The 57,671-nt window shown below is 44.3% G+C and carries 57 protein-coding genes and 1 pseudogene (3 of these 58 running past the window's edge); 12 read left to right on the top strand and 46 right to left on the bottom strand.

The annotated features are described in order from the left end of the window. On the bottom strand, positions 1-2 hold a 2-nt sliver of the coding sequence (locus B9N86_RS20190; protein ID WP_208914922.1) for a phage terminase large subunit family protein. It extends 1,858 nt beyond the left edge of the window; only 2 of the gene's 1,860 nt are visible here; only part of the start codon is in view: it crosses the left edge, with 2 bases visible at positions 1-2; its stop codon lies off the left edge, out of view. Beyond that, positions 1-508, bottom strand: the 5' portion of a protein-coding gene (locus tag B9N86_RS20195; RefSeq protein ID WP_208914923.1) for a hypothetical protein. Its footprint begins 2 nt before the window's first position; only the first 508 of its 510 coding nucleotides appear in the window; it begins with the start codon at positions 506-508; its stop codon straddles the left edge of the window (only 1 of its three bases is visible, at position 1). The genes B9N86_RS20190 and B9N86_RS20195 overlap by 4 nt, the downstream gene beginning before the upstream one ends. Positions 509-812: 304 nt before the next feature. After that, positions 813-977 carry a hypothetical protein gene (locus B9N86_RS20200; protein ID WP_208914924.1) on the bottom strand — a complete coding sequence of 55 codons (165 nt, stop codon included), beginning with the start codon at positions 975-977 and terminating at the stop codon, positions 813-815. An 11-nt stretch (positions 978-988) separates the two neighbouring features. Continuing rightward, positions 989-1,237, bottom strand: coding sequence for a hypothetical protein (locus B9N86_RS20205; protein WP_208914925.1), 249 nt, complete (start codon positions 1,235-1,237; stop codon positions 989-991). A gap of 801 nt (positions 1,238-2,038) precedes the next feature. Further along, complete coding sequence (locus B9N86_RS20210) at positions 2,039-3,931, bottom strand: glycosyl hydrolase family 28-related protein (RefSeq protein ID WP_208914926.1); 1,893 nt, start codon at positions 3,929-3,931, stop codon at positions 2,039-2,041. 228 nt (positions 3,932-4,159) lie between these two features. Further along, the gene (locus tag B9N86_RS20215) at positions 4,160-4,447 is read right to left on the bottom strand and encodes a YjcQ family protein (RefSeq protein ID WP_208914927.1); all 288 of its coding nucleotides are present in this window, start codon (positions 4,445-4,447) and stop codon (positions 4,160-4,162) included. 61 nt (positions 4,448-4,508) lie between these two features. Further along, positions 4,509-5,369 (bottom strand): ATP-dependent DNA ligase, encoded by an 861-nt coding sequence (locus tag B9N86_RS20220; RefSeq protein WP_208914928.1) that lies wholly within the window; start codon positions 5,367-5,369, stop codon positions 4,509-4,511. Between the two features lie 363 nt (positions 5,370-5,732). Then, on the bottom strand, positions 5,733-5,981 hold the full coding sequence (locus tag B9N86_RS20225; RefSeq protein ID WP_208914929.1) for a hypothetical protein: 249 nt from the start codon (positions 5,979-5,981) through the stop codon (positions 5,733-5,735). 150 nt (positions 5,982-6,131) lie between these two features. After that, positions 6,132-6,332: a hypothetical protein gene (locus tag B9N86_RS20230; protein ID WP_208914930.1), complete on the bottom strand. Its 201-nt coding sequence runs from the start codon at positions 6,330-6,332 to the stop codon at positions 6,132-6,134. Positions 6,333-6,434: 102 nt separating this feature from the next. Beyond that, the gene (locus B9N86_RS30690) at positions 6,435-6,560 is read right to left on the bottom strand and encodes a hypothetical protein (RefSeq protein WP_280174946.1); all 126 of its coding nucleotides are present in this window, start codon (positions 6,558-6,560) and stop codon (positions 6,435-6,437) included. A gap of 141 nt (positions 6,561-6,701) precedes the next feature. Here B9N86_RS30690 and B9N86_RS20235 point away from each other — a divergent pair, with 141 nt between their 5' ends. Next, on the top strand, positions 6,702-6,911 hold the full coding sequence (locus B9N86_RS20235; RefSeq protein ID WP_208914931.1) for a helix-turn-helix domain-containing protein: 210 nt from the start codon (positions 6,702-6,704) through the stop codon (positions 6,909-6,911). Next, positions 6,911-8,101, top strand: a complete 1,191-nt coding sequence (locus B9N86_RS20240) for a site-specific integrase (protein ID WP_208914932.1) — start codon at positions 6,911-6,913, stop codon at positions 8,099-8,101. The genes B9N86_RS20235 and B9N86_RS20240 overlap by 1 nt, the downstream gene beginning before the upstream one ends. A gap of 390 nt (positions 8,102-8,491) precedes the next feature. Here the strand turns inward: B9N86_RS20240 and B9N86_RS20245 are convergent, their stop codons facing one another. After that, entirely contained in the window at positions 8,492-8,767 is a 276-nt protein-coding gene (locus B9N86_RS20245) for a hypothetical protein (protein WP_208914933.1), read from the bottom strand. A 119-nt stretch (positions 8,768-8,886) separates the two neighbouring features. Here B9N86_RS20245 and B9N86_RS30040 point away from each other — a divergent pair, with 119 nt between their 5' ends. After that, complete coding sequence (locus B9N86_RS30040) at positions 8,887-9,009, top strand: YjcZ family sporulation protein (RefSeq protein ID WP_210190599.1); 123 nt, start codon at positions 8,887-8,889, stop codon at positions 9,007-9,009. 64 nt (positions 9,010-9,073) lie between these two features. On the opposite strand, the gene B9N86_RS20250 is transcribed toward B9N86_RS30040, so the two are convergent. Together B9N86_RS20250 and B9N86_RS31100 are read right to left on the bottom strand one after the other, a co-directional pair. Continuing rightward, entirely contained in the window at positions 9,074-9,805 is a 732-nt protein-coding gene (locus tag B9N86_RS20250) for an N-acetylmuramoyl-L-alanine amidase (RefSeq protein WP_208914934.1), read from the bottom strand. A 51-nt stretch (positions 9,806-9,856) separates the two neighbouring features. Continuing rightward, positions 9,857-10,024: a phage holin family protein gene (locus B9N86_RS31100; protein WP_342192983.1), complete on the bottom strand. Its 168-nt coding sequence runs from the start codon at positions 10,022-10,024 to the stop codon at positions 9,857-9,859. A gap of 137 nt (positions 10,025-10,161) precedes the next feature. On the opposite strand from B9N86_RS31100, the gene B9N86_RS20255 reads away from it, so the two are divergent. Together B9N86_RS20255 and B9N86_RS20260 are read left to right on the top strand one after the other, a co-directional pair. Next, entirely contained in the window at positions 10,162-10,887 is a 726-nt protein-coding gene (locus B9N86_RS20255) for a stalk domain-containing protein (RefSeq protein WP_208914935.1), read from the top strand. A 283-nt stretch (positions 10,888-11,170) separates the two neighbouring features. Next, complete coding sequence (locus tag B9N86_RS20260) at positions 11,171-11,470, top strand: hypothetical protein (RefSeq protein ID WP_208914936.1); 300 nt, start codon at positions 11,171-11,173, stop codon at positions 11,468-11,470. Between the two features lie 837 nt (positions 11,471-12,307). On the opposite strand, the gene B9N86_RS20265 is transcribed toward B9N86_RS20260, so the two are convergent. The 4 genes from B9N86_RS20265 to B9N86_RS30695 form a co-directional block, all read right to left on the bottom strand. Beyond that, on the bottom strand, positions 12,308-13,045 hold the full coding sequence (locus tag B9N86_RS20265; RefSeq protein ID WP_208914937.1) for a hypothetical protein: 738 nt from the start codon (positions 13,043-13,045) through the stop codon (positions 12,308-12,310). Between the two features lie 109 nt (positions 13,046-13,154). Further along, positions 13,155-14,459 carry an ATP-binding protein gene (locus B9N86_RS20270; protein WP_208914938.1) on the bottom strand — a complete coding sequence of 435 codons (1,305 nt, stop codon included), beginning with the start codon at positions 14,457-14,459 and terminating at the stop codon, positions 13,155-13,157. Further along, positions 14,456-15,172 carry a LytR/AlgR family response regulator transcription factor gene (locus tag B9N86_RS20275; protein WP_208914939.1) on the bottom strand — a complete coding sequence of 239 codons (717 nt, stop codon included), beginning with the start codon at positions 15,170-15,172 and terminating at the stop codon, positions 14,456-14,458. The genes B9N86_RS20270 and B9N86_RS20275 overlap by 4 nt, the downstream gene beginning before the upstream one ends. Positions 15,173-15,334: 162 nt before the next feature. After that, positions 15,335-15,466, bottom strand: a complete 132-nt coding sequence (locus B9N86_RS30695; protein WP_280174947.1) for a hypothetical protein — start codon at positions 15,464-15,466, stop codon at positions 15,335-15,337. A 131-nt stretch (positions 15,467-15,597) separates the two neighbouring features. Here B9N86_RS30695 and B9N86_RS20280 point away from each other — a divergent pair. Next, positions 15,598-16,127, top strand: a pseudogene (locus tag B9N86_RS20280) (transposase); the annotation flags it as partial. Positions 16,128-16,458: 331 nt separating this feature from the next. Here the strand turns inward: B9N86_RS20280 and B9N86_RS20285 are convergent. The 3 genes from B9N86_RS20285 to B9N86_RS20295 are packed head-to-tail and all read right to left on the bottom strand — an operon-like array spanning position 16,459 to position 17,744. Then, positions 16,459-16,599 (bottom strand): cyclic lactone autoinducer peptide, encoded by a 141-nt coding sequence (locus B9N86_RS20285; protein ID WP_208914940.1) that lies wholly within the window; start codon positions 16,597-16,599, stop codon positions 16,459-16,461. Continuing rightward, positions 16,583-17,125, bottom strand: coding sequence for an accessory gene regulator ArgB-like protein (locus tag B9N86_RS20290; protein WP_244562774.1), 543 nt, complete (start codon positions 17,123-17,125; stop codon positions 16,583-16,585). Before B9N86_RS20290 ends, B9N86_RS20285 begins: the two co-directional genes overlap by 17 nt. Continuing rightward, positions 17,115-17,744, bottom strand: a complete 630-nt coding sequence (locus B9N86_RS20295; protein WP_208914941.1) for a hypothetical protein — start codon at positions 17,742-17,744, stop codon at positions 17,115-17,117. The genes B9N86_RS20290 and B9N86_RS20295 overlap by 11 nt, the downstream gene beginning before the upstream one ends. A gap of 402 nt (positions 17,745-18,146) precedes the next feature. On the opposite strand from B9N86_RS20295, the gene B9N86_RS20300 reads away from it, so the two are divergent. The 4 genes from B9N86_RS20300 to B9N86_RS20315 all read left to right on the top strand — a co-directional run bounded on the left by B9N86_RS20300 (position 18,147) and on the right by B9N86_RS20315 (position 20,857). Beyond that, positions 18,147-18,836 carry a TetR/AcrR family transcriptional regulator gene (locus B9N86_RS20300; protein WP_208914942.1) on the top strand — a complete coding sequence of 230 codons (690 nt, stop codon included), beginning with the start codon at positions 18,147-18,149 and terminating at the stop codon, positions 18,834-18,836. A gap of 13 nt (positions 18,837-18,849) precedes the next feature. After that, positions 18,850-19,734: an alpha/beta fold hydrolase gene (locus B9N86_RS20305; protein WP_208914943.1), complete on the top strand. Its 885-nt coding sequence runs from the start codon at positions 18,850-18,852 to the stop codon at positions 19,732-19,734. A 140-nt stretch (positions 19,735-19,874) separates the two neighbouring features. Then, positions 19,875-20,030 (top strand): hypothetical protein, encoded by a 156-nt coding sequence (locus B9N86_RS20310; RefSeq protein ID WP_208914944.1) that lies wholly within the window; start codon positions 19,875-19,877, stop codon positions 20,028-20,030. Positions 20,031-20,359: 329 nt separating this feature from the next. Next, positions 20,360-20,857, top strand: a complete 498-nt coding sequence (locus B9N86_RS20315; RefSeq protein ID WP_208914945.1) for a L,D-transpeptidase — start codon at positions 20,360-20,362, stop codon at positions 20,855-20,857. A gap of 257 nt (positions 20,858-21,114) precedes the next feature. Here the strand turns inward: B9N86_RS20315 and B9N86_RS20320 are convergent, their stop codons facing one another. From B9N86_RS20320 to B9N86_RS20405, 18 genes are all read right to left on the bottom strand, one after another. Beyond that, positions 21,115-22,101 carry a 1-phosphofructokinase family hexose kinase gene (locus B9N86_RS20320; protein WP_208914946.1) on the bottom strand — a complete coding sequence of 329 codons (987 nt, stop codon included), beginning with the start codon at positions 22,099-22,101 and terminating at the stop codon, positions 21,115-21,117. Next, positions 22,098-22,967, bottom strand: a complete 870-nt coding sequence (gene fba / locus B9N86_RS20325) for a class II fructose-1,6-bisphosphate aldolase (RefSeq protein WP_208914947.1) — start codon at positions 22,965-22,967, stop codon at positions 22,098-22,100. The genes B9N86_RS20320 and fba overlap by 4 nt, the downstream gene beginning before the upstream one ends. A 26-nt stretch (positions 22,968-22,993) precedes the next feature. Next, positions 22,994-23,965: an ROK family protein gene (locus tag B9N86_RS20330; RefSeq protein ID WP_208914948.1), complete on the bottom strand. Its 972-nt coding sequence runs from the start codon at positions 23,963-23,965 to the stop codon at positions 22,994-22,996. 18 nt (positions 23,966-23,983) lie between these two features. Next, positions 23,984-24,769, bottom strand: a complete 786-nt coding sequence (locus B9N86_RS20335) for a DeoR/GlpR family DNA-binding transcription regulator (protein ID WP_208914949.1) — start codon at positions 24,767-24,769, stop codon at positions 23,984-23,986. 75 nt (positions 24,770-24,844) lie between these two features. Next, positions 24,845-25,894 carry an SIS domain-containing protein gene (locus B9N86_RS20340; RefSeq protein ID WP_342192987.1) on the bottom strand — a complete coding sequence of 350 codons (1,050 nt, stop codon included), beginning with the start codon at positions 25,892-25,894 and terminating at the stop codon, positions 24,845-24,847. 224 nt (positions 25,895-26,118) lie between these two features. Then, complete coding sequence (locus tag B9N86_RS20345) at positions 26,119-27,294, bottom strand: Gfo/Idh/MocA family protein (RefSeq protein WP_208914950.1); 1,176 nt, start codon at positions 27,292-27,294, stop codon at positions 26,119-26,121. Between the two features lie 200 nt (positions 27,295-27,494). Next, positions 27,495-27,656 (bottom strand): type II toxin-antitoxin system antitoxin, encoded by a 162-nt coding sequence (locus B9N86_RS20350; RefSeq protein WP_208914951.1) that lies wholly within the window; start codon positions 27,654-27,656, stop codon positions 27,495-27,497. 11 nt (positions 27,657-27,667) lie between these two features. Beyond that, complete coding sequence (locus B9N86_RS20355) at positions 27,668-28,528, bottom strand: SPFH domain-containing protein (RefSeq protein ID WP_208914952.1); 861 nt, start codon at positions 28,526-28,528, stop codon at positions 27,668-27,670. Between the two features lie 222 nt (positions 28,529-28,750). Then, positions 28,751-31,477, bottom strand: a complete 2,727-nt coding sequence (locus B9N86_RS20360; RefSeq protein ID WP_208914953.1) for an alpha-mannosidase — start codon at positions 31,475-31,477, stop codon at positions 28,751-28,753. A 120-nt stretch (positions 31,478-31,597) separates the two neighbouring features. Then, positions 31,598-32,596: a glycoside hydrolase family 130 protein gene (locus B9N86_RS20365; protein ID WP_208914954.1), complete on the bottom strand. Its 999-nt coding sequence runs from the start codon at positions 32,594-32,596 to the stop codon at positions 31,598-31,600. A gap of 58 nt (positions 32,597-32,654) precedes the next feature. Continuing rightward, positions 32,655-33,974 carry a glycoside hydrolase family 125 protein gene (locus B9N86_RS20370; protein ID WP_208914960.1) on the bottom strand — a complete coding sequence of 440 codons (1,320 nt, stop codon included), beginning with the start codon at positions 33,972-33,974 and terminating at the stop codon, positions 32,655-32,657. Positions 33,975-34,003: 29 nt separating this feature from the next. Then, positions 34,004-37,114: an alpha-mannosidase gene (locus tag B9N86_RS20375; RefSeq protein WP_208914961.1), complete on the bottom strand. Its 3,111-nt coding sequence runs from the start codon at positions 37,112-37,114 to the stop codon at positions 34,004-34,006. A gap of 4 nt (positions 37,115-37,118) precedes the next feature. After that, the gene (locus B9N86_RS20380) at positions 37,119-39,416 is read right to left on the bottom strand and encodes a glycoside hydrolase family 3 N-terminal domain-containing protein (RefSeq protein WP_208914963.1); all 2,298 of its coding nucleotides are present in this window, start codon (positions 39,414-39,416) and stop codon (positions 37,119-37,121) included. Between the two features lie 27 nt (positions 39,417-39,443). Further along, a complete protein-coding gene (locus tag B9N86_RS20385) occupies positions 39,444-40,367 on the bottom strand; it encodes a carbohydrate ABC transporter permease (protein WP_208914965.1) in 924 nt (307 codons plus the stop codon). A 32-nt stretch (positions 40,368-40,399) separates the two neighbouring features. Beyond that, positions 40,400-41,329, bottom strand: a complete 930-nt coding sequence (locus B9N86_RS20390) for an ABC transporter permease (protein WP_208920567.1) — start codon at positions 41,327-41,329, stop codon at positions 40,400-40,402. Between the two features lie 87 nt (positions 41,330-41,416). Next, complete coding sequence (locus tag B9N86_RS20395) at positions 41,417-42,907, bottom strand: ABC transporter substrate-binding protein (protein ID WP_208914967.1); 1,491 nt, start codon at positions 42,905-42,907, stop codon at positions 41,417-41,419. Positions 42,908-43,040: 133 nt separating this feature from the next. Further along, positions 43,041-44,552, bottom strand: a complete 1,512-nt coding sequence (locus B9N86_RS20400; protein WP_208914969.1) for a response regulator transcription factor — start codon at positions 44,550-44,552, stop codon at positions 43,041-43,043. Continuing rightward, the gene (locus B9N86_RS20405; RefSeq protein ID WP_244562775.1) at positions 44,545-46,371 is read right to left on the bottom strand and encodes a sensor histidine kinase; all 1,827 of its coding nucleotides are present in this window, start codon (positions 46,369-46,371) and stop codon (positions 44,545-44,547) included. The genes B9N86_RS20400 and B9N86_RS20405 overlap by 8 nt, the downstream gene beginning before the upstream one ends. 236 nt (positions 46,372-46,607) lie before the next feature. On the opposite strand from B9N86_RS20405, the gene B9N86_RS20410 reads away from it, so the two are divergent. Both B9N86_RS20410 and B9N86_RS20415 read left to right on the top strand, forming a co-directional pair. Next, on the top strand, positions 46,608-46,946 hold the full coding sequence (locus B9N86_RS20410; RefSeq protein ID WP_208914971.1) for a L,D-transpeptidase: 339 nt from the start codon (positions 46,608-46,610) through the stop codon (positions 46,944-46,946). Between the two features lie 118 nt (positions 46,947-47,064). Continuing rightward, entirely contained in the window at positions 47,065-48,141 is a 1,077-nt protein-coding gene (locus B9N86_RS20415; protein ID WP_208914973.1) for an AI-2E family transporter, read from the top strand. Positions 48,142-48,219: 78 nt separating this feature from the next. Here the strand turns inward: B9N86_RS20415 and B9N86_RS20420 are convergent, their stop codons facing one another. The 8 genes from B9N86_RS20420 to B9N86_RS20455 all read right to left on the bottom strand — a co-directional run. Continuing rightward, positions 48,220-48,615 (bottom strand): hypothetical protein, encoded by a 396-nt coding sequence (locus B9N86_RS20420; RefSeq protein WP_208914975.1) that lies wholly within the window; start codon positions 48,613-48,615, stop codon positions 48,220-48,222. Between the two features lie 17 nt (positions 48,616-48,632). Beyond that, positions 48,633-49,319 (bottom strand): uracil-DNA glycosylase, encoded by a 687-nt coding sequence (ung, locus tag B9N86_RS20425; RefSeq protein ID WP_208914976.1) that lies wholly within the window; start codon positions 49,317-49,319, stop codon positions 48,633-48,635. A gap of 768 nt (positions 49,320-50,087) precedes the next feature. After that, complete coding sequence (locus B9N86_RS20430; protein ID WP_208914985.1) at positions 50,088-51,272, bottom strand: M48 family metalloprotease; 1,185 nt, start codon at positions 51,270-51,272, stop codon at positions 50,088-50,090. A 274-nt stretch (positions 51,273-51,546) separates the two neighbouring features. Then, positions 51,547-51,810: an S-layer homology domain-containing protein gene (locus tag B9N86_RS20435; protein WP_208914987.1), complete on the bottom strand. Its 264-nt coding sequence runs from the start codon at positions 51,808-51,810 to the stop codon at positions 51,547-51,549. A gap of 329 nt (positions 51,811-52,139) precedes the next feature. Then, positions 52,140-52,973 (bottom strand): carbohydrate ABC transporter permease, encoded by an 834-nt coding sequence (locus B9N86_RS20440; RefSeq protein WP_208914989.1) that lies wholly within the window; start codon positions 52,971-52,973, stop codon positions 52,140-52,142. Further along, entirely contained in the window at positions 52,963-53,871 is a 909-nt protein-coding gene (locus B9N86_RS20445) for a carbohydrate ABC transporter permease (protein ID WP_210190600.1), read from the bottom strand. The genes B9N86_RS20440 and B9N86_RS20445 overlap by 11 nt, the downstream gene beginning before the upstream one ends. Before the next feature lie 105 nt (positions 53,872-53,976). Then, positions 53,977-55,311, bottom strand: coding sequence for an ABC transporter substrate-binding protein (locus B9N86_RS20450; protein ID WP_208914991.1), 1,335 nt, complete (start codon positions 55,309-55,311; stop codon positions 53,977-53,979). A 180-nt stretch (positions 55,312-55,491) separates the two neighbouring features. Next, positions 55,492-57,671, bottom strand: the 3' portion of a protein-coding gene (locus B9N86_RS20455) for a galactose-binding domain-containing protein (RefSeq protein WP_208914993.1). Its footprint extends 2,134 nt past the window's final position; only the last 2,180 of its 4,314 coding nucleotides appear in the window; its start codon lies beyond the right edge, outside the window — the gene reads right to left on this strand; it ends in the stop codon at positions 55,492-55,494.

Raw genomic sequence — 57,671 nt, forward strand, 5'->3', positions numbered from 1 at the left:
ACAGCCCATCACCACCGGGACTTCCATCATCCTGTTTAAGGGGGTCATATTTCGATAGTCCAATCAATGCATCCGTGAACCTATCTTCCAATAGCAACCGAATTTCTTTCGCATCTGTCATATATGCCAGATCCGTGGACAGGTTTGGAGCCAAGACCATGATTGCACCCCGGAAGTTCACAACCAACTCACCCCATGCTTCCAAGACATCTTCGGTCGTGTGCAGATTCTTCCGTTTCTCCTCCAACTCAAGCAAAGCAATTTCTTTTTTTATCTGCTCGTGCTGAGCTTTCTCATCGTTGTAACTGACCTTCCCCTCCTCAGCAACACCCGTAATATGCTTGATGTAAGCCTGTACTGATTCAGCGAGGTTGTACTTTCCACGCGATACCTGAGTGAGTACTCCATCGCGCGTCAATTGACTAATCCATTGCTTGGTTTTGCCCACAATTGCGGCTAATTCACTTGTTCCAACGATGCCTTCCGGCTTCTTTTCTCCTTTCCTCAATTTCGTTCCCCCACTTTCCTTTTTGTATCTATATTTTGATGGTGTTCTCAGACCGATTTTAAGGCGGTTTTTAACGGTGTATTATTAGAAGCGATATTTCTACTATTGAAGCATAAAGAGCCCTCGGCGGGGCTCTCATTAGGCGAAAAGTACATATAAAGGGAAAGTGATTTTAAAAATTAAAATCTAGCGATATTTCGGGGTCGTCCGCACCCGCACTCATTCTGAACCCCCAGAGGGACCCGTGACCAAAAATTCGGCCCATTTCAGCCCGATTTTATATGTCTACATTTATTCATCTCTATCACACAGCGCCTGTATGACCTCTTCTAATCGATCTGATGACGTGTATTGGATTAAGGGTGCTGAGTAAGGTTGGATCCTCTGTACGTCCCACCGCACTACTCTTCTGTATAACCACCTCTTCGTTATGTTCCGGCTCACGAAGTACATTTCTATAGCTGTTCATGTTATTCACCCTCATCCGTTGCATTTACATCTTCTCTTCTCAGCATTCGTTGTCCCTCGGCTAGTAGGCTTGTAATCAGCTGGTACTCCATAACGGTGTGATTGAGCTTCCTTGTAGATCTCTGGCATTGCAGCAGTTAATAGACTCTTTGCCGTATCCTCATCAAATTCCTCAATGAGATTCATATAGATACACTTTGCCCTATAAGCTACAGCCTGGTCTGAATACAGCATCTTGTGACTGGCTATATCCTTATCCATTACATTCACCCTTTCTTTACCCCAAATGATTCAAGGGTCTCTAACCAACATCCACATTGACAGCCGAAGGTGTGCGCCTCAGATTCATATCGAGCAGGCGGTTGTACTATTACCGGCTTACTGTATGGCCTATTTGCATATTGGCGTCTGCCTTCCTGGTACTCAATCTCATTCAACAGGATTTTCAGTTTCCGTTTCAATCGTATACGTTGGATAAATCCTTTCCGCTGAGTCTGAATTTCATGGTGGATATTGAGTGCCTCTATTTTAAGATCACGGATTCTCGTCACAAACCTCATCCTTTCCCCAATAAAAAAACACCCCATATTTTGAGGTGTTCTGTTGAGGTGAAACATTGTTCATCGCTATTCTATTTAGAGCACTAAAGTTACATAGCGCGTGTTTAAGATCAAGAGCTGGGTCATTGAAGAACATGACCCAATGAAAGAAAAAAGGGGCTCATAGCCGCCCCTCTGCCTAGCGGCATTCACCCGTCCTAGTACCGAAACTGAAAAGACGTTTCGGCACGCGCCGTTTTTAATGATCTCTTTTAAATATCGTTGAAGACGAATTGCAAACGTACCGCTACGCTCCGTCCTTAAAAGCATTGTACTTAGTTACTAGAGAGATAAGAAGGACAAGACCATTATACTGATGTTCTTAATTGGTCGTCAAAGGTGGTATGGGGTCAAATTCGCCCGTTTTCCACATGTTACCTCGTAAAAAGTTACACAATTCATTGTTATTCGCCCTTTTTCTTTAAAGTTAAGCATGTATCCTGCAGCAGCAATGCATCTTCTTCTACGTAAAAACCTTGCCAAAAGTGAATGGAATAACAACCAAATCTCTATTAGAACCATATAAGTTCTTGAAGTTTATAGTCCCATTGGCACCGCACCATATGTTCAGCTTTCCGGTTACGTTTGGTTCGACGTTGCCACCGTTTTCTACGTTGCTACCTAATATCATAGTGACAAGATTGGATCCAGTACTAACAACTATGCCCCACTCTAATCCAGTGTTAGTATCAAGGGCAAACATGTATATCCCCCTCTTGTTGGCATTTATTTCTCCTGGGAGAGCGTAAGAATAGGTAGACCCATTAGCCACGTTTGTAGTCAATCCGGAGTATCCAAACTTAGAGAAAAATTGCCCGGCGCTAGAAAAGCCAAAAGGCGCGTCCGCAAAAGGTATTAGGTCTACTGCTGAGTTGCTTGTGTACCCCACCATCAAGTTTCTGTTCGCTCTGGATGTATCATCAAACAGCTGCCAATCCCTGTTATTGGACCCTGCTGATAAGTACAATCTTTCATCGTTGGACGACTTGTTGCCGAACGTAGTTAACATACAATTATCAAGCCGAATTCCTCTCTTTGTTGTACACTGAGAGTCATCTATGAAATTCTTCCTACCTCCAGTTTTATCTCCACATGTCGCAGAAATCACGTTCCTGAACGTGACAGCATTACATACACCAGAAGCTTTTACTAGAAGAGGTGCTGTACTAACGTCATTTTGTCTACTTATACCGCAGGTATCAAAAGATATTCCCGCAACATTATTCAACTTTATCAAGGATACAGCACTACTTACGGTATCTGAGCCATCTGATCTACCGTTTTGCGTCATTTGGCATCGGTAGAATGCAAACGAATTAACCGTATCCAGATCAAGTATAGTGGTGGTGTATGATCTTGTCTCAAAATGACAGCCGTCAAAGTTAAAACCGTGATGATACCCATCTGTTCTTACACTATCCCCTCTAGCCTTAATCCAAGTGCAGTTGTTTGCACTTACTTCAAAATGACATCTTCTAAGATTGACATTATTGTGATTGTCGATGGTTGGTTTAGTCAGGTTTATGGCGACACCACTATCCCCCGATATGGCAAAGAAACAGTCATAGAATGAAGAATCAAATATGCGCTCGACCTCTAGGTTAACGTTTCCTCTGAAGAACACATTTACAAACCTAGACTGTCTCAATTCGTACAGATTTACCGGATCATTCTTGCCTAGCTTCATGACTGTCGCCCCACCTTTAACAGCCCATAAACCTACATCTTTAAAACATACAGATGTGTTCCACATATCCAAAAGCGTACCGTTCTGCTTGTCTAGTTCTATAGACGAACTTATCCCTGAACCCTTTATGAGTAGCTGGGTCGCTCGCCCTGTCATGCTAGTTATTGCATTAGCAGACTTGGTGATATAGATCGTATCTGTTACTCTGTACCGTTTTGGCTGGAGTATGACCGGAATAGTAAGTGCATAGCCGCCATCCAGAGTAATTTTTTTTGAGTTTACAGCTAAGTTAATAGCCGTTTTAATGGGAATTAGATCGTCTGCAACTCCATCACCCTTAGCACCGAACCATTCAGGATATATTTCATCTATCTTACAATTTCCAGTGATGGAGCCCCCAATCGATAGATCAAAAATGTGATCGTCAGGATTAGCATCCCATGTACCGTTAATTTCCATTCCTATTCCTGCTGCGGGCTTTAGTCTTGCATTTCTATCAAATATAAGCTTTTTATTCGATAGAATTGTAATATTTTGACCGATGAGATATACACCCTTTGGGATATATATTGTATCTGAAGAATTGTCTGATATTGCAGCATTCAATGCTGAACGACTATCAGTAACCCCATTGGGATCAGCTCCATAATCTAATATATTATTTGTCATTTATCACACATCCTTTTCTTATAAAGTCTATTTGTCATCTTCCCAGAAATGCATCTTTTTTTGATTCCCCCAACCCATTTCGTATAATGACCCCCACTAAAATCAACTCAAGATAGCAGTAAGTCGGACCGATGTAAATAGATTGGTTTCTTATCACTCGAATCACCTCCCCCTCAGAATTTTATGTAAAAGAAAAAGCCGCTCATTTGAGCGACTGTGTTTAATCAATTATAGTTTGATCCATTCTCTTACTTCTTTTAGCCCTCTATAGGTTTTAGACAGTATACTATTTTCGTTTAGGTACTTCTCACCTCGTTCGGTAAGTACAGGTCCTATTTTATGGAGATGAGGTCTGTCACCTGCCCATAACAATCCCGTCAGGTATTTTTCCCTTGAAAGAAAATTCACTGCGTCATCAAACTCATTTTCACTCACATCGAAGTCTTCTTCTGTAAGAGGAGTGTTCCCTTCATTAACTTCTTTCAGAATAGCATAGCGTAATCTTTCCTTATTCAAGTAAGCCACCTCCCTCGACATCAAATTTCGACATCAGAGGATGGATTCCTTCATTTCCAAATCACAAAACAAACTCAACGAACGCTGGCGACCGCAGCATGCCTGACTTATACCAGTTCCGCGTCTTAACCTTCACCCGGATCCGCGGCTCAAGGTGGACGAAATTCTTATCCTCACCTGATACAAGTTGCTGGCTCACTCCATAAAAAGCTTTCTTGGCTTTTGGCGGCACTCCCAACTCAATAACACCAGCTGGGCGTAATCGGCCTGAGTCTGTTGGAACTGCAGCAAGCCAACCAAACTCCTCTTTGCGATAACCGGTAATAAAGACATCAGCATAAGTCCAATTGATCACCTTCTGCCATGCTGGTGATCGGCGGCTTTCGTAAGTACTGTTCTGTAACTTACCGACCATACCCTCAAGCTTCTGGGCTACCATTTGCTCAAACAATGCCTCTCCAGCTGCCTCCACAAACGGGATAACGCCAAAATGTTGGTTCGGCATCTCAATATTGCTCAGAATCTCCTTGCGCTGCATCAGAGGCAGCTTTCGAAGGTCTTGACCTTTGTATCGAAGGATATCGAACACAACATAGGTAACAGGCGATATGCCCATTAGCTGCTGTATACGTGGCTCCTTTTTGGCTTGAAAACGGCTCATGACAGTTTCGAAGTCTACACGGCCAGTCGAAGCATCGGTGCAGGCAACTTCTCCATCCAAGAGAATGTCATTATCAAACGGTGTCAGCAGTTCCGGGTACTGATTGGTGCACTCTGTCTCGTGCCTGGTGTAAAGTCGGACTCGTCCGTTCTGCTGAGAAAACAAAAGGCGGTGTCCGTCGATCTTTGGTTCAAATATATAATCCTGATGGCTAAAAGGACCATCAGCTGCTGTTTCTAATAACATAGGATTAATGAACATAAAAACACCTCTCTTTGATTATACCGTTTGGTAAGTTCATTGAGAGGCGGTAAGTGTTGTAAATAATAAGAGCAGGCATCCAGGACACCGAGACCGTGCCGTATAGTTATCTCGGCATCCCTTTGCCTTATCACTCGCCGCATAGCGTTCGACAAGCGTTCAGATTTCGAGAAGGAAGCTTTACACCACTCCCAATAAAAAAGGCCGGCAGCTGCCAGCCCGATCAACAGGGCATTCATGCCCCTGTGGTGTCCTCTTCTCGATTTCCTATGTTATAACTATAACCTATAAAAAACCTAATCGTTTATAGTTTTTTCGAATAATTTTAATAATATTTTCGAATTATTTTAGTACGCCCCATAATTAAGTCAGTCTACTTTTAAATACTGACAGAGCTGCCTCATTGGAGTACCCGGCTAGACTAGTACAATAGATCCGCGGACCGTCGTCTAACCATTCCTCCGAAATCCCCGCCTCATACTTCTCGTAGTCGGTCCATATCTCATGGTGCCATGTGTTGTATGTCTCGCCACCGAGCTCAACCTGACCTTCGACGCAAACGAGTAGAAGATTGCCTTCTTTACAAATAATCGTTTTCGTTTCCGAACACAAGATAATCACCTCTCGAGATTTTATTTTTTCAAAGATTTCGTGGCTACAAACAACGCCATTATACTGATCACCAGAGCTGCAAGCCCAATCACTAAAGTCACTGTTTCCACGTTCATTCCTCCTTAGAGGGGCCGAAGCCCCTGCGTTAATTTAGTCTGTGCACAATTTCAGACTCTCTTCGCTTACTGGGTACCAAGGGGTGTCCGATGGCTCAATGTAGTATCTGTGATCCGAATAATGCTCTCCAGACCATAATTCATACCCTATTATCTTCTTCACACCTATATAGACACCGTTTGGGTTGGTGTATTTAACATGATCCCCTAATTCAAACTGTTTTTCTTTTTGCATTTTTTATCCTCCCCGCGTAAGGCCGCCGCCATATTGTATAGGTAAAACCATTTATGATAAGATTGGGAGGAGGGAGCCACTAACTCCCTCCGGTGGAACCTACTAACGTCTGCGCCGCACGCGTCGTTTTTTGGTTCCTTTTTTGTTGCCCTTTGCCGCCATCTGGTACAGCATCACAGCCGTTACCAGTTGGATTATAGCGGTCAGGATCCCAACCCAATCTTTCATTTCCTCACCCTTTCCAGAAGCTCATGTTTCACTTCCTGTATATAATATATCATTTAATATACATTATGTCAAACGTAATATTTGACTTCCTGTATTATTTTTATTATATTTTATATATAATTTATCGAAAGGGGTATTTATATGCCGTTCAATTACAAGCCGCTTTTTAAATTACTAATTGATAATGATATGAAGAAAACAGACTTGCGTGAGGCGATTGGCATCGGACCGTCTACCCTTGCGAAATTTGAAAAAGGGGATAACGTGTCTCTCGATGTAATTGATAAGCTCTGCACTTATTTTAAGGTCCAACCAAATGATATCTTGGAACATAAGGCTGGTGATGAATAATGCCTTGGTATGAGGATGAAAAGACAAAGACGTATTACTTTAAGGTAAATTACAAAGAAGGTGGGAAGTATAAGCAGATCCTACGGAGGGGCTTTAGGACAAAGAAAGAAGTAAAGGCAGCTATGGCCGAAGTTGAGGACCAGGTTAACAAGGGCACCTTTATAAACCCTTCTAAAACACCGTACAAAGTTTTTATAGAAGATTGGCTTGATGATAAAAATTCCAGCGTGAAGCCACAAACATTGGTGAATTACGAAAAACTATTCCAGAACCACATCCTGCCTATGAGGGAAAATTCAAGGGGAAAAACGGTTGGTCTAGGAGATATCGAAGTTGGTTGGATCACCATGAGAGATATTCAAGACCTCTACAATCACCTCTTTGAAAGCAAGTCTTTGTCTGATGAGAATATTCAAAAGTGTCATACCCTCATTAAAGCATCATTAAAACAAGCTAAGAAGGAAAAGATGATAGCCGATAACCCTGCTGAAGACGTTGATCGTCCTACAGCTCGAAAAAAAGAAATGCAGGTATGGACCATTGAAGAAGCACATCAATTCCTCAAGGTCGCAGCAGCAGATCCGCTCTATATTGTGTTCTTACTCGCATTGACCACAGGTATGCGCCAAGGAGAAATACTCGGGCTGCGTTGGAAAGACTTTGACAAGAATACCCGAATAATTAGCATTACTCAGATTTTAGACCATAAAGGTAAGAACTTTGAGGTAGGTGCTAAAACTATATCAGGTGTTAGGCCGATCAGGTTAGACAAAGACACTGCGGATACTCTCATCCGACACCGTACAAAATCAAGAGAAAAACAAATGGAATTTGCAGATGTATTCGAGGACCGTGATCTTGTTGTCTGCACACGTACTGGGGGTCCAGTATCTCCGCGTAACGTGAACCGTTCCTTTGATCGAATTGTCGCAAAGATAAATCGGGAATTACAAGATAAGCGTGATAAGGGTATTCAAGTTGGCCGTGATCTGAAAAAGATTCGATTCCATGACTTAAGACATACCCATGTAACATTCCTCATTAAAAATAGAGAAACTCCTCAAGCAATTGCGGAGCGACTTGGCTGGTCTGATACTCGAATGATCGATAATTACGCTCACATAAGACCCGACATTCAAGAAGACGTTGCAGAAGCCTTCGGACAAGCGTTCTACAGCAACGGAAGCTAATTCATCACCGTTGCAATTGATACGAATTTTGATACGAAAACACCTATTAAAGGGTACGAAAGCCTACTGAACGGAATATCGTATATCTCCCTCAAACCCTTGATATGACTGTATTTTACTGATTGTTACTGAACGTTTATCTATCTTGACAGGGTAGGGGTCAGTGGTTCGAGCCCACTACAGATCATAGCCAAAAACCCTTACGCCGTAAGGGTTTTTCTTTTTTTTAAGTTAAGATTTCTCTCCTCATAAAAGGAATTGTCGACAAAATGGGGACAAAGCTCAGCTGGACAACTCTTTTAGAGCTATTTCATGGACTCATTTCTATAGAAGCGATTTGTTAACAAAAAAAATAAAAATGACCGCTCAGCATTTGATCGGTCATTGCCTTTAATTATACAGTGTTGCCATTCTTTGATCAAGCAATGTGATTGTATCTGCATACCCGTTATCATCAAAAGTAACGGATACAATCGCGGAATCCATATCTAAATAGATGCCAGCTACCTTGTCATCACGATACATATTTTTCACACCTGATGCATATTCAAATCTATTATCATAATCCGTTTTTTCTCCTGGTCCTAACACCTTTTCTGCATCAGAACAAGTCATCCCATACTTAACTCTTGCTTTATCATCTCCTACTTTTACGATCGTACCCAATAATCTATGCCACTGCCTTTATCGTTTATAAGCAAATTAGGCTCACTTATTACCTAAAAGCCCTTACCACCTAATTTAATCAACATAAGATAAGGTGTAGTTAAAAGGAGGTATCATTCATGAGTGGAGTAGTAGGTGGATACGGCGGAGGATGCGGTGGTGGATTCGGCAGCACAGTAGGAATAGTCCTGGTATTGTTCATCTTGCTGGTTATCATCTTAAGTGCTTGTGCTTTCATTTAATAAGATCAAATATCCACAAAGCTGAAGAGAGACCCTGTAGGCATGTGCCTTCAGGGTCTTTGGTTTATTTCTGGAGTTCATTTTTACGAAATCTATTCAGCACAATAGCAACCTCTTCCCGAGTCATGAGTGCTCCCGGTCGTTTGCCGTCAAAGTATCCATTCTCGGTCATTTCCTTCCATGCTGTAGATGCCCAAGGACTTACCACATTGATATCTCTTTCCTTCGTCACTGGTTTTGCCTCCTTTTTCTGAAGCCCCAGGTATTTTGCGACCCCGGTTACATGACCCTCAATTAAGGCATCAATTATTTCCTTACGCTTAAGTTTGGCAGCATCCGAAGCCACATCTATAAATAGATTTTCGGTCAATACGGCTGGCATTTTGCTCTCGCGAACCATGTGCAGGTTCTTTGCTTTCTGCCCCCGATCGATCACGCCAAATGGTTTTAATGCGACCATGATCTCCTTGTGAAGAACATTCTGTAAAGCTACAGATGCCGGCTGTGGATTGATATATCTAAAAGTCTCAAAACCACCGGCTCCACCCCCAGCGTTACAATGGACAGAAACAAGAATATCAGCTTCAGCTTTATCTGCCGCTTTGGTTCGTTCAGATAGCTCCAGGAAAACATCTGTGGATCTGGTTAGCAGCACCTGCACACCGTCATAATTATCTTCCAGGCGTTTCTTTACACCCAAGGATACATCCAGAGCAATATCCTTTTCTTTCAACCCATTTCCGACCGCGCCGGAATCCTTACCGCCATGACCTGCATCAATCCATACCTTTTTCACGAATCACTCACCGCCTTTACAGGTTGCTTTACAGGTTGCTTTACAGCTTGTTTACCAAATACAGCAAAGGGCTCCAGCAAGGATGCCTTGTAGAATTGCCTCTACGGTCCAACCTAGCAAACCAGTTGTTAGTCCTACCGCAAGGACAAGGATATTATATAAGATACTCCAGTCTGGTATTTTCGGTGTTCGCTTAAGCCCAAACCCATTACCCAACATGCAACAACAACGATAAACAATCTTGGATCAGTAAGTTCAATAATCATGATAAAAGCAGCTACTCCCAAAATATAAAACTCCATCCAAAATCTTCCGTAATAAGTGTTATACTTGATTAAAAAAGGAGATGTATCATTTTGAACAAAAAAATCATTAAAACCGTCGCCACTTTAGCGCTCGGTATGATGATCGGATCCGCAACAATTGCAGCAGCTGCCCCAGGAACTATCCAAGCCGTCCTATCCAAATTCACGTTTGTGGTGGATGGTCAAAAACAAACCCTCAAATCAGACCCGATTGTATATAAAGGCACCACCTACCTTCCGGTTCGTGAAGTAGCTGAGATGTTAAATGCTGAAGTGTCTTCATTCGATAACAAGGCTAAGAAAATAGAATTGAAGACAAAAGGATCACAAACAACATCAAATCCCCAATTAAGTTCAAATCAATCAAGTGCACCACAAACACCATTGAAACTCAAGCTCAATGAAACTGCTACGAAAGGTGATATGACAATAAAAGTGAATAGTGTAAGTTACACAGATTTCATCCCTTCAAAGCCTGGAGAAACGTCCGGTACGCTTGCAGAATCAGGACACAAGTTCGCCATAATCCAATTTGAAGCAACACTTAACGCAGAGCCTACGGACAGATTCGCATGGGGTGCATTAGATTTTTTGGATCATGCTGTTATCGGTGGTAAGAAAATAAGTTCAGCCACTTCCTACAACCATAACAATTTGTTCGCCGGTGAGACAAAGATTATTCAAGTTTCGCTTTCTCTGCCAGAAAACTTGGATATTACCTCTGTCACGTTTAGAAACCCTAGTAATAAATCGATCTTTGGAACCATAGATCTTTAATAATCTCCTCTACCTCTCGATTGTGCGAACAACTGAGAGATTACGTTGGCAATTATACGCCCAAGTCCATTGGGCGTTATTTTAATTTCATGCCATCTTCGTTGGAGCCCTGTCTCTCTTTATATATAAGAACCCACCGAGGACATAAAAAAAGTACGCCTTGCGGCGCTGCTGAAAACTAGTATTTTTATCCAAATATTCGAATTCTTTTTATTTACATATTTAGTATAAATATATAAATACAGATTAAATAGTTTACCTTATTATGAAGGGAGATGTAATTATGAAAAAAATTTCCGTAATTTCCTTCATGATGATCATGCTGCTTTCGCTCGCATCGATGGCGTCAGCTAGAGCGTTTGAAGCCACTTCGCCACCCTATTATCTCTCCGGCAACATTTCGTACGAGGCTTCATATTACAACCAGAATTTTAATTCATGGGGGTCTGTCACGCTTACTCTGCTCAAAGTGACTCCTGCGGGCGACGTTCCCGTAGGCTCAACAATCGTCTCAGTGCGTCCAGGCGAGTCGAAAACCGAAAAAGTACTGCTTCCAATCAACCGGCAGATTACTACAAATTGAAAATTACTTATAGCAGCGGTAATGTCGCTGTATACGCTGACAGACTTATTGCGGAGTGACGCTAAACTTCCGGCAATAACAACTTTAAGACGACAGCCCTAACGGCTGTCGTCTTTATATATATATGCTCGATCAAACACATTGTCGGCATCATACGTCGGTGCATTGGGTTAGTTGACTAGGATACACAGCAGCTCACGATCTAGGTCAGGAAGCATTGCAGCCACCCCCAACAGGTTTCATTGCCAAAATATTCTCTTCATTAAATAGTCTCGGAGCGCCAGAGGTTAAACATTTCGCCCTAACTCGACCATCCTTTACTCCAAGCACTTCAATTCGTCGCTGCGTGATCTTTCCATTATGATCTATGTAGATAATGTCGACGATTCTACCGATGTATTTATCCACCTTCCTGCTGCTCCCCGGCGCGTATGGCCTCGTATACTTCCTCAGATATCTCTATGATTTCATCCTGGGTGTACCACGGGTAATACTGTTTCAGATTGATTTTCACCATGATAAAGCCTCCATTTCGATTTTTTGGGAAAACGCGCAAAATCGAAATGGAGTATGGCGGGGATCGGCAGCCGGGACAGTACCGCACTTCTGGACAAAATGTCCATATGTAGCTGGGCTTGTCTGAAAAAAGGGCAGCACAAAACGCGACCACGCAAAAGAACTGCGGGACGCGTCTATTTAGAAGATTTACATTGCCTGTGCAGATGATAAAGGTCTCACCTGCATGGAGAAACACCCGCCGCCGCACATTTTTTTCTTTTCCGCTTGCGCGGCGGGGATATGACCCAACTTCTTAACGCTCTACAAGTTCGGTCATTATTATTCAGCAGGGAGTAAAATCTCGTCTCCTTCCGCAACGCCAATTAAAAATTGGCCTACTTCTTTTGGAATATGAGCTACCAATTGTACAATGTCTATACCAGCAACTTCGGTATGAATGTAGTAATTGCCATCGGAAGTTTTATATAGGGTATCGCGGGCACTGATGACTAATTTGCTATTTGGGTTCACAGCCGTTTTTGTAGTCTCCCGCCAATATACGATTTTATATAGAACTTCTGCATCTTTAGGAATTTCGCTGAAAAACTGCCAATCTTCTATGTGTTCATTTCTAACATAGTCTATAATTTCACGGTTGTCGGTAATCGTGCGGAGCAACTGACTTTCATCTGCCGACCATATCTCAATTTTCTGTTTTTTGGTCATGTCAAAATCATCATAGTCAACGTCTGCCATTGCTTCACGAATGTCCTCGGCCATTATTTTTCGCATGGAATCGGAATTTATCTCACTCATGGCTTCATTCATTGACTCATTGACTGTGGCCGCAACAAATTCAACCATTGCTCCAAAATCACTGGCGGCTATTGCTTCTGCGACAGCCTGACTTGTAATTTCACTGATAGAATCTGATATGGCCCCATCTGTCGCCTCATTGATACTCTCAGACACAGCTTTTTGAACTGATCGCTCAACAATCCTTTGTGTGCTAAGTGAACAGCCTGATGTTGTTGCTACCATGAAAATAGCCAATATTGATATAGCTAATTTTTTCATTAAAATATCCTCCTTGCGTCGCCTGTTTTTGTTATAAACAGTATAGCGCCACCACAAGGAGGATTTATTGATGTTGTCAAAATTGAACACTGTACTCGTTAAAATTGGTTTATAGGCCATAAAGCACTATTTCTATCGTAAAAGACTCAGGTTGACTTTTAATACACAATGATCCGTTCGGTTCCACCTTTTGCAGCACACTTTTAAGCCCCAAGCCGTGACTCGTCCGGTCAGTCTTGCTTGATACCGGAAATTTCCCTTCCCACGCGCCGACTTCTTCTGCTGTTGCATTTACGATACTGATGATCAATGACTGATTGACATAGGCCAAGACAATACGCACCCAACGCCTCTCTTTCGGTAATTTTTCACAAGCCTCTCGTACATTGTCAAGCAAATTGCCAAAAATAGTAGACGCCTGATCAAACGTGAGCTTCAAATCCGCAGGCACATGGACATCTGTTTCCATGGTGATATTGGACTGCTTTAATTCTGCAATTTTTATGTTCAGAATCGTATCTAAGGTGGGATTGCCGGTCATCACCGCTTGTTCGTAGTGACCGATCTGACAGGAAGCCTCCCACAGATAATGCTCCAGAGCTCCCTGATCCCCTTGCGTGGCGAGTGTCGCCGCAGCGTTTAGGTGGTTTCGCACATCGTGATGTAGGGTGCGTATTTGGCTGTGGAGCCGCTCCAACTGTTGATAGTGCTTGTTTTGCAGTTGTAACTGCTGCTCCAGTAAGTGCCGTTCACGGTCGGACTCGGTAAAAGCGGCAAAGCGGTCGAATAGCACAAACAGCGCAATGTTAATAAACAATAAAGCCAACATGACCACGATCTCAATCGTGTAAGCATAAGGCCCTTCACGGCTCATAATGTGATCGAACATCCCAAAGTATACCAGAATACTGATGACCGAGATAGCTGTGAGAAGTGCCCACATAGAGGGCGGAACTACTTGCCGCCTCTTGCGGCCAATATATCCTGTTGCCTCAAGTATAAGCCAGAAGCCCATGTGGTACATAACCTCTATAAGCCAATTGTTTTTATTGGGCATTGGCGTTACAACCAAATCATAGGCGGAAAGCCAAAGACAGGCCACCGCAAACAGCACAAGGCTGAACAGGACTTTTTTTCTTCGGTTTGTTTCACGAAAAAGAGGCAACAACAGGAGACTACTGATCAATGTTGCAGGCGGCGTGGAGGTCGGCCGATGATGCGCCAAAATGAGCCGCCACACGATGGCGGTTATTGCTCCTAATCCAAGAGCCAGAGCATATATTTTGTTTCTGCTGATGGCAGGTCGGCCATAAATACGTTCGTACAAACGGGCGACTAATACCATATCCACAAGTCCAAACATGAATTGCAGCAAAAACAGATATACGAAATCAATTGACGGAAAAATGTTCATTGGAAACCTCCCCGCCGTTTGAGAAAGGATATATGATCCTGTTTCAATACTATTTGGTATTTACGGCTCACCGGCAGCTTTACACCTCCGGCAAGTTCCACCTCGTCTTGTCTGATTACGCGGATACACTCCATATTTACAATATAGGATGCGTGAATTTGGGTGAACAGATTTGCGTCCAGCGTGTCCGCGACCTTTGAAATTCGCTCATAATATTCCACGGTTCCCCCTATGCTGTGAATGCGCACTTTTCGCCCGGCTCCCTCAAAAAAGGAAATTTCCCGGTACGGCAATTGCCGCTTTTCATGGCCTATCTGAAAAAAGAAAATCTGGTTTTCTCGCCGGATGTGCTCAACTGCGTCCTGCAATACGACTTTCAAAGCATCAAATTGCACTGGCTTGCACAAAAATCGGAACGGAAGTACCTTAAAAACTTCATAAACATACTCCTTGTGACTGGTAACAAATACAATAAGGGCGTCCCGGTCTGCTTTCCGAATACAGGCGGCGGTTTCAATTCCGCTGGTGTGCGGCATTTCAATATCCAACAAATAGATATTGAATCGCTCTTCGTTCGTATTCATATAGTCCATTAACTCAGCGCCACTACCAAATACGTCCAGAGATAGGTTGCCGAGCTCCATTTTGCATATCATATCTTCAATTGAATTGCACACCGAAATGTCATCGTCGCAAATTGCTAACTTAATCATTTTGTCCTCGCTATGTATAAATAGTTATTGAATACAGTCTGTGCGTAAATTTATCATCAACCAATCTGATTATTCGGTGATCTACTGTTTTTAAGTATATTCGGATAATTAAGAGCCTGGCAAGCAAAACGACTACACCTTCTGGCTGATATGTAGATATCATTATCCGCTTACCACTATACCCGCAAGCAATTCAAGTGTGCACAAAATTGCTTGTTGGGGTTCCCCCAAACCCGTGCCACTTGTGGACAAAATATCCACAAGTCCCGGCGTACCGCCGGATGGTTGCGTCATGCTGCTACTGCGCCATTTCCTTGTCTTTCTGCGCGTCCATCAGGCCGGGCAACCGGCCAATACTCATTGTACCACTACGGGACACCCAAGGATGCCGCGTTTTTTTTATGTCTGCACATTGGATCAGGATTTACAAGAGCGCGGATACATCGTTCTTTGGATACAAAACGCATCTTGCCATGACCGAGGAACGGATTATTACAGCAGCCGTTGTCACAACGGGCGAAAAGAACGACGGTAAGCAACTTCAGGAGCCGATTGAAAAAAAGCAATGCAGCCGGTATGGAAGTTAAAACGGTCATAGGAGACACAGCGTACTCCGAATAAGATAACATAGTGTATACCAAGAGCAATAGCATTGAGCTCATTGCCAAGCTGAATCCGCTCATTACAAAAGGGGCCGAAAGAAAGAAGACCAATTCCAATTCAATAAGGATGCGGGCATGTATGTGTGTAAGGGAGGCCATATGGCGATCAGGAAAGCGAGTACTTTAAGGAAAAGGCGATAGAACGCTACAAGATTGAAGCGAAGAACAGCGAACTCAAACACAGGCACGGGTATGACGTAGCGTCATCTTCGGGTCTTGTTGCCATAGAGTTACAAAGTGCCATGGCTATTCTTGCTGTAAATTTAAAGAGAATATTAAAACTGATGAAGTAACTGACCAGTCGTAAAGGTCTCATAAAGCCCTCTTAAACAGCAAAAGACGACCCCATCCCCAAAAATCGGGATAAGGGCCGTCTTTTGTTTCGTACTCTTTTAGCTGTTCTGTCAAAACCACAGGTTCTTCAGTGGCCTCTGTGCATCAAGGGGGGGTTCTTATTTTTATGCAGTGGTGCCTTGGTGCCCTATATCCTACTAAACAACACGCTGAATTGACTTTATGTATTCCTGAAATATAATGTTATCCCTGCTTAGACTTACAATTCCTGATTCTCCATCAATATCCCGTGTTACAGACAGATATTGCATTGAATCAGCCCATTCTAATTTATTTCAACAACTCTTCAGGTGTATCACCGCTGTAGACATAAACAGGGCTAGCAACATTTACGAAAAATACTGCAACCAGCGTCAAAGCTGAAGCAAGAACAGAAGCGGTGTTACGTTTAACTTTATCGATCAGTGTCATGGGTCTCACCTCCTTTCAAGTAAATCAAACTCAATGATTGGACTAGAAATGAAACGGCCAATGTAGAAGATTGAATAAAAACATTTGAAACAACAATCAACATGCTGATAATCCGTAGTTTAGGATAATGAATCTTTGGTATTCTGGATTGCTTTTCAATCCTGCTGGGAGCAAAGATGCCCACAAGCAAGAGACTGATAATATTAAATATCTGAATATACAACACTGGCAGTTCGATGAACGATATCCCCGTAAACAAAACTGTTGTAACAATAATGCACCCAGCCCCCGTTTTTAAATGAAACCCTCCCGAAAACTGTCGAAGAAGTGCAAATCCGATTAATGCGGTTAATGCCTGTTTTGTGTTTCCAGTTATAAATGAACCGATCAGTGTAAAAGAGATTATAAGTACGATGTTTAGTACAATTGCTATGGCATGCTTAAGAATATTAACAGAGGCTTTATGTTCTGGGACTTGTCTTTTGATTCCCTCTGCGATCTTAAGAGCTACGGTTTCAATCATCATTCACATCTTTCTCCTCTGTTCGGATCATGTAGTAAATGAACAGTCCAAAAGTAATAGCGAAAAAAATGATATTAATCCAAATTCGGTTGTAATAAAAAATCACACTAACCAGAAGTAGAACTGTAACAATGAGAACCGTCATTACAATATGCTCGAATTTGAATCGCAACTTTTCAAAATCAAACGAAAATCCAATTCCAAACCTATACATTAAACAAGATAATAATAAGGCTGTGGCACCTGAAATTAGTTGAAGCACGTATGCATCGGTTCCTGGTGTTTGAACCTCCTCAACTGACTCAAAGAGGGCCATAACATAAACGGTTTGAATTAATGCGTACAATACATAAGCAATTATTGTACAAGTCGCTGACCATAACACTGGTACTTTAATGACCGTCGTAAACAAAAAGATGAATATTACGATGGTAATTAATGGTGCAACAAAAGCTAGTGAAAGTTCATTACGTAAAATAAAACTTTGTAAATTTGCAAACAGCATCACGAATAATGCCTGCCATATGTACTCGGATGTTTTGAATCTAAACAACGACATTATCAATGAATAAATGGCCAGCGTTTCAATCATTGAACAAAACATAAACCAAAATACTTCCACCAAATTCCCCCTAGACCTTTTATCTACTTTTTGTTGCGCCACTCCTCAATCTTGTCCTGATAGACCTGAATTGTGGTCTCGAACCAAAATGGACGAGATCCCTAGTTTGAAAACCATTTCGCTCCTTTTTACTCTGCTTTGATATCCGCAGCCATTTTAGTTCGGGTAAGAGTATCCCTATATATTTCATAATAAATTTTGGATGATACAAATGCTAGGGAAAATATGGATACTATTCATTTACCATACCCGTTTCTTTATAAAAGAAAGTAGCGTAGCGAACTTCTTATAACCTTGTTTTTTGAAGACTTCCGACTTTAAGTACGTTATAATTTGACAGTTATCTGGAGATCATAATATTATTGACTTAATATTAAGTCAATAATATCAAAGGAGGTATATATGGGGAAAAATCAAGCGAAAAATGCCTTAGTCCGAGAGGCTAGAAAAAGGCAAATCCTAACCGCTACCCTTTCTGTGTATGTACGATACGGGTATCATGGCACGGATATGGATATCGTGGCAAACGAAGCTCAACTTGCAAAGGGTTTAATCTATTATTATTACAAAACAAAAAAAGACTTATTTATTGAATTGTATTCCTGGATGTTTGAAGAAGGCTATACGTTTTCAAATCATTTGCTAACAAATGAAGACGGGAGAAATCCCATTGAACAGTTAATGTATTACGTTTACAGGATATTTGGTGCAAACAAAGACAATCCACTTATGATGCAGTTTTTTATTCGAGTACCTTTTGACGCTTATGCAATATTTGGCCCAGAAAAATGGAAAGAGGGTGCTTCGAAATCTGATATACATCGAAAAGCGCTGTCCAGTATGATTGAAAATGGAATTTCACAAGGGATGATTCCAGCAACCGATCCAAGTCGCGCAGCCAATAGCTTTTGGTCTGTTTTTGTAGCAAATCTCTTTGAATATTCAAAACTTATCACGGGATCAAACACGATAAACCAGGATGATGATTCCATTGCATTAAAAGAGATCGTTCAGTTTTGTTTTCAGGGGTTAGGTATTGAATATCCTCTTTGGAATGCTTGTCTAGAAAAAGTGATTGCTGAAAACTCATAAGGGGGACTACCCGATGCCTAAAGTCTTTAAAAGTGAGAAAAAGCAAAAGGCAGTGTATGAATCCTATAATCATTTATTAGCTGAGTGGGATGTAGCTTATGAAGAAAAAGTTATAGAGGGCACTTATGGGAACACACATCTGATTATTGCTGGAAATCCAGACCATATACCTGTACTTTTGTTTCACGGTGTAGGCGACAATTCAGCAGTTATGTGGATATATAACATAAAGGATCTTTCAAAAGAGTTTCATGTGATAGCAGTCGACGCTATCGGTGGCGCTGGTAAAAGTCAGCCAAATGGAAATTACTCAAAAGGCTTTAATCAAGTGTTATGGATTGAAGAGTTGCTAGATGCTCTTAAGTTAGATAAAGTGTACGCCATTGGAGTTTCATATGGTTGCTATTTAGTGCAACTGTTCAAATGTAAATTGCCTAACCGTTTTGATAAAATTGTTGGACTTGCAGGCGGCCCATCTGTTGAAGGATACAAGACAAATAATTTGAGAAAAATGCTATTATTTTTGCCGGAAGCGTTATTCCCAACCCCCAAAAACGTAGCAAAACTTTTGAAAAAATTATCGGGCGATGGTGGGGATTCATTTATTCGTAAACCTGCTCTTTTATCACATTGGCATATATTGTTGAAGTCATTTAATAATGCTTCTATGATGTTACATAAAACGCCTTCCATAAGTAAACCCGACTTCAAAATATCTAGAGAAGAAGGACTCTTTATGCTGGGAGATCAGGATAGACTTTCTTATTACCCCGAATCGATTAAAGCATTCGAAGAGTTAAATTTAACTTATAAGATCATAAAAGGAGCAGGGCATTCCATAAATCATGAACAAGCTGATTTGATAAATTCAGAAATAGTAAGATTTCTAACGAAGTAAATCGTTTGGATGAAGATACAAGAGTTTTGTCAGATCCATGTTCACTTCCCCCCCTTAGAATTCACATCTATGCATTCAATGTCATTTAAATGGGAAACCTATCCTGTATCTAAACCCTGAAATTAGGGAGGTGAAACAGAATGAACATTAAAACGGATGAATACCAAATTGCTTCGCTTAGCGGTGATGAACAGACCCTAGGCGCTATAAAAGCTGCGGAAGCGGCTATAGCCGACCTTACGGGCAAAGAAGTTACGTTAATTGCATATGAGAAGACGACTATGCAAGAGCAATAGTCTCCTTTTTTAGAACAAGTAAATCCCTTTGAGTGTAAACAAGTCGCAGGACCATTCATGTCGATGGCCTGACTACTTCTACACCTAAAGGGATTTTTTTGCGCGAAATTTCAGAAAGAAAATGTTTCCTTTTCACAGGTTGGAACGTATAATAATTGTCGCCGTCTTTACATCCAATAAATACCGGCCCAACGACATTATTAATTAACCAGTACTTGCCTTCTACAAAAAACAACTTGGTCTATTGCACATTCGTATTAAAAAGCGGCAACATTCGAGTTCTCTCTCATATACTGGAAAAGCGGAAAGAGGTGATTTACATCTTCAAAATGTTATATCGTACACTCATCTTTGCTTTGCTCCTTTTGTTCGTCATCCCCGTTGTCAACCAATCCGACGCAGCCAGCAAGAAGCTGGACAGTAAATACGCCAAATATGCGCAGTTTATTGTGATCGACAAATCCAGCAACAAGATGACCTACTATGAAAAAGGCAAAGCAATCAAGACGTTCTCAGTCGCCACAGGAAAGAAACCTTCCTACACGCCCGAAGGCCTGTTTAAAATTCATGAAAAAACAAAAAACAGACCTTACTATAAAGAACGCATTAAAGGCGGTGACCCCAAAAATCCACTCGGTGATCGCTGGTTGGGCATTAACGTAAAAATCAACGGCAGAACAAGTTATGCCTACGCTATTCACGGAAACAACAATCCATCCTCGATCGGTAAATATATCTCTGAAGGATGTATTCGAATGCATAACAAAGAAGTCCGCTGGCTGTTTGATAAGGTCAAAATGAACACCCCTGTACTCATTCAAAAATAAATACGATCATATGCAGAAGCTGAGCACTTTTCATGTGTTTGGCTTTTTTGCTGCCTTCATGAAATTTTCTTCCTACTACTCTCTAATTCGAATCCTTTAAACTCAGAAAAAGAGAAAACCCCCTTCCGTTCAACAAGAAGAGGTACATTTGTTCAGATGTCCTTTTTCCCTTGTCGATTCGAAGGGGGGGTTTGGCCAAATATTTAACTAGCTTTTGAATCCCTGAATATATATCCGCACTACTTCCTGACCTGCAATCAGCTCCATGGTTCAACCTTAATTTGCTCTAGCAACCGCCCAAAATCAGTCGGTACTACGCACCCTGCAGTCGGATTGAGTGCATTCGCACTTCCCGCAGCAGCGGCATAACACAGGCATTCCATAGCCGGCATGTTGCGGACATGTGCAAATGCATATCCCGCTACAAAGGAATCCCCACTGCCTACCGGATTAACTATGTTCATCCGGGGGATATGTACCCGATAAACAGTGTCGCCAATACAAGCCAATGCACCCAGTGCGCCCAAAGTGACAATCACTCTCGAAATTCCGGTATCCTTGGCAAGTTTTTGGATGGCTGCCCCGTAGTTATGCAGAGAGACTTCAGCATCCGATTCCGAGTCCGTATTGCGATCAGCAACAATGATGTCGTTTAGCCATGGTTTTATTTCATCCTCATTCGGTTTGATGAATCCAGGCTTGCCTTTCATCCCCTCTACAAGCGCAGCCCCACTCGTATCAAGGAATACCTCTGAACCGTGGGAGGAGCAAATCTCAATCAATTCGGTGTAAAGCTCCGGCCTGCACCCTCTCGGCAGACTCCCGGAAATAATGATAAGACCGGCCTTTTGCGCCAAATCTCCGATTTTGGACTTCATTCTCTCCTCGTCTTCCGGAGTCACCAGTGGCCCCGGTTCCAAAACTTCCGTAAAGGTATGGTTTTCCTCGTCCACAATACTAAGGCAAACTCTCGATTCACCTTCGATGGATACGAAATCTGTCCCAAATCCCTCACTCTCAGCTGCACGGACAATAAACTGCCCGTTATACCCGGCTGTAAAGCCTGTCGCAGTTACCTCCGGATGTCCAAGCTGATGCAGAACCCTTGAAACATTAAGACCTTTGCCGCCAGCAATAGCATGAATACGATCCACACGCATGACAGTTCCCGTTGACCAGCCGTTCATGTAATATGTTTTATCGATAGCGGCATTTAAAGTTACGGTGACAATGCCTTGATTCATTGGTAATAATCCTTAGCTTTTCCAAAAGAGCCGCACAGACGCATCTTTTCGATCGCAGCCTTTTTCAAAGCCTGTTTCGCCGGAACCATGTATTTACGAGGATCGTTTTCCTCTGGATTCTGATCAAACACTTCTTTAATCGCATTGGAAAACACGATACGGAGCTCAGTCGCAACATTCATTTTGGACATACCTTCCGCTACGCAGCGTCTGACTTGTTCATCGGGAATGCCGGACCCGCCATGAAGCACAAGCGGAACTGAAACTTTTGAGGCAATGTTCCGAATGCGTTCAAAGTCAATGTTGGGCTCTCCCTTGTAAATCCCATGAGCGGTACCAATGGCAGGAGCGAGCGTATGCACTCCGGTTAACTCTACAAACCGGGCGCATTCATCCGGATCTGCAAGCAGGGCATGCTGTTCGTCTACAACGATATCATCCTCTACGCCGCCAACTCGCCCAAGTTCAGCTTCCACGTTAATTCCTACCGCATTCGCTGCTTCAACAACCTTCTTAGTCATGGCCACGTTGACATCAAATGCTTCATGAGAGGCATCGATCATTACGGAGCTGTATCCGGCCCGGATACACTGCATAATGATATTAAAATCGGAACAATGATCCAAATGAAGTGCAATCGGAATGCTGGATCTTTCGGAAGCTACCTTCGCGGCCTTTGCAATATAATCCGGCCCAAGATGTTTCACGGTTCCTACCGTGGATTGAATAATTAACGGAGATTGCGTTTCTTCAGCAGCCTCGACAACAGCCTGAAGCATTTCCAGTGTGTGTACGTTGAAAGCGCCGATGCAGTATCCCCCACTGCGAGCAGCCTCTAATAATGGCGTAGATGATATAATGGTCATTGTAAAATCCTCCCCAAGATCCAAAATTATGATTGCTTTATCTCATGACGCTGCTTCGCCTGCATGGCACTTCCGATCACGCCGGCATCATCTCCAAGCACTGCTGTCTTGATGGTGACGTGCTGCCTGAAATCCGGCAGCAACCGTGACATTAATGTTTGGCGCAGCGGTGTTAGCAGTCTTTCTCCAGCCATTGCCCCGCCACCGCCAATAATAATCACCTGCGGACTGAGTATATGCACGGCTGGTACAAGCGCTTTACCAAGAAGTTCTCCGGCGTGATTCATAATATCGGAAGCTAAGGAATCTCCCGCATCCATCGCTTTCGAAATATCGGCCGCCGATAGGCGTTGTAGATCGTCTCCAGGAAACCACTGTGACAATAGGGTCGGTTTCCCCTCGGCTATAAAACGTTTCGCCTCACGCACCATGCCGGAGGCTGAGGCGGCTGCTTCCAAACAGCCATCAAAGCCGCACCCGCATGGAGCGGATTCGCCGTCCATCGTCCCGTGACCAATTTCGCCGGCTAGATCACGGTACCCGTAATAAAGCTGTCCCTGACTGACCATAGCCGATGCGATACCAGTTCCCACGGTCAGTCCAAGGACGTAATCAACACCCAGGCCCGCACCATACACCGCTTCACCATAAACATACATCCGCACATCATTATCGATATAAACCGGCAATGATGTACGTCTGGACAATTCCGTACTCAAGGGAACATCACGCCAATTCAAATTGGCGGAATACAGAGCAATCCCATCCCAAGGGTTCACCAATCCCGGAATACCGATGCCGATGCCGGCCACCTTGCCGGAGAGTCCTGCTCTGGCAGTAACTTCGGAAACCATTTGAGCCATATGATCCAGAACGGACGAAGTGCCGAGAAAAGCCTGTGTAGGCTTTTTTATGGAGTCCAGCACTTCACCTTTCTCATCCACGATACCGCAAACAATGTTTGTTCCTCCGACATCCACACCGATCCAGAAACTCATCGTTTCTCCTCCTAAGGATTATTCGCTCTCGGCTACATATAGTGAAGTTCCGGCTTCCTTTAAAGCGTTGACCAATGCGTCAGACGGTTGCTCATCCGTGATACAGCCATATAGCTCTTCTAGCTGGGCCACCGTAAACAAGGAAGCACGGCCGATTTTAGTATGATCGAATACCGCAATCGTTTTATCCGCACGGCGCATAAGCATGCGTGCTATGTTCGCTTCCAGCTCCGAGTAAGTACTTACACCGGAAGTTGTAAACCCGTCAATCCCCATAAACATCGTGTTTATGTTGACAGCATTGACGGTCTGCTCTGCCAGCGGGCCGCACAGCTCAAAGCTTTTGTTGCGCAGTACACCGCCGGTCAGAACCACTTGAAGGTCGCTGTTCTCGGACAGTTCCATCGCAATATTTACGGCATTAGTAACGACCGTAATATTTTTTCTATGTTTTAACTGCTGGGAAATCAGGAAAGTGGTTGTGCCCCCGGTTAATCCGATGACATCCCCTTCTTGAACTAATGAAGCCGCCAATCGGGCGATCTCCAATTTTTCCGGGTATAATACGTGCTGCTTCTCGATGAACGGAACCTCGTATACCGAAGCCGGCTTCACATACATTGCTCCGCCGCCGACACGTCTGATGACGTTTCCGCTTTGCTCCAATTCCTCAAGATCCCTTCTAACTGTAGCCTCCGAACAATTAAACGCCGTCATCAGCTCTTGAAGTGACATTTCTCCCTTCATCTCCAGCGCACTCAGGATTTGGTTTTGTCGTTCTGCTTTCATTCCGATACGTGCCATTTGCTATTATTTCCTCCTAGCTGGGGATTTTGAAGTGCCGCTTCAACTATTTCGAGCCTGCCTGGCGAACGCTTGTTAAATCTTGACTACTTGCGTCAAATTACGTGGTTCATCAGGATCAACGTCTTTGTTAACAGCTGTCCAGAAGCCGATATATTGAAGAAGCGGCAAATACATAACGGCACGAGCTTCATCGCTCACATCAATTGCCCCAATCTCAAACACGGCGTCCGCGAAAGCGGTGTCGTCGCCCGCGCAGGCTGTAATTACGAGTACGTAAGCCCCGTAAGCCTTCATCTCCTCAGCGACTTTCAACTCATAAGATCTTGCCGTCTCCGAGAGCAGCAATACAACGAGCGAGCCCTGTTCGATAATCGATTTTGGACCGTGTCTGAATTCAAGGGTGCCGTAGCTTTCAGTCCAAGTATAAGACATTTCCTTCAGTTTGAGGCATGCCTCTTGCGCAATACCAAAATAACTGCCCATGCCGAGGTATATCGTTTTAATAAAATCGTTGTTCTCGATCAGCCCTTTGGCAAAAGCATCGGCTTCTGCTATTTTTGCCCCGGCCTGATCCATCACCGTTCTCATTTCATTTGAGTAACCGCCGCCTGCAGCTGCTGCTATAGCCGCTTGCATCATAAATGTCATACTTACGAATGATTTCGTCATGACTGTGCTTTTTTCTTTACCGAACGGTGATACGAGACATTCCGTTTGCTTAGCCATACCACTGTCTTCGTAACAAGTGATTCCGCATGTATCCCAGTTTTCGAGACCTCTAACCGAGTCAATGGCCAAAATTACTTCAGTAGATTCACCGGAACGCGATACGCCGACAAGCAATTTTTTACCTTGCTTTGCCGAAGACTGGTCCCTGAACAAGAAAATTTCCGAGGAAGGAAATGCGCTCGCCGGCCTTGTGATCCAATAACGGAAAGTCGCTGCCATCGTCTGGGCCTGATAATAGGATGAACCCGAACCAATAAATATAACTTCTTCGTATGCAGGATTACCAATATATTTCTCAACCCAATCCTGTTGTCTGGCTAGCTGCTCCCATGCAGCTGCCATCGCTTCAGCCTGTTGTCCAATCTCCGGGTAAGTCAACTTTCCTTTCATCATAAAAGAACGTCTCCCCTCGCATCGTTATAATGATATATTAAATCATTATTATGATTCCTTCAATCATTATTATGAATGATTTTTTCAAACATAATGATTTAAAAAACGACCGTTTCCTGAATCGATAACAGAAAGCGGTCGCTCGGTAACATTTATCTAATAGCTACGAAGTATTGAAGTATGAAGTAAAAGCTTGTGGGTATTTAGTGCAGATGCATCATTCCTTAAATCGGAAGCTTTTCCTGATGCTCTGTGGCCGGACGATGTTTACCTTGATCGATTTGGACGACTTTCCCTCCCGCACGAATGGATTCCGTAGCCGCGCAGCCTACCACAACACTCATTCTGCCGTCAAACGGGCTCGCTAAAGGCTGCTTGTTATCCAGCACGAGGTTAATAAAATCTTCGCAAATCCGCGGGTCAGCGCCTGAATGAGTTCCGGGCATTTTTTTCATCTCGTAGGTAATGTCGCTCATTTCATGCCAGGAGCCTGACTTTCTGGTTTTGACATGAATTTTATCATTCACATCATCGTTCTCGATCCGGCCCTTTGTTCCAATAAAGGTATAATTGCGGGAATAGTCCGGCGTAAAATGGCACTGCAAATAAGAAGCTTTGATGCCGCCCTCCAACTCCATAATGACCATATTATTATCTTCAACATCGATTTCTTCACGGAAAGCACATTGGGTCAGCCGATCCAGACTCACGTCAGGGCAAGTCTTTTGCCGTTCACATTCAGGACAATACAGATCATTCGGCATATCCCCTCCGTAGTAATCCAGGCTGCCGAATGCAGACACCTTTCTCGTATACTTGCCTGTAATCCAGTGAATGACATCAATGTCATGCGAAGCTTTCTGTAGAAGCAGTGAAGTTGTATTTGCCCTTGTACCGTGCCAGTCATGATAATAATAATATCCGCCCAACCCGACAAAATGCCTCACCCAAACCGCTTTGATATCACCGATTACCCTTGAATCAATTATCTCCTTCATCGTCTGGTACATGCTCATGTACCGCATATTGAACCCGATCATGAGATGTTTTCCCGACTGTTTCCATTCGTCCAGGATGCGATCACACCCTTCCGGAGTAATAGCCAGCGGTTTATCGCAGTATACATGTTTTCCTGCCCGAAATGCGGCAATAGCTTGCTCTTCATGTAGATAATCCGGCGAAAGAATAACCACTGCGTCAATGTCCTCCCGTGATAACAGCTCATGGTAGTCCGTCGTAACAAAAGCATCCGGATTAACCGTCTCTCGAAAATTTGAAAGTGCTTCCAAAGAAATGTCTGCTGCACCCGTTACAATGGACCTTCCGCCGGGCTGATGCCAGTATTCCACAATGGAGCTTCTGCCTCCAACACCAATCACACCTACTCTAACCTGATTCACTAGTCCTCACCTCATTTTGTGATTTCACGATCATGAACTCAGCGTTTCGATGATAGTTTAAATCAAAATTATGATTTTTTCAATCATATTATTGACAAAAAGAATCAAATATTTTACGACACCCTAGTTATACTTTCTTAGATCTCAAAAAAGGATAGACACAAGCAGAGAAAATAATCTGCTGAATCTATCCATTCATTTCACTCTTTATCTTTTTTCCATCTTCCTGCTTTCTTCACGGCTTCTTTCAAAAGAATCTCGATTTGAGCATTAACGCTTCGCAGCTCATCATCAGCCCATTTTTCAAGAGCGTCATAAAGCTTAGGATCGATTCTTAGCGGATAAGCTTTTCGTTTTGCCATATAACCAGGTCCTAATGGATACTTCCTGTGTTAATAACAGGCTGTGTTCCTTTTTCCGACACAATGGCAACCATCAGATTATTTACCATTTGTGCCTTTTTATCATCGTCCAGCTCGACAACGCCTTCATCCGCTAATTGCTCGATTGCGCTTTTTACCAAACCGACAGCACCATCTACAATAACTTTACGTGCAGACAATACAGCCTGTGCCTGTTGTCTCTGCAGCATAGCAGATGCTACTTCAGAAGCGTAGGCAAGGTGCATTATACGAGCCTCAATAACATCAACTCCGGCAACTGCCAGACGGCTCTGAAGATCTTGCGCTAAAAAGTCAGCGATTTCATCACTATTTTTCCGCAATGACATATCTGTTTCTTTCTCAAAATGATCATAGGCATATTGACTGGCAATGTGGCGAATACCTGTCTCACTTTGAATCTGAACAAATTCTTCGTAATCCTCTACATCAAATGTTGCTTTTGCGCTGTCCGAAACTTTATAGACAACTACAGCAGCTATTTCAATCGGATTCCCCTCCAGATCATTGACCTTTAACTTTTCACTGTTAAAGTTGATGACACGAAGAGAAACTCTGGATTTAATGGTTAAGGGAATAGCTACCCATAGCCCCTGCTCTCTTATTACACCTACATAGGTTCCGAATAAAGTAAGAACTTTGGCCTCATTCGGTTGAACAATGGTTATGCCTGAAAGAATCAGTATAGCTGCAATAATCAAGAGAACTGGAATTATCAGGGCTGGACCAACAGAATCCGTGGAAATGAACAGAAATGCAGCCAGACCGATAAGCAGTAACGATACAATAATTCCGAGATAGCCGTTTAGCTTCAACGCTGGTTTTTCTTGCATGTTTAATACCCCTCCTATATATCAATGTGATATCACAATTATATCATATTGATATAATTGTTGACAACAAGAAGAAACGCCTTTGACGTCCTTTTTAAAGGACGACAAAGGCGTTTCTCGAGAAATATGAGCCAAGTATGCAACAAAGTCCGATTCCCGCATGAAATGCAGGAATCGGACTTTAGTCAAGTATTGATTTATTCTTTTACCTATTCATGACCATTAAGCTTTCACACCGATGGTCAAGATTTCGTAAGGTTTCACAGAAAGCGAGAATTCTCCACGATCATTAAATGGCTGGAGATCTCCTGTTTCTTCTAGAATCGTCGTCTTGTAAGCCTGCGCCCCAGAAAGCTTGGACTGCAGTGTCAGTTCAGCAGGAGCTTCACCCATATTAAACCAGCGAAGCATCATATCACCCGATTTACGGCTAACTTTAAGCGACGAGAATGCAAGATCTTCGTTTTCCCATTCGAAAGCAGCGAAATCCGGAGATACCGTTCCCTCGTGAATGCCAGTCTGGCATACTGTCCATGGAATCTGGAACTGATAAGCTTCTGCATATGCACCGGAAGCAATCCCATCACCATTGTGAGGAATGATTTCCATACGTACGGTATTAACACCCAGACACTGTGCTTCCGGCGTCGGGAAGTATCCCCAGTCACCAAGCTCGCCAACTGCACGTAGCATCGTTACCGCAATCGTATTTCGTCCATCGCGTAAAACTTCATATTCATTCAATCCAAGATTGGCCACTGTAAGTCCGGCACCTTCCCCGCCCACATCAACAAATGCTTGCTGGTGTGCTGTATTACTAGGGTTCTCCCATTCTTTGGCGGGAACATTATTTCGTGATACGATTTCGAACATGGAATCAGCATGGTGAACGGAAGTTTCCAGATCCGTTGGGAACAATGCCCGCAGACGATGATCCTTCGCCTGATTATTGAAAGTTGCTTCCAGTTCGATGCCTTTGCCTTCCCTGTTCAAGGAAATTAGTGTACGGATCGACAGCATAACTGTCTCACTTGACCGCTGAGCTTTACGCTGCGGATAATAGATCAGCTCGTGCTGCTCCTGATCAAGCTTCTCGTCAGCTGATACCGGTATTTCCCACTCATGAATCACTTCCAGGGTTGCACGATATGGTGTATCCTCTACAATACGGATCTTGGCGTCAAGACCCTTGGTTGTCAGAGCTTCTTCACCCTCTGGCTGCTTAAACATATACTCGTTACCGATATCTCCGGTGTTCTCATACACGCCGAGATCACGGAAGACTTGTCCGCTTCTCTTGTCTGTCAAAGTGAAGGAACCGTCTGATGCAAGCTCCACTTTCAGAGTTCCGTTCTCCAGTACTCTGTCTCCAGCGAGCAAAGACGCAGGGACAGCTGGCTTCACATTGCCCCTCACAAACGCATAGGTTTTAATTCCGAGTGCTGACAAGTCTTTAGCTTCGAAAGTCAGCTTCACTCTCCGGCACATGTAAGGCTGACGGAATTTGTCATCTGGCAGATCATATCCGAACTGGAGTCCCAGATCTTCCATCGTAAACGCTACGCTGTTTCCTTCGCTATCCACAACGGCACGTCCGGACAGGTCAATTTCTTTCATTCGGCGGCTCGTCTCTTCCAGCGAAAATCCATCGCGGAAGTATAACCGTTCAGCGTCCAGCTCTACGGTTACCGTACCGCTACGCTTCCATCCCGTAGTGTTGAATACAACGAAAGGAACGCTACTCTCCCCCCACTTAGCAAAAGACGTTGTATCAACGGCTTCAACGATAGCCTTCTTGCTATCATCCACAATGCTTTCAGCCACGTGGCGGCTCTTGTCGAAACGAGTAACCATTTCACGGTGAACCTCATCGACACTGCAGCCACAGATACTATCGTGAGGATGATTCTGCATCAGTGTCTTCCAAGCGTAGGTAAACAGATGGTGCGGATACTCTTGTCCAACCAGACTTGCGAAGGAAGCAAGCGGTTCAGCAACCTTTTCCAGAATGCTCTGGCCCGTCTGATTCATCTGCTTCAGGTAAACACGAGCGGAAGCTGTATTTACCAGCGTCCCCCATCCGTCGGTACGTTGGCTGCGAAGCTCGCCTTGTACAGAGGACAAGTCCTGGCTCATGCTATTCTTCAAGTCTACCAAGTAATCAGCAAAGGTAGAGTGAACAAACTCCGTATCCGGATGAAGCTTCTTCGCGGTTTGAATCGCTTCCGGAAGATCGCATTGGATCGGCTGGTGGTCACATCCGTTCATATAGAGAAGTTGTCCCGTTGATGCATATTTCTCAGCATCCGCAAGCTTTCTTTCCCAGTAAGCTTTAGCTTCTTCTTCATCGACAGGAACTTCGTTACCGTTACTGTACCAGTTCGCGAACAGAATACCGAGCACTTTGGAGCCGTCTGGACCTTCCCATACCAATTCGGAGAATGAAGACTCAAAGTCTCCATCCGATACCGTATTGTTAAAGCCTGTCGGCTTAACTCCGCGACCAAAGAAGGCATTGTCGATACCGGATTGCTTCATCAGCTGCGGTGTTTGGCCTACGAGGCCAAATGTGTCAGGGAAGTAGCCAATTTTGGATATCGTTCCGTAAGCTTCGGTATCTTGATGCCCGATCTGCATGTTACGAACGTTCGCTTCACTGCTCGTCAAGAAGGCATCCTGCAAAATATACCAAGGACCGATCTGGATACGTCCATCATGGATCAGCTTCTCAAGCTGCTCCTTCTTCTCCGGACGTACCTGTAAGTAGTCCTCTAGGATAATGGTCTGTCCATCCAGGAAGAAGTAACGGTACTCCGAATCCTTCTCCATTGTCTCAAGCAATTGATCCATCAATTGGATGAGCCGTACATGATGTTTCTCATAAGGTAAATACCATTCTCTATCCCAGTGAGTATGAGAGATGATATGGGCTTTTCTAGATTGGGTCATGGTTGTCGTCTCCCCCTGCTTCATAGAATGCTGTATGAACATGACAAGCGTGTGAAATGTTTTTAGTGCTCATCATTTTACACGCTTGCCTGTCTCTAACGTTTGTTATTAATTTGAAAGTTACGCCTCATCTACCAAAGGGTATTCTTCCATGTAATTCATCAGCTCGTCGACGGTCGTAAACGCGAGTCCAGTCACGGTGTCGGCGCAGCCATAGTAAATCGCGATGCGGCCAGTATCGGCATCGGTCAACGCCGCGCAAGGGAACGTTACGTTAGGTACGTCACCCATGCATTCGTAAGTCGTTTCAGGTCCCAAAATGTAGTTACGGGAACGAGCTTTAACTTTCCATGGCTGATCCAGATCAAGCAGAGCAACGCCCATACGATAAACGAAGCCGTTACAAGTATTGATAACGCCATGATAAATCAGCAACCAGCCTTTGTCCGTTTCGATCGGCACTGGTCCAGGTCCGATTTTCTTGGACTGCCAAGCCGAAGCATCTCCATCAATTGTTCCCATTACATAACGGTGCTTGCCCCAGAAGGTAAGATCAGGACTTACACTGTAGAAAATATCCCCGAACGGCGTATGGCCTGTATCACTCGGACGGCTGAGCATCGCGTAATAATCACCAATTTTGCGTGGGAACATTACCCCGTTGCGGTTATACGGCAAAAAGGCGTTTTCCAGTTGGTGGAATGTTTTAAAATCGGTCGTATACCCAATACCGATCGTCGGGCCATGATAGCCATTACACCAGTTGATGTAATAACGGTCTCCGATTTTGATCACTCGTGGATCGTAGCGGTATTCGCGCTTCGTTATTTCCTCATCGCCTTCGAACACGATTGGATCATGATTAATTGTCCAGTTTATGCCATCTTCACTGAAACCAGCGAAAATATCCATACTAACCGATCTGGAATCGCAGCGGAACACACCAGCGAACCCACCTTCAAACGGAACAACAGCGGAGTTGAATACACTGTTGGAGTTCGGGATTGCGTGGCGCTCAATAATCGGATTTGCCGAATAGCGCCATACCGGAGCATTGAGACCCTCCGGCTTGTCTTGCCAAGGGATGTTATTTAGGGATTCGCCAATAATTTTGCTCATTGTTATGTCTCCTTTTTATTAGAACATTTATCATGCATAAATTTAGATCAACGTAAGCTTACAAAATGCCTTCTTTCATCGCCTTGTACACAAGTTGAGAGAACAGGCTGTTCGACCAAGCAAACCATGATCTGGTGAACACTTTCGGATCATCAGCGTGGAAGCCTTCATGCATGAATCCGGTATCCGCATCTGTCGATTCCAGCATAGCGATCATTTCAAGTTTCTCTTCAGCGGATGATGCCGTAATTCCCTGCATGGACAATGCCATGTGCCAGATATAATTCGCTGGTGTATGCGGACTTCCGATTCCCTTAGCCATTTTCCCTTCAAAATAGAACGGATTTTCTTTGCTCAGAGCAAAACGTCTAGTGTTCTGGTAAATCGGATCATCTGCGGTTACATAACCAAGATAAGGGATGGACATTAGCCCTGGTGTACCTGCATCATCCATCAAGCAATAGTTGCCGAATCCATCGGTTTCGTATGCATATATCGGTCCAAACTCCGGATGACGGTAAATTCCGTAGAGCTTAATACCGTGATCAATTTCAGCCTCAAGCTTCTTAAGATCAGCCAGAAGTGTCATATCACGGAAAATCCATTCTGCGAATTCTTGCATATGGCGCAGAGCTACTACAGCAAACATGTTACCTGGAATGTTGTAGTGGAAATCACAAGCGTCATCACTTGAACGGAAGCCTGACCATACCATGCCCGTGTAATTGACCGGCATACCAAGTCCGTTGTTGCGTAAGGAGTCTTCCGGAATTCCGTTATCCCGTGTGAAGCGGTATGGGGAACGTTCGAAATGGTATTGCTCCGTCTTGAACAGCTCCACGATTTTCAGCATAGCTGCTTTAAATCCGGAATCAAACACATCCGTAAGTCCAGTCTCCTTCCAGTAAGCATAAGCCAGACGGATGGAGAAGCACAGGGAATCGATTTCGAACTTACGCTCCCACACCCATGGAGACATATCCGTCTCGTCATCGGTGTTCCAGTGCCAATCATTGGCGGATTCATTAAATGCATTGGCATAAGGGTCAATATGAATATAGTTCATGTGACGCTTGATCAGACCACTTAAAACACGTTGTAATTCTGGATCGTTTTTGGAAAATGGTACATAGTGCATCACTTGCTCAACGGAGTCACGAAGCCACATTGCAGGAATATCACCGGTGATAACAAAAGTAGTGCCATCATCCATCAATTTAGTGGTCGTCTCCAACGTATTCGGAAACGTATTTTTAAACAACTGTAAAAGCTTAGGGCGATGGGCCAGCTTCTCTTCCGCTTCCTTCAGCACATCTTGAATGGATTGTGGCAGCGTAAGGGTCGGCATAGGTATTTTGGGGAGTCTAAATTGTTCCATGTGTATTGGCTCCTTTAGTAAGTTAGGTATTAGGAATATATAAGTTTCACTGTTTTGATCTCATAAGGTGAAAATTGAAGTGAAATCGTTCCCTCCGTGGTTGGAAGAATCTCGATTTCTTCCTCCAGTGCATTGGACAAGCACACTTTCGAGAACGGATGCGGCCATGTCAAGGTGACAGAATCACGTCCTCCAGAGGACTCATACCAACGAAGAACAACACCACTGCCGTCTTCTGCAGGTTTGACCGTGTCGAGCACGACATGCTGGCTCTCAAACGGAATCCATGAATGTGTCGATGGCAGTGTTCCCTGTTTCGGAGACTCAGGGAGAACAGGCAGCTCGTAGTTCAGCTCTGCAGCTTTTCGGACCGTACCGGCTTGACGCCAATCCCCTATATGAGGATACAAGGAATACGTGAATTGATGCTCTCCCAAGTCCGCCGTGACATCCGGCCATTTAGGAGCTCTCAGCAGGGACAGACGGATAGTGCTGCCCTGAATGTCATAACCGTACTTGCAGTCGTTCAGCAAGCTGACACCGTATCCGAATTCCGATACATCTGCGAAACGGTGACCACATACTTCGTACTGAGCCTGTTCCCAGCTCGTGTTTCGATGTGTCGGACGCTCAATGGATCCGAATGGAATCTCATAAGTCGCCTTTTCTGTCACGACGTCGATCGGGAACCCAACCTTGAGTAATTTGTGTGATTCATTCCAGCTGACATGGGTTTTAAAATCAATTCGGCGATCCTGATGATACAAAATCATATCCTGAGTAATCTCTGATTGATGCAACCGCCACCGGAAACGGAGAATATCCTTTACCGAACCCGTTAGAACCACTTTTTTCTCTAACAGCTCGGCTTCTCCGGCAACCTGATCCTCATAACGGGTATCAATGTCCCAAGCATCCCATAACACAGGACGGTCATGGAAAAAATGAAACCGGTTTGCCCGTTCTCCATCCTTCACCACTTCACGGTTAGCTTCTTTATCAAAGAGACTGATGATTTCGCCGCGGTCGTTGAACTGAATTTTGTAGAACTCACTCTCCCAGAGATGATCCAGATTTCCTTGCTCTCTGTGGGATAATCCTTCCGAGGATTCTCCTGTCCGCACCCATATGGTCTTATAGCCAAAGGCAGGTACGCTCGGCACACATACGGTCAAGGAAACTGCTCCCATGTCATCGGTCATTACATCACTCTTGAGATGGTTACCCCCCGCATCATAAACAGCTTGCTCATCCGGGCTATCTTCACACGGTATGGATATGACGGCATCACGGGACCATCCCAAACTGTTGAATACGAGGTATGGTAGCCCTTCTCCTTCAGTACTCACTTGTGCAGCGAGTGCTTGAAGCCCGATCTGAAGCGATGTGTTTCCTTTATCGAATACTTCGCCATACTCTTTCTCGGAGGTCACGTATGACTCGGTAATCGCCGACCCCGGGATAATGTCATGGAACTGGTTTAAAAGAATCAGCTTCCAGCCGTCATGAAGTTTAGTATTTACTTCTTGTATCTGTCCATCAGCCATAGCTGGAGCTGCCAGCGTGTTCCACAACTCTGCTTCGCGGTACAGCATTTCCGCTCTCCGGTTGTACCTCTTATTACGACCATGCGTGGTATAGGTTCCGCGGTGCAATTCCAGGTAGAGATCCCCTCGCCATGTTGGAAGCTTTGGACTGCGCTCTTCAATACTTTCGAAAAATTCCGCTGCCGTGCTGTAACGGCTGGCCGGCTGGCCTACCATCAATTCTGCCCGGTCGATATACTCCAGCATTTCACGGGTTGCACCACCGCCGCCATCGCCATGTCCGTAGAGCAGCATCTGCTCGTTATGAACATCTTTCTGACGGTAAGACTGCCAATGGTCATGAACATCCTTCGGCAGTGTATTTTCATTCACTCCATGGTTCAGGTAGGACAACATCGGCGTTCCGTCAATCCCTACCCAGTGAAATAAGTCGTACGGAAATACGTTCGTATCATTCCAGCCAAGTTTTGTGGTCATGAAATAACGGATACTGCCATGTTTCAAAATTTGCGGCAGTGAAGCACAATAACCGAATGTATCCGGAAGCCACTCAATGTCCGACATTTTCCCAAACTCCTGCAGATAAAAGCGCTGACCGTAAAGCATTTGACGCATAAGTGATTCCCCGCTCGGTATGTTCAGGTCCGGTTCGACCCACATTCCTCCGACCAGCTCCCAGCGTCCTTCTGCTACTCTCTCTTTCACCCGCTCGTATAGCTCGGGGTCATTGTCTTTCAAAAACTGAAACAGCAGCGGCTGGCTCTGTGCGTATTTATATTGAGGATACTCCTCCATTAAAGCATCAACGGTTGAAAAGGTACGGCTTGTTTTTCGGACCGTCTCCCGTACAGGCCACAGCCACGCGATATCAATATGTGACTGACCGACCATGTGCTCGGTCCCCTCAGCATTGTTGCCGATCTCACCAACCTCGCGAACGAGGTCCTTTTCAAGCCGAATGACAGCTTCTCCCATACGCACTGTAGCCTCATCCATGGCAACGAACCTGTCCATCGCACGGTAAAGTGCCTCCATGAGACGGACACGCCTGAAGTCCTGCTCAGGTAGCAGGACCATGGAATCGCGTATAACAGTCACGGTGTACATCAGACTTTGTACAGGTGTATTGACCCGAACCAGCATACTGCGGATGGAGGTAATTGGAGGCTGGATGACCGCCTGCTGGTTCAGTGGATCCACCGGCTCTGGAATCGGGTCGTACAGCTCAATTTCGAGTTCTACTCTAGGTCCGGTTCTTTCGGGATCCAAGGTGACAAACGTATGATTCCGGTCCAGCCCTTGATAAGAACGGCCGTTCACACGCAGCAGACCCTCTCCTCCAGACTCGAACACGAAACCGATCTTGTCATTAAACCATGTAACGGGAAGCTCCAGTGTTTTGCGGAAGAAATACGTTGTTCCCTGATTACTCGGGAACCGCTCCAATCCCTCTCCTTGAGGATACGGTTCTGTATTCTCATATTGTCCCGGGAGTTTATAAGTGGAACGTGTAATATCCCAGTCCCGTAGCCCCATGACCTCCAGCCACTGACGCTCTGACAATTCCCTGATAAATCGTCTAATTCGCTCCATGAATTTAATCCTCCTGCACCGTCAGATCAGTGCTAAGCGTATCATTGACATGTCTGCCTGCCATCACGCGGAACAGACCTGGCTCAACAACATACTTATAATCTTTGCCGATATACTGCAATTGTTCTGCTCCAACCGTAAACTCAACAGTCTTTGATTCTCCAGGCTTCAAGTGGATCTTGCGGAAGCCCTTTAGCTCTTTGGCAGGTCTGGTGTAATGACTTACGGCATCAGATATATACATCTGAACGACTTCGTCCCCTTCACGGTCTCCCGTATTGGTTACGTTAACGGTCAGCGTCGCTTGTTCGTCAGACCGGATCACTTGCGGTTCAATTTTCAAATCACTGTAGCTGAACTCAGTGTAACTCAGTCCATATCCAAACGGATAGCGCGGCTGTGAATCATCTTCCAAGTACCTTTTGCCGCGCGAGCGCTTCCCGTGATAATAAACAGGGAGCTGACCGACATGCTTAGGTACCGATATCGTCAGACGTCCCGATGGGTTGACATCACCGAACAGAATATCGGCAATGGCGTGACCGCCCTCCTGACCCGGATACCAAGCTTCAAGAATGGCATGGGCATGCTTGTCCATCCAAGGCTCTGCAATAGGTCGTCCATTGATCAATACAACCACAACGGGCTTACCGAGCTTATGAATTTCCTGAAGCAGTTCTAGCTGTACACCCGACAGTTGAAGGGTCATTCGGTCAATTCCTTCACCGCAATCCATATCGCTCCAAGCATGCTCCGTCACTTTAGATGCCCCGGTTCTCAGGTCAATCGTTCCTTCCCCGAAATCACGGGCGCTGGAACCCCCAAGTACCATAACGACCGTATCCGCCTGCTCTGCGCAGGACAAAGCCAAATCAAAACCTTCTTTTGAATCATCCTTAATCCGGCATCCTGGTGCGTACAGCACACGCTGCGGCTCATCCTTCAGCTTCTGACGAATTCCCTTCAGCACAGTAGCCACGCTGTGGGGAGGTTGCGGTGATGTATAATCACCGAGCTGATTGTATCCTTGATCCGCATTCGGACCGATAACCGCAATCTTACCGGACGTCTTGGACAGCGGAAGAATCCCGTTCTCATTCTTGAGTAATACGGTACCTTCAGCGGCAAGCTGATGAGCTAATGCAATATGTTCGCTACTCCCTATGACGTTCCCTGCACGATTCGGATCAACATAAGGATTTTCGAACAATCCGAGTTTGAATTTCAGACAAAGCACACGCTGGACAGCCTGATCAATAACTTCCGTTTCCAGCTTACCGAGATTTACGGCTTCTAACAAATGTTTGTTGAACATTTCTCCAGACATTTCCATATCAATCCCTGCCCGAATGGCCTGAACCGCGGCATCCATGCCATCCTCCGCCGTATCGTGACCGGAAGCAAGCATATCGATAGCTCCGCAGTCAGTAATGACCATCCCGTCAAAACCCCATTCCTTGCGGAGAATTTCGTCAAGTAACTCGGAATTGACTGTACATGGGACTCCGTCGATTTCGTTATATGCCGGCATAATAGACTCGGCTCCAGCTTCAACTGCTTTCTTAAACGGCAGCAAATCCACTTCCATCAATTCTCGCCGTCCCATATGTACCGGTCCGGCATTTCTTCCACCCTCCGAGCTTCCATATCCCGCAAAGTGTTTCAACGTTGCAACCACACTGTCGTCCCGATCAAGAGACTCACCTTGAAGTCCTTCAACCGAGGCAACACCCATTTTGCTGATCAGATAAGGATCTTCCCCAAAACATTCTTCCGTGCGTCCCCAACGGGGATCACGCACCACATCCAGCACCGGCGAATAAGTAGCTACCCCGCCCTGGCTTCGTGTCTCAACGGCAACGGCATGACACATCTCCCGGTACAGATCTACATTCCATGTGCTTCCTATCGACAGCGGTACAGGAAAGACGGTCCCACCGATCGCCATATGTCCATGGGAGCACTCCTCTCCGATCAGAATCGGAATGCCCAGACGGGAATGCTCAATGGCGTAACGTTGAATTTCATTTACCGCCTGAGCACCTTCCTGGGGAGAGAGACCATTTTCGAGCGATACCCCTGTCCACGGATCAGCACGGAGCACCCCGTAGAGGGAGCCCACGCCGCCGTTGGTCACTTGCTGTTTAAAAGATTCAGTTAATGAAATCTGACCGTTCTTATATTCATAGGTCTTCCAGCCGAAAGGTTGAATCAGCTGTCCGATCTTTTCTTCCAGAGTCATGAGGCTAAGCAGGTGCTGAGCCCTTTCCATGGCTGGCTTGCCAGCATCTTTATAAGTCATCTGCAATCCCTCCGGTCATAACATGGATTATTCTTTTACCGCACCGATCGTCAGGCCTTGGATAAAGTAACGCTGGAAGAACGGATAAGCCAAAATGATAGGTCCGGTGGCCAGTACCACCATCGCCATACGGGAAGTGTCCTGAGGCAATGATTGAAGAGCCTCCATGCTAAGTGAAGAGTTTTGGGAATTTTGCAGAATGAACTGCATGCTCGTTTCAATCCGCATCAACATGGACTGCAATGGAACCAGGTTCGGATCATCAATGTACAAGAGCGCGTTAAACCAGTCGTTCCAGTATCCGAGCGTGCTGAACAATCCGATCGTTGCCAACCCAGGAAGGGAAAGCGGAAGAACGATTTTATAGAAAATTTTGAACTCCGATGCTCCATCAATTTTACCGGACTCAACAATCGCATCCGGAACACTCGTGACATAAAACGTACGCAGAATCATGATGTAAAAGGCGTTAACGGCAAGCGGCCATATGAGCGCCCAGATCGAATCCTTAAGTCCCAAAAGCTGTGTAGCTACAATATAAGTCGGCACCAGACCACCGTTAAAGAGCATTGTAAAGAATGCGAAAAATGAAAAGAAGTTACGGTATTTGAAGCTTTTACGTGAAATCGCATAGGAGTACAATGAGATGACACATAAGCTGATGAGCGTACCCACAACGGTTATGAAGATCGTTACGCCGTACGAGCGGAGCAGCGTGTCACCTGTCTCGAATACGTACTTGTACGCTTCCAAACTCCATTTCTCAGGAAAAATCTGATACCCGTTATGGGCAAGAGATTTCTCATCCGTAAAGGAAATGATCATTACAAACAGAAACGGAAATACACACAAAAAGGAAAATATTCCAGCAATCAGGTTCGCTCCAATATTCCAACCCTTGGAGAGCTGATGAAAGTCTTGAGTCTTGGTCTTGCTTTTGCTGTTACTCACGGTACGTACCCCCTTTGATGAAAATTTGCGGATTAGAACAACGCGTTTTCCTTGTCATATTTGCGCACGATATAGTTCGAAGTCATAACAAGGGCGAATCCGACAACAGATTGATACAGACCAGCGGCAGTACTCATACCGATCTCACCGGTAGTCTTGAGTCCACGGTATACATAGGTATCAATAACGTTCGTGACCGAATAAAGCGTACCGGAATCTCTCGGCACTTGATAGAACAGTCCGAAATCCGCATAAAAGATTCTGCCTATGGCAAGCAGGGTTAAGATGGTCATAAGCGGCTTCAGCATTGGGATCGTAATTGACTTGATCTGCTGCCATTTGTTCGCGCCGTCAATCATAGCCGCTTCATAGAGCGACTTGTCGATCCCCGTAATAGATGCGAGATAAATAACACTGTTATAACCAATGGATTTCCACAAGCTGATCAAAGTCAAAATGTAAGGCCAGTATTTTGCTTCCGAGTACCACTGAATCGGCTCCATACCGAACCATCCAAGGATTTGGTTGAGTACCCCTTTATCCATACTTAAAAAGCTGAATGCAAAATAACCGACGATTACCCATGATAAGAAATAAGGCAGAAACATGCCGGTCTGGTAAACTTTCGCCAGTCGTTTATTTACGATTTCAGACAGTACAATCGCCAGGGCAACAGACAAGATGAGGCCAAGCACGATAAAGGCGAAATTATACAACACCGTGTTTCTCGTAATGATATATGCGTCGTTCGTACTAAACAAAAATTTAAAGTTATCAAGTCCGACCCACTTGCTGTCTATGATACTGGCCAGAAATCCATCGCGGCTAAAACGGTATTCTTTAAACGCAATGATCGTTCCGAACATCGGCAAGTAGGAGAAAAAGAGAAACCAAAGGGCTCCAGGCAAAACAAAGAACAGCATCGCTTTATTGAGCATAATATTTTTAAAGAATTGTCCGATCGCTCTCACGTTTATCCCTCCTCGTGGTGAATGAAAAAGAGAGGGCGGTCGATGACCGCACTCCTTGTATTCACATTGTCAATCTTCTTACTTGTTGCTTGCTTTCCAAGCGTCAACTTGGCTTTGAGCTTCAGCCATGATTTTGTCTAGGCCGGCAGCTTTCAATTTCTCGATTGCTTTAGGCAGGAATTGTTCTGGATCTACAGTACCTGTCATCAGTGGGGCCCAGAATTCTTCTTTCACGTTGTTGACCGCAGCAAGTTCGGAAGATACCTTTGTAGGATCGAAGTTGAAGCCGAGCAGCGGTGCAGGTTGACCGGATGCGTTAAACTTCTTGAATTCTTCCCACTTGTTCTCAGGATCTTCAGGGTTCAAATAAGTAAGCATGACGTTACCAAGTGAAAATGTAGGCATGTCGTAGTTCTTAGATTCAGGCAAGTTTTCCATTACATTCTCGCTAAGTTTCTTGTAGTGTACGCCTTCAATACCGGAATCTACCATATTACGAAGTGTTGCGTCTGTATTAAGCAGATTCAGGAATTTCATAGCTTCTTCAGGATGGTCAGAGTTCGCGGATATCGCTTGCATGGAACCCATTACAGACCAGTTGAAGATGACAGGGTCACCGGCTGGTGCGGAGACAATTGGGTAACCATAGCTTTCACCCCACATGTTATCGGCAAACGGCTGTGTAGAAGCGCGGTCTGTAAACCAGTTTCCAGAAGTAAACAAATCTTGTGTAGAAGTTGTTGTTGCTGCTTCAGGAGAAATGTATCCTGCTTTGTAGAATTTGTTCATTGTTTTCAAAGTTTCCATCGTTTCTGGAGCTTCGAGGAAGTTGATAACTTTCAATTCTTCTTTATCGTTCATATAAACAGCCATCGGCATTTTTTCAATGACGTAGTCGAAAGGAAGAAGTGGAGCAAAGTCTTTGTTGATCGCGAGAGGTACAACATTTGGCTCATTTTCCTTAATTGTTTTGAGCACTGGCTCAAGGCTTTCCAATGATCTCACGTTAGAGATGTCCAGGTTGTGCTTCTCAACAAGATTTTTGTTGAAACGCCATACTTCTTGAGCCGGAAGCTCTTTGTTAGCCGGGATCGCGTAGTTATGTCCGTCAACCTTGGAGCCTTCCAGGAAAGCAGGGTCAAGTGCTTCTTTAATGCCTTGTCCATGATTCTCAATCAACTCATCAAGCTCCATGAATGCGCCTTTTCTTGCGTTTTGAACGTAATCAAATGCCCATGAGCTTGTGAACAAAATGTCCATCGGCTCACCGGAAGCTGCCATAACCTGCATTTTTTGTGTATAGTCACCGAAATCAATCTGCTTCATGTCAACGGTTACACCGATTTTCTCAGCAGTGTACTTATTGATCTCAGCCTCAACTTTATCCAGATCTTTCTGAGGCTGACCGATCGTATACCAGATCAGTTCCACTGGTTTAGTTGCTGTACCGCCATCGTTGCTTGCGCTTTCATTAGCATCCTTTTTGTCACCACCGCAAGCAGACAACAGCATAGAAACGGACAACAGCAATGTAACTGGAAGCAGCCACTTCTTTCTTGATTTACTCATTTTATTTCCTCCCTTTTTTCTCTCTTGTACACTTTCTACACTTCTAAGGTTACCGGATGAAAGCAGTTTCACATAGGTTAAAAATCAAAGTTATTATGGTGAAAATAAAGAAAAAACCACTCTGATCAATACATCAGAGCAGTCCTTTAAAGTCTCTTGGCGATAAACCTACATACTTCTTGAATTGCTTGTAGAAATACCCAGTTTCCCAATAACCGACTTCCCTGGAAATATCTTGAACTTTAAGGTTTGTCGTACGAAGCAGTTCTTTAGCTTTCTCAATCCGGTAACGGTTTATGTACTCCGTGAAACTCTCCCCTGTTTCCTTATGAAAAAGATGCCCCAAATAAACCGGATGAATATGGTATTGCCCAGCGAGCACTTTAAGCGACAAATCCTCGTTATAAGATTGATGAATATGGTGAAGAGCTTGCTGAATCACAGGACTTTTGATATCGCTGTTCAAGGAATCGACCAGACCGCCAATCCCCTCCTTCACAGCAGCAATCAAATCATCTATTGATACTGATTCCATAATGCGGGTAAGTGTGTTTTTAACGAAGTCCGGGGCAGCACCATATTGAATGTCGCTAAGCTCCATCTTAAAACGGATAATCAGTTCTACAGCAAAGCTTTGTAACGCGCTCGGCACAATGCCAGGCGTATTCCGAAGTCGCTCGTAATCACTATCGATTTTGTTAAACAACTCCTGTTTATCCCTTGCTGCAATGCCTTTGGCATAGTCAGGCCAATGTAACGAGAAGGATCGTGAAGCCTCCTCCTTGCGCTCCTTGATGTCTACATAGTCCACATATGATGGCTGCTCTAGGACCAGAAAATACTCCTGAGCCTCTTTCGCATGCCGATAGCTGTCCGTGTTATGCTCTGGAAGGGTCTCCACACTTCCCAGAGAAATACAAATATCTTCTCCGAAACACTGCTCCCTAACTTGCTGGAGCAACCGGATAGCTCTTGGTTTCTCAGCTTCGGAATCATCCATCGTAAAAATCACAACAAAGTCTCCGTCATAATCGACCAAATAAAGAACGTTGTCTTCATTTTCCACCAGTTGTATCAGCGCCTGTTCCACTTTCGCCGATTGAGTTCGCAGCACAGACACCATCATATAAGACTGGTCAAGTCGAAGACCCAGTAAAGAAGCACGCTCTGACAGCTCTTCCGGCTCGATCTTCCCGGTTAACCAGCGGTGTAAAATATTACTTCTCAGAATGGAAATATCATATTCATTAAGCGCATAACTCGCTCTTGAGGCGTTGATCTTCTCAATCGTACCAGAGAGTGTCTCCTCAAGCTCTTTTAGATTAATCGGTTTCAGCAGATAATTTTCAATTCCAAGACGCATGGCTTCCTTTAAATAAGCAAAATCGTCAAATCCGCTAAGGATGATAACTTTAAGCTCCGGTTTGATTTTTCTGGCCTCCGCTATTAACTCGAGCCCTGTCATGACAGGCATAGAGATATCCGTAATGAGTATATCCACAGGGAGCTCTTTCAACTTCTCAAGCGCCAGCTTTCCGTTTTCTGCATTACCAACAATTTCAATATCGAACCGCGGCCAATCTACGGCATCATACAGTCCTTCAATAATAAAAGGTTCGTCGTCTACGATAAATACCTTATACATCACTTTCCATCTCCTCTTCTGTCACCGGAAAATCAATCGACACCGTAGTACCGATACCCGGCTTGCTCTGGATGTCCATACCAAACTTATTTCCGTAAGTGAGCTTCAGACGCTCGTTAACACTTCTTAGACCAAATGATTCCTCCCCGCTAGCCTCGGCTAACTGAAGACGCTTCAGGATACTGTCCAACTTGTCCGCTGTAATTCCTTTACCATTATCACGAATTTCAATATGCACCCGGTCATCTTCCCGGACAGCTGTAATGAGAATATGGTTATCATAACGGTCTGTCTTCAGACCATGGACAATATAATTTTCTATTAGTGGCTGCAGCGACATCTTGATCATCGGGATTGCACCGATCTCCTTCTCCCAGTCGAATTCATAGGTGAACTTGTCTTTATACCGGATCCGAAATAGTTCAAGGTATAAACGGCAAGCCTCAAGTTCATCCTTCAGCGTGTAATTGTCCTTGGTCTGCACCATATTTTTAAAGAGCACAGATAAGCTGTAGATCATCTCACCAACATCCTGAGCCCCTTGAGAGAGCGCCCTCATTCGAATGACTTCCAATGTGTTATATAAAAAGTGGGGGTTAATTCTTGCTTGAAGCGCAGACAATTCCGCATTCTTCTGATTGATCTCCGCTTTATACACTTTGTCGATATACTTGGTCAGTTTTTCCAACATCTCATTAAAACTCTGTGAAATCTGTCCGAGCTGATCTTCCTTCGGATCCTGAATTCTGGCTACAAAATCCCCGGTCTCTACTTTACGCATAAACCGGATAATGTTGTTAGTTCTCTTCGAATAATTAACAATCACCACAGCAGGGAGTAGGACAGCGAACAATACGCATGCCAGAGCAGCCAGAATGATCGTACTGCGAAGACCCTCATAAGTCGCTGCAACCTCCGCTTTGGGAGCGATTCCAACGACAGTGAATCCCCCTTGATTATTAGACAAAGTGGTTATATAAGACTCTTCCTCCAGCTCCACGGTCTCCTTCGGATTGAGCAGCTCTTCCGCATATGGATAACGCTTACCATAGAACTTACTTGAAGAATCAAACAGCACCTGACCATCGGCGGACAATACCAGAATATATCCCTTCATATTGGGTGATTGGCTCGACAGCATCTGATGTAAGCCCTCTGTCCGAAAATAAACAAGCAATTGGCCCAAATTTTTATAGGTTCTCATATCATTAATCGGACTTCGAATGGAAAACAGCTGACTTTCTTCGTTCCGAGTCAGTTTCTGTACCCATTCATTGGGCAGCGTTACGTTCAAGCTCTCTAGTGCCATGACATCCGGAATGAATGACCGCGCCGAGTTGACTTGGTATAGCTTGTTCATACTCCCCTGCTTGTAGACATAAATGTATTGCTTCTCTGCACTGTAAAGAATGATATTTTCAATATCAGTATCATCTTCCAGACGCTTTTTGAAATAAGACAAAATACTATCTGAATTGGATCCGCGGGACCCGATAATCCGGTCGATTCTTTTGGCCATGTATTCATCGAATGAGTTCATCAGAAAAAAGGAAGCGTCATCACTAAGCGTGGTGCTACGGTACAAATCATTTACATACGACTGCACAGTCTCGTATTTCTGATTGATATACCGTTCTACCCGCTCTACCGCTTCGCGTTGGTTACCCAGCTCGTCTCGTACGGCAGTTTGGGACAAAAAGTAATACATTAGATATGACACCGAAAGAATCGTCACCACAGTGATCGCAGCAAACAGGAGCAGTATTTTAGTGAACATATTGTTTTTAATATAATTTTTATAAAAATTAACCGGAGACACGACTGTCAATCTCCTTCCTGATGTGTAAGAACGGCTTGGTTACCGCTTCTATACTATAACACGTTCCGACCATTTTATTTCGTTGTAATAATTTAGGATATCGCACATTGGCTACGTCAAATATTCAACAACTACATGTTAAAAAACGGAAAAGATATTAAAGGCCCATTTCGCACACTTTAATGCGCGTCGACTCTTCCCTTCACATAAGATAGGTGAAGAAGGAGTGATTCATTATGCCAAATTACCGGATAATCGTTGATACATCGGATTATCAACTTCATTTGCTTGACGGGAATCGTGTGGTACACACCTACCCTATCGCTGTCGGTAAACTAGCTACACAGACACCTCCTGGAAACTATACGATTGTTAATAAACAACCTAATCCTGGCGGACCCTTTGGTTCATACTGGCTAGGCTTATCGAAGCCGCATTACGGTATTCATGGAACGAATGACCCTTCTTCTATCGGAAGATCTGTATCCCACGGTTGTATCCGTATGTACAACAAGGATGTCAATGAACTGGCTTCTCTTGTACCGATCCATACCCAGGTGACGATAAGGCACTAATTTATTATGAACAGTAATCTCGCTTTTCTTCAAATCATATTAATATGGTTAATGAGTAATGAGTACTGTTAAGCAGTTTTTAGGTACGACATTATACATAACCTGGAGGAAACGCCTTATGGTGCAGAGCAAATATTTTCGAACGTGCCTCGGTATTATTGCACTGCTGTTAATCATTTATCTCGGTTCTAAGATCAGCTTTTTATTCAATCCTATCCTGTCCATATTCAACATGCTTCTCGTACCAATTGCCATGGCCGGATTTTTCTATTATTTACTGCGGCCCATCGTAGACTATCTTGAACGGAGAAAGATCAAACGCTCACTTGGCGTACTTATAATTTATTGTGTGTTCATCGGAATACTTACCATCTTTATCGTCGTAGTTTGGCCGACATTAAATGAACAGATTGCAAATTTCATCATGAATGCACCCAATTTGGTCGAAGATATGCAGAAGCAAATGAATCAGCTACAACAAAATCCGTTCTGGTCCCGTCTTATTCCTTCAGAATCCGAACTTTATAACCGTATGATGGAGTATGTAGACCAGGTTATATCATGGATCAGCGACTCTATTAGCAACCTCATTACAGTGGTATCCAGTGTAGTTGTCATTATTGCAACCGTACCTATTGTGTTGTATTACATGCTTAAGGAGAGCAATAAACTTCCGCCAAAACTTCTCGGTGCCCTACCCAGACGGTTTCGTAAAGACGGACAAGAAGTACTTCGTGAAATTGACAACGCGCTTAGCAATTTCATCATCGGAAAAGTGATCCTCAATCTGGTGCTCAGTGTCATGATATATATCGGGTTTCTGATCATTGGACTCCCCTATTCACTGCTTCTTACACTGATCTCTTTCATACTAAATTTTATTCCATATGTCGGTGCTCTGCTCGCAACCATTCCTGTTGTCATTGTCGGCTTTATTGAATCTCCCAGCATTGCCATCTGGTCTGTAGTGGTTATTGTCATCGCACAGCAAATTCAGGATAATATTTTGACTCCTGTCATTTACGGTAAACAGCTCGAGATCCATCCACTGACTACGATTGTCCTGCTGCTTGTCGGTGGTGATTTATACGGAATATTGGGGGTACTTCTGGCCATTCCTGCATATATGGTTCTCAAGATCATTGTCGTTAAAGTGTACGAACTCTTTCTGGCCGAGAAGGTAGAGAATGCTTAGTAATTAACTTGAGAATTTGAAAAGGCGCCTGAGTTACGGCTGGCGCCTTTTTTGTATACATTTTATTTTTCGTATATATCAAACTCTTCCGCGTAGAGAACGCACCACGAAGCTGTGTTCATCTTTACGCAGACGTATACCATTCGACAACGTAACCGTTTCTGCATCATGTGCTGTCAATATCGCTTGAGATGCCGCTAAAGAATCCCCTCTCCACACCATCACATGTGAGCGGAAATATACGGCGTTATCAAATTGTATGGAATGATTAATTTTGTAGCCAATACTGTTCAGAGACGGAGATCGATCTGCCCTTTCTATCTTGGCAATCGCATGAAAAGGCACGACAACATCGCCCGGTACGATCACTAATTTCTCATGCACACTGTCCCATATTTTCAGCACACCTTCGACCGCGACTTTTGTACCGTCACGACGCTGTACAACAACTCGACGACCAATCCAATGTTTCAATCTGGCCACCTCCTGGACTATTTCGCTTCCGCAACCGGTATGCCGGGAATATCCCAGTTTACCGTTTCAATGCCCTGCTCTTTCAAAAAAATACTCGACGTTGAAAATGGTCGGCTTCCGAAAAATCCTTTACGTGCAGCTAAAGGGCTTGGGTGACTTGACTCTAGCACCTTATGCCGGCTCCGGTCAATATAAGCCCCTTTTTTTTGCGCGTAGCTTCCCCATAAAATAAACACCATTGGAGTTTCACGTTCATTTAATTTCGAAATAATGGCGTCCGTGAATCGTTCCCACCCCAGTCCTTTATGCGAATTAGGTTGTCCTTCTCGAACGGTTAGTACTGCATTCAGAAGCAGAACGCCCTGGTTAGCCCAATGCATCAAAGATCCATGACTTGGGGTAGATATGCCAATATCCGATGTCAGCTCTTTATAAATATTATGTAATGATGGAGGTATTTTAACCCCGGGTTTAACGGAAAAGCTAAGGCCCTCAGCCTGCCCGTAGCCGTGATATGGATCCTGGCCCAAAATAACAATCTTCGTATTCTTGTATGAGGTCTGTTTTAATGCACGGAAAATATCCTCTTGAGGTGGATAAACAGTATAATTCCGATACTCCTCAGCCACTTTCAATCGCAACTGCTCGAAATAAGGCTTCTCTACCTCTTCTTGCAGAAGTGAATCCCAATCGTTATTAAACAAAGATTTCTCCTCCTAGCAGATATTCCGGACTAACAAAATTTAAGATACATAGAGGTTGTTCAAAAAGTCCGCTTTTGATCACGAAGTGAATCAGGAAGTAGGCTCGGCATCGAATCTTGAATTCAGCCGGTCCTAAGCAAATGCTTACGAAGTATGTTTCCTCCGGAAACATCTCAGGTGCTCACGTACCCAAAACAGATGATGCTTCCGAAGACGTTTTCTACGAAAACGTGCAGCTCCGCTCCTCACTCCCTAGCTTCTTCCAACTGAAGCGTTTGAAAAAACGCACATCGGAAGAATAAGCTTCGGTGCTGAAAACCGACCTTTTTGAACACGCACGTATAAAAAATATTACACTTTTTTCACAAAAAAATAAACCGGCTTCCCATCCGGGAGCCGGTTTATTTCTTCACTTGCTTATTACGCTCTAACGATGCCGAGGACGGGGGTCGAACCCGTACGGTAGTCACCTACCGCAGGATTTTAAGTCTTGAAGTAGTCTTCGTAGCCCCTTTTGTACACCACGGAAAGATCGAATACAAATCCTTTAACCACGCGGGTTAAAGGCATTTTTTATGTTCTTGCACTCTGCGTTCGGAAATCTGTATATGCAGACATGTTAGCAAAAATGTTAGCAAAATGAAGGGCAGAAGCTTTGAGTTACTGCCCTTTTTGTATGAAAGCGAACCCTTCGCTGCCAACGATGTGCTCTCCTATCACTACATACTTAACTAGCACAAGGACTTACTTAATATTAAGTAGCTCTATTCAAGAACCGCTCCATCCCTTACCTATTATAGCCCACTTAATTGTTTGAAAGAAATGTTTGAAATAATCTTTGTAAGACCATTCTTTATAATCTTGTATCTTCTTTATTCGGTATTCGATACTAGGGTGGGAGTGCCAACTATTATATCTTGAATAATATTTTTGAAACCACAACGTGTTTGAGTTTTCAGCCGCTTCTTCAACCTTTAACCTCTCCAGCAACTTGAGCATTCCCTCTCGCATGTTGCCTGATAGCTTACAACTTTTTCTATCTGCACGTAATTCTCTAATCTGAAACCAATATCCATGTTTACTGCAAAGAAAATACAAAAAAATAATGATAAACGCGATCAGTAAAAGAGGGAGGGCAATTAATAAGACTAATGCAAATAACGGAAAAAGCTTGCGGAATAGATCAATTAAAGAAGCATAAAGCATAGTTCCAAATAAGAAACCATAGATCGTTCCTAAAGAAAATAGCGAGTTGTTAGAACGATAGTCCTTATTACGAATATGCATTAGTTCATGAGCTATCAATGCACGAAGCTCATCAAACGATAATTCTTCAGACGCAAATGATGAGATGAGTACAAAGGACAACCCTTTTCTAAAACGTGGTTTCAGTATAGCGTATCCCCCTGTATTACCACTAGGATATACGCAAAGAATTACATTTGAAACACCAATTTCTAGGCTTAGTTCTTGTAATATCTGAACAGTTTTATCATCTTGTTCTCGCGGAAGAAAACTCTTAAAATTTCTTAGCCAAACTTTATAAGGAAACATTCTTTCATAAATTTCATGAAAATATTTTACGATACTTCCTAAAAAATTTCTCCAGTACTGTTCAACACTTTTTTTTCCGGTTCTTTTTATCTCTTGTTCCCCTAAAATCACTTTTTCAAATTCACCTACAGTCTGAACCCAAGAATCAGTCCATTTAAAGCCCACTACGAAGGAAGCGATTATTATCAGTACATGCTGAACCCAGCTATATTGAGACTGAAAAATGAAGAATAGAACGACAGCAGGTGATAACTGAAGCCAAACTAATGGAACAATCGCTAAGCAGTCAATTTTCTTATCTCGATTCTTCCTATTTTTGATTCCAATTAAAAAATAAACCATACGACCAATTCCCGAAAAATTTCCTATTAAAAAGCAAATGGAATATAGTAATCCCATGTTTTCCTCCTACAAATCCTTAGGTTCGACATAATCAAGAAGATAATAAACTCTGTGTAAAGCCTTCCTTATAGGTTTTCTTAATAGTTGAAATGCCCTCTATGACTTATAATTTCCATTACCCTATGTTTTTCCTGTTCAATTAATTGGCGCAAATATACTTTTGGATCTACACCAAAGTCAGGTTTTATCCTCTTGTATCCTTGATTGAAATTTACTACATCGAATATTTTTTGAGAATCACTCTTGGAAAATACGGCTTCAATCAATGCACCTAACCATACTCCCCTGTAGACTTACCCGAAGCGTTTGCGAGTATTAACGCCATCTCTGCACGTGTTATTTCGTCATGTGGACGGAAAGCACCATCCTCATTGCCTTTGATCAAGTCTGATTGTACCGCTTGCACGACTGCTTTCTGAGCCCAAGAACTGATTTCCGCTGCATCTATGAAAGTAAGTAGCGCTTCCTTTTCTTGCGGTATTAGTGCATTCATCAGCATTACAGCGAATTCCTCACGAGTCACAGCGTCAGACATTGCAGAACTGCAGTATTACGCTCAAATAAGCAGGGTTGAAGCAATGGCCAGCGGACTTATTCAATCTTAACGGAGCAAAAGCCTCTTTAACCTACAGACTGTTAACATATGCCTTTTTTTCGTTTCGAAGTAGCTGTCAAAAAACAAACGTCAGTCCATTATTGGGCTGACGTTCGCATGTGAAAATTACTGCATTTATATTAGGTATCATTCCTTTTTCCTACATCCAATTTCCTATTGATCCAAACTTTTCAGCTATATTCTTCGCTTTCCCTCAATATCCATTGATCTTGTCCTGATCTTTGGCAGTCCTTTTTGGAGAAAACGCATTATTTCAAGCCCGTATTGGCAATGCCTTCAATAAACTTGTTTTGAGCCAGGAAGAAAACGACCAGAATCGGGACTGTTGCTATGGTCGAAGCGGCAAGCAGCAGCGGCCAGTCCACGCCGGCATCCGTAGTCAGCATGGATAAGCCGATCGGCAGCGTGAACAATTCCTTCGTATTTAAATAAATAAGCGGTTCAAAAAACTCGTTCCAGCTATTCATGAATGTAAAGATGCTTACGGTTGCCAATGCGGGCGTGGCGATCGGGAGCATAATCGACCTGAACGTGCGCCACGGCGAACACCCGTCCATTTTGGCTGCTTCATCCAGTTCAATAGGAACAGTAATTAGAAACTGACGTACGAGAAATACGCCGAACATCCCTCCCGATCCAAGCATTGGCGGAAGAATCAGAGGAATATGCGTATCGATGAATCCGAGGTTTGACATCCAGCTGAATAAAGGAATGGCCGTAACTTCGGTAGGAATCATCATCCCGCTGAGCAGGAACAGAAAGATCGCGTTTTTGAATGGAAAGTGCAATCTGGCAAACGCATAGCCTGCCAATGCGGACAAGAAACAAGTGCCTGCCGTGACGAGCACCGCGATATACATACTATTAAAAAAGTAGAGATGAAACGGCATTTCCGTAAATACGCGAATATAATTGATCCACTCCCAAGCTGCGGGTATCCACTGGGGCGGAAATAGAAACACCTCGGATTCCGTCTTCAAGGATGTGCTGACCATCCAAAAAAAAGGGAACAACACGATGAGGGAAACGATTGTTAGAACCAGATAGGATGCAAGGTTGGATGTTATCTTTTTATTGTTCATAATGTACCCATCTCTTTCTTAGTTTCCACTGTATCAAAGTCAGAACCAGGATAATGCTGAACAAAATAAATGCCAGTGCCGATGCATAACCGAATTCGTAGGAGCGGAACGCTTGTTTGAAAATGTAGAAGACCATCACGTACGTGCTTGTTCCCGGCCCTCCGCCTGTCATCACATAGATTTGTCCGAACACTTTAAGAGAACCGATAACGGTAATTATCGTTACCATGAATACGGCTGGCGTAATCATTGGCAGTGTAATGGATTTAAAGGTTTCCCAGCGCGAAGCGCCGTCAATTTTGGAAGCCTCGTAATAATCCTTCGGCACATCGTGCAGAGCGGCCAGGAAGATGACCATGTTCATGCCCACACCTTTAAGCGCACTGACCACTATAACGGTAGGCATCGTCCAAGTTTCCGAGAAAAGCCAAGGAATCTCCGTTCCGCCAAACGTTCGGATCAGCAGATTGACTAATCCGCCGTCCGTAGAGAAAATAAACTTCCATACGATCCCCCAAACCACGAGGGAAACGACTACCGGCGTAAAGATCGCGGTCCGAAACAAGCCAATGCCCCATATTTTCCGTTTCAACAGCATGGCCAGCAAAAGCGATAATACAATGTTCAGCGGGACCAAGCCCGCAGAGAAATATACGGTATTCACGGCCGTATCCCAGAAGACGGGATCATCGCGCATGGCGTAAATATAGTTATCCAAACCAATATACGCCGTATTTCCAAATAACGACCAATTCGTAAAGCTCATCACGAAAGCGTAAACGATCGGGCCAAACAGAAAGATTAAATATCCCGCCACAATAGGCAGTATAAACAAATATCCCGTCCACATTTCTTTTGATTTCAAAGTTGCTAAACCTGCTGGCTTACCTCCGGCCATTTGCGCCTACCTCCTGTTGTGAATATGACGAAACCCTCCCTTTAATATCCGAGATCGCCCTATTGTTCATATGGCGATCTCGCAATGCTCCATCGTTCTGGAGGGTTACTTCAATAGAGGATTAATGCTGTCTTCCATAATTTTCAACGCTTGCTCGGTTGTCGTGGAACCGAGCAAAATCGCGTCCAGGTTTAATGTCACCTGCTCGTCAATCTTGACCCAGTTCGGATGGGAAGGCCGGATTGTACCTTCGGCCAACCGATCGTACGCAGCCAATTTCATCGTTTCAACAGTCGGGAACGGGAACTTGTTCAGATACTCATCGGAGTACAAGACAGACTCTCTCTGCGGTACAAAAAACTCGGCTACTTTAGCTGCATTTTCCTTATTACTTATAAATTTTAAATATTCCAATGCTTCTTCCGGATACTCTGCGTCTTTGAAGATCGAATAGCCTCCAAAGCCAATAGGCATCTTGACGCCATGGTCGCCTTCCGGAAGCGGAGCAATATCCCATTCGAAATCAACTTTGTCACGGTAAGCGCTTGTACGGGTAACGTTCTCAAACGCCATACCAAGCTTACCTGTATCGAAAGTTAACTGCTCGCCGATGCTTGGATGCGCTTTCTTATTGAGTAGCCCTTTAAAAAGATTGATCGCTTTGGCCGTCTCCGGCGTGTTCATAGCGAATTGCGTTGTGTCTTCGTTGAAGATTTCGCCGCCCATCGCCCAAATCAATGGAATCAGATTGTCGGACCAGTTGGAGGAATTTTGTATGAACTTCACGCCGTATACCCCTTCCTGCGGTTTGGAGATCGCTTCGGACGCTTTGACCATCTCATCGTAAGTCCAGTTGCCCTCTTCATAAAGCTGCATTGGCGACTTCAATCCATTCGCTTCAAACAGATTTTTATTGTAGAAAACGACCTGAGGCGGCGTAGAGAATGGAATGCCGTAGAGTTTGCCGTCCTTTTCAAATGCAGTGAGCGTGGATGGTATTATATCATCGAACGCATAAGCCGCATCCTCTTTCACGGACGAAATATCCAGCAGCTGGCCCCCATTCATAAATTGCGGAATCATGCGCTCTGAGATCCATACGATATCAGGCGAGGTTTTGGTCGCTGCCATGATCGCCAGTTTCTGCTGGTAGTCCGCCCACGGAATCACGGTAGTTTTGACTGTCACATTCGGATGGAGCTTATTGTATTCCTCAGCAAGCTCGTCATACAACGTCACCTGGGCATCGCTGCCCCAAACGGACATCTCAAGCTCCACAGGATCTTTTGACTCAGCAGCCGCTTCCGCACTCGGCGTATTGTTCGCATTTTCCTTGTTTGCCTTTACGGCGCCATTATTGTTCTTTCCATTTCCTCCGCATGCGCTCAGCAAGCCGAGCAGCAATACAAAAGACAGCAAGACTACCCCGTATTTCTTCATTTTTATGCCCCTCTCAATGTTTGTAACCGCTTTCTAATACTAGTATAAATTTGATGGCTTCCAGAAAAAATAACACGAAATCGAGAAAAACTATGTAAATTCGAGTACTTTAATAGAACCAGCTGTATAACAGAACTTCGGCCTAAGCCCGCGTGACAAGGACTTAGGCCGAGATGGTTCCTAATCGTTGACGAAGCCGACAAACACCTCATTGATTCTGGCCATCATATCATTCGAATTGCCATTGCCCCATGACGGACGGACAAAATGGAAGCGCAAGGCAGTCGTCACGACGGGGTTTTCCAAATTCAACATCGTATACTGACTCCAAAAAGCGTCCTGATCATTATCTCGGACTTCGGCTATCGTCTTCCATTCTCCGTCTTCCAAGAACTGCAGATCAAAATCTCTGACATGCCAGTTGGCCGAGCCCATAACCGGCACATGTCCGCTCCACAGCTTCACTTGGTTGATCGTTTGCTCCGTTGTCCAGTCCAGCATCAGATAAGGCGTTTGGGAGCCGTTTGATATCCACCGGGTTTCCAAGCTTCCGTCAAGTACTCTATCTTTTGTATTTGTACCCAGCGTGGAGTCGACCGACAACTGCGCAGTAATCGCCAGATTATTGGTTACATTAAGAACGAACGTTCCAGTGCGAGCAACGCCATCCAAGACGACAGCTGCCTGCAATGTTGCTTCTCCAGCTTGAAGCGCGGTAACCACGCCCGTATTATCAACAGTCACTAGATCCGGCGTCAGACTTATGAAAGATATGTCCGCATTTTCCAACGAAACGTCCGATCCTGTATTGTATGTGCCGGTCACATGCAGTTGGGTAGTCATGCCCGGCACCAGCTGCGAACGATCCGCCGTTACCGCTACGGCCGCAAATTCGACGGGAGGGTAAGTTTCAACCCGCAGGTAAGGCCTATAGCTGGAGTCGGGTCCATTGTATAGCTGCGTCAAGTAACCGGTTTGATCGGCATCCTGGGCAAAAGCAAGCGATATCGTCCGATCTCCATCCAGACGTTCTTGCACGAGCACAGTCGCATCGAATACATACCAGACGTTCTCGCCGTTATTATTCAGCTGCACAGTCGAGAGCTTCTGGCCAAGCTCTGGCGGAGACTGGTACGTATTCCATTGCATTGTATCGCTGTCCCAGTCATTGCTATCCACTGCATAGAGAGAAGTTGCAGCTCCCGTCTCTCCAGCAGGGCTCTCCAGCGCCTGTCCATACACATAGAGCCATGCGGTAGCCAGCTTGCCTTCTATGGAATTCAGATCGAATTGCAGATAGCTTCTCGCCGATTCGCTATCGTCTCCGCCTTTAATCTGTAAGAGATCCGCAACCGGGGTGTTCTGAGCATTTTTCTGTACGCTTGCCGCCTTGGTTGCCGGCAGCAGTTCGGAAACCGCCACTTGATTCTCATAATCCGTCCCGGTATTTCCGCTGATCTCATTGCCGTAGAGACGAATATTCGTGCCGTGCGAGATCATAACGCCATTCGTATTCCCCGTAACATGATTGTCCTGAATGACAATATTCTTGGGTATGCCTGCGCCGTTCCCGGCGTTGGTCGGATCGCCGTCGTCTTTCATGGCAATTATGCCCCAGAAGTCGGAAGCCGTATTGTTCACGATCTGATTGCCCTTCACAATCGTTCCGGGCGCATTTTTCAGACGTATTCCCTGGCTCCCCGCGTTCGTAAATCCGGTAATGGTATTATTCTCGATAATCGTATCGGGAGATCCCAAATACACCTGCACCCCATACCGTTTCACATTCTCGATTAAATTGTTATGAATGTAATTGCCTGGTCCAGCGGCATCATGCGTAGCGCCCGGATTGCCGACGCCGACAGCCGCTTCGCCGCCGCCAACGATATGGTTGCCGCTTACTTCATTCATATACTCGTCTTCTCCGTGGAAATCGATAGCGTCTAATGCCGAGTTCAAGTAGTAGTTGTTTTCAATGAGATTGTTATGCGTGTAAGAATGCGCCAGCGTTCCGTGACGCAGATAGGGACCGATAAACTCGTTGTTGCGAACGACATTGAAACGAGAGTCGTCCTCTCTGCCGAGCCGGCTTTCCTTGGACTTGCCTTCGATAGAAACGCCGTATCCGTTTCCGCCCTCGGCTAAGTCCGTCGCGTTGCGAAAAAGCGAATTTTCCACGATAACATCATGACTGTTCGTAATTACAACGCCGGTCCGTTGAAACTTCTCGATCGTCAGTCCGTCCAGCATAATGTTATAGGACGGTTTGCCGGAAGCAGAGGTAATCATGATCACCTGCTTAGGTCCGCCCCGATCCGGATTCGCAACCGACGTATTCGTTGAATAATTTAAGTCCCAGC

The organism is Paenibacillus uliginis N3/975 (assembly GCF_900177425.1).
In the GTDB taxonomy this organism is placed as follows: domain Bacteria; phylum Bacillota; class Bacilli; order Paenibacillales; family Paenibacillaceae; genus Paenibacillus_AQ; species Paenibacillus_AQ uliginis.

Bases quoted from the DNA above. Each gene is read 5' to 3' on its own strand.
- B9N86_RS20360 (WP_208914953.1), bottom strand. From the start codon at position 31,477: ATGACCCAATCTAGAAAAGCCCATATCATCTCTCATACTCACTGGGAT.
- B9N86_RS30690 (WP_280174946.1), bottom strand. From the start codon at position 6,560: ATGAAAGATTGGGTTGGGATCCTGACCGCTATAATCCAACTGGTAACG.
- B9N86_RS20445 (WP_210190600.1), bottom strand. From the start codon at position 53,871: ATGGCCGGAGGTAAGCCAGCAGGTTTAGCAACTTTGAAATCAAAAGAA.
- B9N86_RS20220 (WP_208914928.1), bottom strand. From the start codon at position 5,369: ATGTTCATTAATCCTATGTTATTAGAAACAGCAGCTGATGGTCCTTTT.
- B9N86_RS20270 (WP_208914938.1), bottom strand. From the start codon at position 14,459: ATGAACATTTTTCCGTCAATTGATTTCGTATATCTGTTTTTGCTGCAA.
- B9N86_RS20375 (WP_208914961.1), bottom strand. From the start codon at position 37,114: ATGGAGCGAATTAGACGATTTATCAGGGAATTGTCAGAGCGTCAGTGG.
- B9N86_RS20410 (WP_208914971.1), top strand. From the start codon at position 46,608: ATGCCAAATTACCGGATAATCGTTGATACATCGGATTATCAACTTCAT.
- B9N86_RS20235 (WP_208914931.1), top strand. From the start codon at position 6,702: ATGCCGTTCAATTACAAGCCGCTTTTTAAATTACTAATTGATAATGAT.
- B9N86_RS20210 (WP_208914926.1), bottom strand. From the start codon at position 3,931: ATGACAAATAATATATTAGATTATGGAGCTGATCCCAATGGGGTTACT.
- B9N86_RS20430 (WP_208914985.1), bottom strand. From the start codon at position 51,272: ATGGGATTACTATATTCCATTTGCTTTTTAATAGGAAATTTTTCGGGA.
- B9N86_RS20300 (WP_208914942.1), top strand. From the start codon at position 18,147: ATGGGGAAAAATCAAGCGAAAAATGCCTTAGTCCGAGAGGCTAGAAAA.
- B9N86_RS31100 (WP_342192983.1), bottom strand. From the start codon at position 10,024: ATGTTGGGTAATGGGTTTGGGCTTAAGCGAACACCGAAAATACCAGAC.
- B9N86_RS20290 (WP_244562774.1), bottom strand. From the start codon at position 17,125: ATGATGATTGAAACCGTAGCTCTTAAGATCGCAGAGGGAATCAAAAGA.
- B9N86_RS20230 (WP_208914930.1), bottom strand. From the start codon at position 6,332: ATGCAAAAAGAAAAACAGTTTGAATTAGGGGATCATGTTAAATACACC.
- B9N86_RS20275 (WP_208914939.1), bottom strand. From the start codon at position 15,172: ATGATTAAGTTAGCAATTTGCGACGATGACATTTCGGTGTGCAATTCA.
- B9N86_RS20350 (WP_208914951.1), bottom strand. From the start codon at position 27,656: ATGGCAAAACGAAAAGCTTATCCGCTAAGAATCGATCCTAAGCTTTAT.
- B9N86_RS20285 (WP_208914940.1), bottom strand. From the start codon at position 16,599: ATGACACTGATCGATAAAGTTAAACGTAACACCGCTTCTGTTCTTGCT.
- B9N86_RS20355 (WP_208914952.1), bottom strand. From the start codon at position 28,528: ATGCAAGAAAAACCAGCGTTGAAGCTAAACGGCTATCTCGGAATTATT.
- B9N86_RS20310 (WP_208914944.1), top strand. From the start codon at position 19,875: ATGAACATTAAAACGGATGAATACCAAATTGCTTCGCTTAGCGGTGAT.
- fba (WP_208914947.1), bottom strand. From the start codon at position 22,967: ATGACCATTATATCATCTACGCCATTATTAGAGGCTGCTCGCAGTGGG.
- B9N86_RS30695 (WP_280174947.1), bottom strand. From the start codon at position 15,466: ATGACGCAACCATCCGGCGGTACGCCGGGACTTGTGGATATTTTGTCC.
- B9N86_RS20395 (WP_208914967.1), bottom strand. From the start codon at position 42,907: ATGAGTAAATCAAGAAAGAAGTGGCTGCTTCCAGTTACATTGCTGTTG.
- B9N86_RS20340 (WP_342192987.1), bottom strand. From the start codon at position 25,894: ATGATGAAAGGAAAGTTGACTTACCCGGAGATTGGACAACAGGCTGAA.
- B9N86_RS20380 (WP_208914963.1), bottom strand. From the start codon at position 39,416: ATGACTTATAAAGATGCTGGCAAGCCAGCCATGGAAAGGGCTCAGCAC.
- B9N86_RS20305 (WP_208914943.1), top strand. From the start codon at position 18,850: ATGCCTAAAGTCTTTAAAAGTGAGAAAAAGCAAAAGGCAGTGTATGAA.
- B9N86_RS20370 (WP_208914960.1), bottom strand. From the start codon at position 33,974: ATGGAACAATTTAGACTCCCCAAAATACCTATGCCGACCCTTACGCTG.
- B9N86_RS20450 (WP_208914991.1), bottom strand. From the start codon at position 55,311: ATGAAGAAATACGGGGTAGTCTTGCTGTCTTTTGTATTGCTGCTCGGC.
- B9N86_RS20415 (WP_208914973.1), top strand. From the start codon at position 47,065: ATGGTGCAGAGCAAATATTTTCGAACGTGCCTCGGTATTATTGCACTG.
- B9N86_RS20365 (WP_208914954.1), bottom strand. From the start codon at position 32,596: ATGAGCAAAATTATTGGCGAATCCCTAAATAACATCCCTTGGCAAGAC.
- B9N86_RS20330 (WP_208914948.1), bottom strand. From the start codon at position 23,965: ATGAGTTTCTGGATCGGTGTGGATGTCGGAGGAACAAACATTGTTTGC.
- B9N86_RS20335 (WP_208914949.1), bottom strand. From the start codon at position 24,769: ATGGCACGTATCGGAATGAAAGCAGAACGACAAAACCAAATCCTGAGT.
- B9N86_RS20320 (WP_208914946.1), bottom strand. From the start codon at position 22,101: ATGAATCAAGGCATTGTCACCGTAACTTTAAATGCCGCTATCGATAAA.
- B9N86_RS20440 (WP_208914989.1), bottom strand. From the start codon at position 52,973: ATGAACAATAAAAAGATAACATCCAACCTTGCATCCTATCTGGTTCTA.
- B9N86_RS20265 (WP_208914937.1), bottom strand. From the start codon at position 13,045: ATGAAAAAATTAGCTATATCAATATTGGCTATTTTCATGGTAGCAACA.
- B9N86_RS20260 (WP_208914936.1), top strand. From the start codon at position 11,171: ATGAAAAAAATTTCCGTAATTTCCTTCATGATGATCATGCTGCTTTCG.
- B9N86_RS20315 (WP_208914945.1), top strand. From the start codon at position 20,360: ATGTTATATCGTACACTCATCTTTGCTTTGCTCCTTTTGTTCGTCATC.
- B9N86_RS20400 (WP_208914969.1), bottom strand. From the start codon at position 44,552: ATGTATAAGGTATTTATCGTAGACGACGAACCTTTTATTATTGAAGGA.
- B9N86_RS20200 (WP_208914924.1), bottom strand. From the start codon at position 977: ATGAACAGCTATAGAAATGTACTTCGTGAGCCGGAACATAACGAAGAG.
- B9N86_RS30040 (WP_210190599.1), top strand. From the start codon at position 8,887: ATGAGTGGAGTAGTAGGTGGATACGGCGGAGGATGCGGTGGTGGATTC.
- B9N86_RS20240 (WP_208914932.1), top strand. From the start codon at position 6,911: ATGCCTTGGTATGAGGATGAAAAGACAAAGACGTATTACTTTAAGGTA.
- B9N86_RS20205 (WP_208914925.1), bottom strand. From the start codon at position 1,237: ATGGATAAGGATATAGCCAGTCACAAGATGCTGTATTCAGACCAGGCT.
- B9N86_RS20435 (WP_208914987.1), bottom strand. From the start codon at position 51,810: ATGTCTGACGCTGTGACTCGTGAGGAATTCGCTGTAATGCTGATGAAT.